Annotated in this window: 55 protein-coding genes and 3 tRNA genes (2 of these 58 cut by a window edge); 40 read left to right on the top strand and 18 right to left on the bottom strand. The window is 66.6% G+C overall.

The window, feature by feature from the left end; translation table 11 throughout:
- Both KXZ72_RS08000 and KXZ72_RS07995 read left to right on the top strand, forming a co-directional pair.
- Positions 1-344, top strand: partial view of a universal stress protein gene (locus KXZ72_RS08000; protein ID WP_226080024.1) — the final stretch only. It extends 541 nt beyond the left edge of the window; the window shows 344 of its 885 coding nt (coding positions 542-885); the start codon falls outside the window, past its left edge; its stop codon occupies positions 342-344.
- Positions 341-1,921, top strand: a complete 1,581-nt coding sequence (locus KXZ72_RS07995; protein WP_226080022.1) for an APC family permease — start codon at positions 341-343, stop codon at positions 1,919-1,921. Before KXZ72_RS08000 ends, KXZ72_RS07995 begins: the two co-directional genes overlap by 4 nt.
- A 71-nt stretch (positions 1,922-1,992) precedes the next feature.
- On the opposite strand, the gene KXZ72_RS07990 is transcribed toward KXZ72_RS07995, so the two are convergent.
- A complete protein-coding gene (locus tag KXZ72_RS07990) occupies positions 1,993-3,204 on the bottom strand; it encodes a hypothetical protein (protein WP_226080021.1) in 1,212 nt (403 codons plus the stop codon).
- A 235-nt stretch (positions 3,205-3,439) separates the two neighbouring features.
- Between KXZ72_RS07990 and KXZ72_RS07985 the strand changes: the two genes are divergently transcribed.
- From KXZ72_RS07985 to KXZ72_RS07965, 5 genes are all read left to right on the top strand, one after another.
- Positions 3,440-4,048, top strand: coding sequence for a hypothetical protein (locus tag KXZ72_RS07985; protein ID WP_226080019.1), 609 nt, complete (start codon positions 3,440-3,442; stop codon positions 4,046-4,048).
- Positions 4,049-4,367: 319 nt separating this feature from the next.
- The gene (locus tag KXZ72_RS07980; RefSeq protein WP_226080017.1) at positions 4,368-6,539 is read left to right on the top strand and encodes a cytochrome c oxidase assembly protein; all 2,172 of its coding nucleotides are present in this window, start codon (positions 4,368-4,370) and stop codon (positions 6,537-6,539) included.
- 17 nt (positions 6,540-6,556) lie between these two features.
- Complete coding sequence (locus KXZ72_RS07975) at positions 6,557-7,153, top strand: copper resistance CopC family protein (RefSeq protein WP_226080015.1); 597 nt, start codon at positions 6,557-6,559, stop codon at positions 7,151-7,153.
- A gap of 47 nt (positions 7,154-7,200) precedes the next feature.
- Entirely contained in the window at positions 7,201-7,764 is a 564-nt protein-coding gene (locus KXZ72_RS07970; RefSeq protein ID WP_226080013.1) for a copper chaperone PCu(A)C, read from the top strand.
- Between the two features lie 61 nt (positions 7,765-7,825).
- Positions 7,826-9,109 (top strand): Dyp-type peroxidase, encoded by a 1,284-nt coding sequence (locus KXZ72_RS07965; protein ID WP_226080011.1) that lies wholly within the window; start codon positions 7,826-7,828, stop codon positions 9,107-9,109.
- A gap of 51 nt (positions 9,110-9,160) precedes the next feature.
- Here the strand turns inward: KXZ72_RS07965 and KXZ72_RS07960 are convergent, their stop codons facing one another.
- Positions 9,161-9,649: a YajQ family cyclic di-GMP-binding protein gene (locus KXZ72_RS07960; RefSeq protein ID WP_226080004.1), complete on the bottom strand. Its 489-nt coding sequence runs from the start codon at positions 9,647-9,649 to the stop codon at positions 9,161-9,163.
- 88 nt (positions 9,650-9,737) lie between these two features.
- On the opposite strand from KXZ72_RS07960, the gene KXZ72_RS07955 reads away from it, so the two are divergent.
- From KXZ72_RS07955 to KXZ72_RS07915, 9 genes are all read left to right on the top strand, one after another.
- The gene (locus KXZ72_RS07955) at positions 9,738-10,526 is read left to right on the top strand and encodes a lytic murein transglycosylase (protein WP_226080002.1); all 789 of its coding nucleotides are present in this window, start codon (positions 9,738-9,740) and stop codon (positions 10,524-10,526) included.
- A gap of 138 nt (positions 10,527-10,664) precedes the next feature.
- Positions 10,665-10,746 (top strand) — tRNA-Tyr (locus KXZ72_RS07950).
- A gap of 203 nt (positions 10,747-10,949) precedes the next feature.
- A complete protein-coding gene (locus tag KXZ72_RS07945; protein WP_226080000.1) occupies positions 10,950-12,155 on the top strand; it encodes a sensor histidine kinase in 1,206 nt (401 codons plus the stop codon).
- Positions 12,152-12,772: a response regulator gene (locus tag KXZ72_RS07940; RefSeq protein WP_226079992.1), complete on the top strand. Its 621-nt coding sequence runs from the start codon at positions 12,152-12,154 to the stop codon at positions 12,770-12,772. Before KXZ72_RS07945 ends, KXZ72_RS07940 begins: the two co-directional genes overlap by 4 nt.
- Positions 12,773-12,899: 127 nt before the next feature.
- On the top strand, positions 12,900-14,456 hold the full coding sequence (locus KXZ72_RS07935) for a DUF4822 domain-containing protein (RefSeq protein ID WP_226079990.1): 1,557 nt from the start codon (positions 12,900-12,902) through the stop codon (positions 14,454-14,456).
- Positions 14,457-15,112: 656 nt separating this feature from the next.
- Positions 15,113-18,559 (top strand): DUF7507 domain-containing protein, encoded by a 3,447-nt coding sequence (locus KXZ72_RS07930; RefSeq protein WP_226079988.1) that lies wholly within the window; start codon positions 15,113-15,115, stop codon positions 18,557-18,559.
- A 186-nt stretch (positions 18,560-18,745) separates the two neighbouring features.
- Complete coding sequence (locus tag KXZ72_RS07925; protein WP_404823644.1) at positions 18,746-19,561, top strand: inositol monophosphatase family protein; 816 nt, start codon at positions 18,746-18,748, stop codon at positions 19,559-19,561.
- Positions 19,562-19,710: 149 nt separating this feature from the next.
- Positions 19,711-20,460: a hypothetical protein gene (locus KXZ72_RS07920; RefSeq protein ID WP_226079984.1), complete on the top strand. Its 750-nt coding sequence runs from the start codon at positions 19,711-19,713 to the stop codon at positions 20,458-20,460.
- Entirely contained in the window at positions 20,460-20,684 is a 225-nt protein-coding gene (locus KXZ72_RS07915) for a helix-turn-helix domain-containing protein (RefSeq protein WP_226079982.1), read from the top strand. Before KXZ72_RS07920 ends, KXZ72_RS07915 begins: the two co-directional genes overlap by 1 nt.
- A 44-nt stretch (positions 20,685-20,728) precedes the next feature.
- On the opposite strand, the gene rfbB is transcribed toward KXZ72_RS07915, so the two are convergent.
- Positions 20,729-21,727, bottom strand: coding sequence for a dTDP-glucose 4,6-dehydratase (gene rfbB, locus KXZ72_RS07910; RefSeq protein WP_226079980.1), 999 nt, complete (start codon positions 21,725-21,727; stop codon positions 20,729-20,731).
- Between the two features lie 44 nt (positions 21,728-21,771).
- Entirely contained in the window at positions 21,772-22,509 is a 738-nt protein-coding gene (locus KXZ72_RS07905) for a VIT1/CCC1 transporter family protein (RefSeq protein ID WP_226079978.1), read from the bottom strand.
- Positions 22,510-22,699: 190 nt separating this feature from the next.
- Between KXZ72_RS07905 and KXZ72_RS07900 the strand changes: the two genes are divergently transcribed.
- The 9 genes from KXZ72_RS07900 to sfnG all read left to right on the top strand — a co-directional run bounded on the left by KXZ72_RS07900 (position 22,700) and on the right by sfnG (position 31,559).
- Positions 22,700-22,771, top strand: a tRNA-Thr gene (locus KXZ72_RS07900).
- A gap of 30 nt (positions 22,772-22,801) precedes the next feature.
- Positions 22,802-22,875, top strand: a tRNA-Met gene (locus tag KXZ72_RS07895).
- 177 nt (positions 22,876-23,052) lie between these two features.
- On the top strand, positions 23,053-23,919 hold the full coding sequence (locus KXZ72_RS07890; protein ID WP_226079976.1) for an ATP-binding cassette domain-containing protein: 867 nt from the start codon (positions 23,053-23,055) through the stop codon (positions 23,917-23,919).
- Positions 23,916-26,342 (top strand): YhgE/Pip domain-containing protein, encoded by a 2,427-nt coding sequence (locus tag KXZ72_RS07885; protein ID WP_226079974.1) that lies wholly within the window; start codon positions 23,916-23,918, stop codon positions 26,340-26,342. Before KXZ72_RS07890 ends, KXZ72_RS07885 begins: the two co-directional genes overlap by 4 nt.
- 478 nt (positions 26,343-26,820) lie before the next feature.
- Positions 26,821-27,999 carry a hypothetical protein gene (locus KXZ72_RS07880; protein WP_226079972.1) on the top strand — a complete coding sequence of 393 codons (1,179 nt, stop codon included), beginning with the start codon at positions 26,821-26,823 and terminating at the stop codon, positions 27,997-27,999.
- 27 nt (positions 28,000-28,026) lie between these two features.
- Positions 28,027-28,596 carry a histidine phosphatase family protein gene (locus tag KXZ72_RS07875; protein ID WP_226079965.1) on the top strand — a complete coding sequence of 190 codons (570 nt, stop codon included), beginning with the start codon at positions 28,027-28,029 and terminating at the stop codon, positions 28,594-28,596.
- On the top strand, positions 28,593-29,372 hold the full coding sequence (locus KXZ72_RS07870) for a sulfite exporter TauE/SafE family protein (RefSeq protein ID WP_226079963.1): 780 nt from the start codon (positions 28,593-28,595) through the stop codon (positions 29,370-29,372). Before KXZ72_RS07875 ends, KXZ72_RS07870 begins: the two co-directional genes overlap by 4 nt.
- 110 nt (positions 29,373-29,482) lie before the next feature.
- Positions 29,483-30,385 carry a VOC family protein gene (locus KXZ72_RS07865; RefSeq protein ID WP_226079961.1) on the top strand — a complete coding sequence of 301 codons (903 nt, stop codon included), beginning with the start codon at positions 29,483-29,485 and terminating at the stop codon, positions 30,383-30,385.
- Between the two features lie 64 nt (positions 30,386-30,449).
- Positions 30,450-31,559 carry a dimethylsulfone monooxygenase SfnG gene (sfnG, locus tag KXZ72_RS07860; RefSeq protein ID WP_226079959.1) on the top strand — a complete coding sequence of 370 codons (1,110 nt, stop codon included), beginning with the start codon at positions 30,450-30,452 and terminating at the stop codon, positions 31,557-31,559.
- Here the strand turns inward: sfnG and KXZ72_RS07855 are convergent.
- The 4 genes from KXZ72_RS07855 to KXZ72_RS07840 all read right to left on the bottom strand — a co-directional run bounded on the left by KXZ72_RS07855 (position 31,556) and on the right by KXZ72_RS07840 (position 34,407).
- Positions 31,556-32,116 carry a GNAT family N-acetyltransferase gene (locus tag KXZ72_RS07855; RefSeq protein ID WP_226079957.1) on the bottom strand — a complete coding sequence of 187 codons (561 nt, stop codon included), beginning with the start codon at positions 32,114-32,116 and terminating at the stop codon, positions 31,556-31,558. The two genes, sfnG and KXZ72_RS07855, sit on opposite strands and share 4 nt — an antisense overlap.
- A 93-nt stretch (positions 32,117-32,209) precedes the next feature.
- Positions 32,210-32,614 carry a RidA family protein gene (locus tag KXZ72_RS07850; protein WP_226079956.1) on the bottom strand — a complete coding sequence of 135 codons (405 nt, stop codon included), beginning with the start codon at positions 32,612-32,614 and terminating at the stop codon, positions 32,210-32,212.
- Positions 32,615-32,653: 39 nt separating this feature from the next.
- Positions 32,654-33,397 carry an IclR family transcriptional regulator gene (locus KXZ72_RS07845; protein WP_226079954.1) on the bottom strand — a complete coding sequence of 248 codons (744 nt, stop codon included), beginning with the start codon at positions 33,395-33,397 and terminating at the stop codon, positions 32,654-32,656.
- Complete coding sequence (locus KXZ72_RS07840; RefSeq protein WP_226079952.1) at positions 33,394-34,407, bottom strand: sugar kinase; 1,014 nt, start codon at positions 34,405-34,407, stop codon at positions 33,394-33,396. Before KXZ72_RS07840 ends, KXZ72_RS07845 begins: the two co-directional genes overlap by 4 nt.
- Positions 34,408-34,563: 156 nt before the next feature.
- Here KXZ72_RS07840 and KXZ72_RS07835 point away from each other — a divergent pair, with 156 nt between their 5' ends.
- The 5 genes from KXZ72_RS07835 to KXZ72_RS07810 all read left to right on the top strand — a co-directional run bounded on the left by KXZ72_RS07835 (position 34,564) and on the right by KXZ72_RS07810 (position 40,809).
- A complete protein-coding gene (locus KXZ72_RS07835) occupies positions 34,564-35,898 on the top strand; it encodes a type III PLP-dependent enzyme domain-containing protein (RefSeq protein ID WP_226079951.1) in 1,335 nt (444 codons plus the stop codon).
- Positions 35,879-37,540: an N-acyl-D-amino-acid deacylase family protein gene (locus tag KXZ72_RS07830; RefSeq protein WP_226079949.1), complete on the top strand. Its 1,662-nt coding sequence runs from the start codon at positions 35,879-35,881 to the stop codon at positions 37,538-37,540. The genes KXZ72_RS07835 and KXZ72_RS07830 overlap by 20 nt, the downstream gene beginning before the upstream one ends.
- The gene (locus KXZ72_RS07825; protein ID WP_226079947.1) at positions 37,533-38,168 is read left to right on the top strand and encodes a bifunctional 4-hydroxy-2-oxoglutarate aldolase/2-dehydro-3-deoxy-phosphogluconate aldolase; all 636 of its coding nucleotides are present in this window, start codon (positions 37,533-37,535) and stop codon (positions 38,166-38,168) included. The genes KXZ72_RS07830 and KXZ72_RS07825 overlap by 8 nt, the downstream gene beginning before the upstream one ends.
- Positions 38,169-38,241: 73 nt before the next feature.
- Positions 38,242-39,228, top strand: coding sequence for a tetratricopeptide repeat protein (locus KXZ72_RS14750; protein ID WP_318999862.1), 987 nt, complete (start codon positions 38,242-38,244; stop codon positions 39,226-39,228).
- Between the two features lie 15 nt (positions 39,229-39,243).
- Positions 39,244-40,809: a hypothetical protein gene (locus KXZ72_RS07810; RefSeq protein ID WP_226079945.1), complete on the top strand. Its 1,566-nt coding sequence runs from the start codon at positions 39,244-39,246 to the stop codon at positions 40,807-40,809.
- Here the strand turns inward: KXZ72_RS07810 and KXZ72_RS07805 are convergent.
- Positions 40,746-41,360, bottom strand: coding sequence for a GNAT family N-acetyltransferase (locus tag KXZ72_RS07805; RefSeq protein ID WP_226079944.1), 615 nt, complete (start codon positions 41,358-41,360; stop codon positions 40,746-40,748). The genes KXZ72_RS07810 and KXZ72_RS07805 overlap by 64 nt on opposite strands.
- Positions 41,361-41,467: 107 nt before the next feature.
- Here KXZ72_RS07805 and KXZ72_RS07800 point away from each other — a divergent pair, with 107 nt between their 5' ends.
- The 7 genes from KXZ72_RS07800 to KXZ72_RS07770 all read left to right on the top strand — a co-directional run bounded on the left by KXZ72_RS07800 (position 41,468) and on the right by KXZ72_RS07770 (position 47,745).
- Positions 41,468-41,914 carry a MaoC family dehydratase N-terminal domain-containing protein gene (locus KXZ72_RS07800; protein WP_226079942.1) on the top strand — a complete coding sequence of 149 codons (447 nt, stop codon included), beginning with the start codon at positions 41,468-41,470 and terminating at the stop codon, positions 41,912-41,914.
- Positions 41,911-42,348, top strand: a complete 438-nt coding sequence (locus KXZ72_RS07795; protein ID WP_226079940.1) for a MaoC family dehydratase — start codon at positions 41,911-41,913, stop codon at positions 42,346-42,348. The genes KXZ72_RS07800 and KXZ72_RS07795 overlap by 4 nt, the downstream gene beginning before the upstream one ends.
- Positions 42,345-43,478 carry a UDP-N-acetylmuramate dehydrogenase gene (locus KXZ72_RS07790; protein WP_226079939.1) on the top strand — a complete coding sequence of 378 codons (1,134 nt, stop codon included), beginning with the start codon at positions 42,345-42,347 and terminating at the stop codon, positions 43,476-43,478. Before KXZ72_RS07795 ends, KXZ72_RS07790 begins: the two co-directional genes overlap by 4 nt.
- 279 nt (positions 43,479-43,757) lie before the next feature.
- Complete coding sequence (locus KXZ72_RS07785) at positions 43,758-44,873, top strand: ABC transporter substrate-binding protein (RefSeq protein ID WP_226079937.1); 1,116 nt, start codon at positions 43,758-43,760, stop codon at positions 44,871-44,873.
- Between the two features lie 36 nt (positions 44,874-44,909).
- The gene (locus KXZ72_RS07780) at positions 44,910-45,866 is read left to right on the top strand and encodes an ABC transporter permease (RefSeq protein WP_404823643.1); all 957 of its coding nucleotides are present in this window, start codon (positions 44,910-44,912) and stop codon (positions 45,864-45,866) included.
- Positions 45,863-46,672, top strand: coding sequence for an ABC transporter permease (locus tag KXZ72_RS07775; protein ID WP_226079935.1), 810 nt, complete (start codon positions 45,863-45,865; stop codon positions 46,670-46,672). Before KXZ72_RS07780 ends, KXZ72_RS07775 begins: the two co-directional genes overlap by 4 nt.
- Positions 46,669-47,745, top strand: coding sequence for an ABC transporter ATP-binding protein (locus KXZ72_RS07770; protein WP_226079934.1), 1,077 nt, complete (start codon positions 46,669-46,671; stop codon positions 47,743-47,745). Before KXZ72_RS07775 ends, KXZ72_RS07770 begins: the two co-directional genes overlap by 4 nt.
- An 83-nt stretch (positions 47,746-47,828) precedes the next feature.
- On the opposite strand, the gene KXZ72_RS07765 is transcribed toward KXZ72_RS07770, so the two are convergent.
- From KXZ72_RS07765 to KXZ72_RS07750, 4 genes are all read right to left on the bottom strand, one after another.
- Positions 47,829-48,113, bottom strand: a complete 285-nt coding sequence (locus KXZ72_RS07765; RefSeq protein WP_226079932.1) for a hypothetical protein — start codon at positions 48,111-48,113, stop codon at positions 47,829-47,831.
- Positions 48,110-48,655, bottom strand: a complete 546-nt coding sequence (locus KXZ72_RS07760) for an aminoacyl-tRNA deacylase (protein ID WP_226079930.1) — start codon at positions 48,653-48,655, stop codon at positions 48,110-48,112. The genes KXZ72_RS07765 and KXZ72_RS07760 overlap by 4 nt, the downstream gene beginning before the upstream one ends.
- 38 nt (positions 48,656-48,693) lie before the next feature.
- Positions 48,694-49,896, bottom strand: a complete 1,203-nt coding sequence (locus KXZ72_RS07755; RefSeq protein WP_226079929.1) for a pyridoxal phosphate-dependent aminotransferase — start codon at positions 49,894-49,896, stop codon at positions 48,694-48,696.
- A 141-nt stretch (positions 49,897-50,037) separates the two neighbouring features.
- The gene (locus tag KXZ72_RS07750) at positions 50,038-50,853 is read right to left on the bottom strand and encodes an isocitrate lyase/PEP mutase family protein (RefSeq protein WP_226079927.1); all 816 of its coding nucleotides are present in this window, start codon (positions 50,851-50,853) and stop codon (positions 50,038-50,040) included.
- 357 nt (positions 50,854-51,210) lie between these two features.
- On the opposite strand from KXZ72_RS07750, the gene rplJ reads away from it, so the two are divergent.
- Both rplJ and rplL read left to right on the top strand, forming a co-directional pair.
- Positions 51,211-51,726 carry a 50S ribosomal protein L10 gene (gene rplJ / locus KXZ72_RS07745; protein WP_226079925.1) on the top strand — a complete coding sequence of 172 codons (516 nt, stop codon included), beginning with the start codon at positions 51,211-51,213 and terminating at the stop codon, positions 51,724-51,726.
- Between the two features lie 50 nt (positions 51,727-51,776).
- On the top strand, positions 51,777-52,160 hold the full coding sequence (gene rplL / locus KXZ72_RS07740) for a 50S ribosomal protein L7/L12 (protein ID WP_226079917.1): 384 nt from the start codon (positions 51,777-51,779) through the stop codon (positions 52,158-52,160).
- A gap of 81 nt (positions 52,161-52,241) precedes the next feature.
- On the opposite strand, the gene KXZ72_RS07735 is transcribed toward rplL, so the two are convergent.
- The 5 genes from KXZ72_RS07735 to KXZ72_RS07715 all read right to left on the bottom strand — a co-directional run bounded on the left by KXZ72_RS07735 (position 52,242) and on the right by KXZ72_RS07715 (position 55,651).
- A complete protein-coding gene (locus KXZ72_RS07735) occupies positions 52,242-52,655 on the bottom strand; it encodes a hypothetical protein (RefSeq protein WP_226079916.1) in 414 nt (137 codons plus the stop codon).
- Positions 52,656-52,737: 82 nt separating this feature from the next.
- Positions 52,738-53,277 (bottom strand): hypothetical protein, encoded by a 540-nt coding sequence (locus KXZ72_RS07730; RefSeq protein WP_226079914.1) that lies wholly within the window; start codon positions 53,275-53,277, stop codon positions 52,738-52,740.
- Between the two features lie 55 nt (positions 53,278-53,332).
- A complete protein-coding gene (locus KXZ72_RS14795) occupies positions 53,333-54,181 on the bottom strand; it encodes an alpha/beta fold hydrolase (RefSeq protein WP_226083474.1) in 849 nt (282 codons plus the stop codon).
- A 341-nt stretch (positions 54,182-54,522) separates the two neighbouring features.
- The gene (locus KXZ72_RS07720) at positions 54,523-55,281 is read right to left on the bottom strand and encodes a hypothetical protein (protein WP_226079912.1); all 759 of its coding nucleotides are present in this window, start codon (positions 55,279-55,281) and stop codon (positions 54,523-54,525) included.
- 160 nt (positions 55,282-55,441) lie between these two features.
- Positions 55,442-55,651: a hypothetical protein gene (locus KXZ72_RS07715; protein WP_226079910.1), complete on the bottom strand. Its 210-nt coding sequence runs from the start codon at positions 55,649-55,651 to the stop codon at positions 55,442-55,444.
- Between the two features lie 534 nt (positions 55,652-56,185).
- Between KXZ72_RS07715 and KXZ72_RS07710 the strand changes: the two genes are divergently transcribed.
- Positions 56,186-56,308: the beginning of a MarR family winged helix-turn-helix transcriptional regulator gene (locus KXZ72_RS07710; RefSeq protein WP_226079908.1), read on the top strand. The gene runs 342 nt beyond the window's last position; only the first 123 of its 465 coding nucleotides appear in the window; the start codon lies at positions 56,186-56,188; its stop codon lies off the right edge, out of view.

Here is a 56,308-nt window from a genome sequence, read left to right as displayed (position 1 = left end):
GCCTGCTCTCGGTGGTGGCCCTGGACAGCCCGGGCGGCACCGAGGATACCGAGGCGCGCGAACGCGCGAGTGCCCACGCCGCCCAGGTGCAGGAGCGCTCGCGCGCGCTGCTCCCGGAGGATATCGCGGTGCATGCCGAGGTGGTGCACGGCAAGCGCATCGAGGATGCCGTGCTCACCGTGGACTGGGATCCCGCCGAGATCGTCCTGGTGGGATCGAGCCGCCTGGCCCGTCCCGCCCACCTGTTTTTGGGCTCCACCGCATCCAAGATGCTGCGTGAGCTCCCCGTGCCCATGGTTGTTGTCCCGCGCGACTCCGTGCTGACCCTCGGAGGCCGATCATGACCAATAACGGAGGCATGTCCAAGAAGGGCCTCGGCGCCGGTACCGTCGGGCTCGTTGGCGCAATTGTCATCGGAATCTCCTGTATCGCGCCGGCCTATACCTTCACCGGGGCCATCGGCCCCACCGTGGGGGCGGTGGGGACCCACGTCCCCGCGATCTTCCTGGTCGGGTTTATCCCGATGCTGCTGGTGGCCTTTGGCTATCGCGAACTGAATAGCCGCATGCCCGATAGCGGCACCTCCTTCACCTGGGGTGTGCGGGCCTTTGGCCCGTGGCTGGGCTGGATGAGCGGCTGGGGGCTGATCGCGGCCACCGTGATTGTGCTCTCCAATCTCGCCGGCATCGCGGTGGACTTCTTCTATCTGGCGCTCGCGCAGATCGTGAATAACCCGGATGTGGCCACCCTCACCAAAAACCCGTTTATCAACGTGGCCACATGCCTGGTGTTTATGGCGCTCGCCACGATGGTGTCCTATCGGGATATGAAAACCACCCAGAAGCTGCAGTATTTCCTCGTGGGATTCCAGATCCTGGTGCTGTTTATTTTTATCGCCGTGGCGCTCTTCCGCGCCTATTCGGGGGATGCCCCCAATTTCACCCCGATCCAGCTGGAATGGTTTAACCCCCTCGGCGTGGGCAGCATGTCTGCCTTTGCCGCGGGTGTATCGCTCTCGCTGTTTATCTTCTGGGGCTGGGATGTCATCCTCACGATGAACGAGGAGACCAAGGGCTCGCGCTCGACCCCGGGTAAGGCCGCGACGCTCGCGGTGATCCTCGTGGTGGTGCTCTACCTGCTGCTTGCGGTATCGATGATCTCCTTCGCGGGCGTGGGCGAGACCGGCTATGGCCTGCAAAACCCGGAGATCCAGGAGAACGCGTTCTTCTTCCTCGCCGGGCCGATCCTCGGGCCGCTCGCGATCATCGTCTCGATCGCCGTGCTGTCCTCCTCGGCGGCCTCGCTACAGTCCACGTTTGTGGGCCCGGCGCGCACGCTGCTGGCGATGGGCCACTACGGTGCGCTGCCCGCGCGCTTTGGCAAGGTACACCCGCGGTTCTTCACGCCGGGCTTTGCCACGGTGGTCTCGGCCATCGCGGCGAGCGCGTTTTATGCGATTATGCGCGTGGTCTCGGAGGCCGTGCTCCAGGATACGATCACGGCCCTGGGCATGATGATCTGCTTCTATTACGGGCTCACGGCATTTGCCTGCGTCTGGTATTTCCGTAAGGAGTGGTTCTCCAGCGCCCGGAACTTCTTTATGCAGTTCCTGTTCCCGGGCCTGGGCGGGGTGATCCTCGCGATCCTCTTTGTGATGACGATGGTGGATAGCTACGACCCCGATTACGGCAGCGGTTCCAGCGTATTTGGTATGGGCCTGGTCTTTGTGCTGGGGATCACGGTGATCCTGCTCGGTGTGATCGTGATGATCGTGCAGCGGTTCCGGCACCCGGACTTCTTCCTCGGCAAGACGCTCACCGCGGGTATCGCGGGCGATGCGGCCGAGCAGGAATCGGCCAGCGCCGATGCCGCGGAGGAGGCCCTGCGCGAGGAGGCGGCGGCACGCGAGCTGCGCGGCTAGCCCCGCCCCCAGATGGCACTGGCCACCCCCGCGCGGCGGGGGTGGCCAGTGCCGTGTGTGCGGACCTGCCGCTAGCCGCAGGTCCGGTTATCGTGGATCTGCCGGGCGAGGGCATCCGTGTGTTCGGTCATCGTGTACTCGCTATAGCGGGTATTTTGCAGATTATTATAGTTAGCCCCGAGGAAAAGCACCGCATAGGAGCTGGTGACCCCCTCATTAATAGCACCGGTAATACCGGGGGAGATGGTCTGGCAGGTAAGACCAATCAGATGATGGGAGAGCTCATGTTTGATCACATCCACAAATGATCGATTGCTGAGGGCTCCCGAGAAGTCTCCATAACCCTGGTTGATATAGATGATCTCGGGGGAAAAATAGCAGTATGCGGCGAGGAGTTCGTTTGCGGGCAGGATTTCCGGGGGCGTGCAGTATCGCAAAAGGTCGGACATCTCATAGTTCAGGCGAATACCGAAGTGGCTCGCGAGTTCCTCCGCGGAGGCCGCATAGTTGCCGTTGGCGTCCGGAGCCCCGGTGAACGAACGAGCGAAAGCCTCGGCTTCCGAGGTATCCACGATGGGACTACTGCCGTCAAGCTCGGAAATGCTGCCGTCCCTATTATTGATACGGACGGAGACGTTCAGGTCTTCGCCCGCCAGGAATCGACGCTCGTATTCTCGGGCTTGATCGCCGAGGTAGAGGATTCGCCCGTCCAGTTCGTCCGGGTCGGTGCTGGTATGCACGGATCCGGTCATGAAGGTAAACGCCGTCTTCAGATCCAGGAGGGTCATAGTGAAGGCGTGTGCATATTGCCGTCCCTCGACGGTCTGTGGGACAAGAGCGGCCGCGCCGCCGCCGGAATATTTCTCGAACATGGCGTCCACCTCGGCACGTGTGCTGGCAAAAAGCGGTCGCTCATCTAGGACATAGAGCGGGACCGGCTCGACGCTGGCGGAGAGCGTATTGGGGAGCGCCCCGTCGATCTGCCGCATCGCGCTATCCACGGTGCTCTGCACCATATTGATCACGAGCGAGACAACCACGATCATGCCGATGACCACCACGGCCACCACGATCAGGGCGCCGATCAGGCAGCCCCGGCCGCGCCGCGGGGGAGTCCCGCCCGGGTGCGAGGATTCGCCATAATGGGCCCCGGGATACGGCGCACCGGGTGCCTGCTGGGCCTGGCCGGGAATATAGGCCCCGGGCTGCTGATAGGCGCCGGGCCGGCCATAGGCGGGTGGCTGGGGCTGCTGCGGGGGCTGGCCCGGGGGTCCATAGGTCATAGTGGTGCTCCGATGCGCGTTGTGATGCGCGTGCTGATACCCGCGCCCGTGCACTGCCGTGCGTGAGTACCCTAGGCCAAACGATAAAATCGCGGCGGCCCAAAATACCGGAATGCACGCTCCCGGCGCGCGTGCCGATGCCGGGGCGGCCCCGGCCGCGCCGCGACCCGATCGCGGCCCCGCATCCCGCGCTGCCGGGCGGGGTCCGGGCGATTCTCCTCGTATAATGGGCCCTATGGACGGCTCGCGGCTTCAACGGCTCGCCCGTGGCGCGAGTGCCGCGGGGGTGGCCACGTTTGTGGCCCTCCTGTCCCATATCAGCGCCGGGGCCCCGATGCCGGGTGCCCTGGGTGTAATTGCCCCGCTGATGCTCTCGATCCCGGTCTGTGTATTCCTCGCCGGAAGGCGGCTCTCGGCGCTGCGGGTCTCGCTCGCCGTGGTGATCAGCCAGTTCCTCTTCCATACCCTGTTTATCCTGGGGGCCGGCGGAGGCACCGCCACCGCACCCGCGGGTGCACACGCCCATCACGGCCCCGTTCTGGTCACCGGCTCCACCGAGTCGCTGCATGCCGGCCATGTGGGCCCGGGAATGTGGGCGGCCCATGCGCTCGCCGCCTCCCTCACCGTGATCGCCATCTACCGGGGTGAGGCCGCGCTGCGCGCCCTGCTCACCCTCGCGGCCCTTGCCGTTATTCGCTTTATCGGTGTGCTGGGCCTGGCCCTGCCCGCGCCCGCGGGTATCCCCGCGTCCGCCGCGGCAAGCGCCGAGCGGGTCCTGTTGCCGCTGGGGATCTCCCGGCGCACCGAACCCCGCCGCGGCCCGCCCGCTCCCGCCGCCCTCTAGCGCGCCCGCAGAACAAAACCCCAACGCGGGTTTATACGTTCCCGCGCGCCCGCGGGGATCACCCTGCCCGCCCACGCGCCCCAAGACCGGAGCGCGCGGCCATCCCGCGCGTCCGCGCTCCCGGCACGGCCGGCGGGCCTGCGGGCAGTACCGCGGCGCATCATCCCGCCCGGCGGGCAGTACCGCGGCGCCTCCTTGCCCGCGGCGACCTCCCGCGCGCGGGAGGACTCCGTCCCCGAACGCGCCTCCCCTCCCACTCCCTGGATTCCTCACGCCCCCGTCGGGCGTACCCGAAACACCCCGGAAGGAGCCACCACCCGTGGCCTCAGCAGATCTCCCGAGCGGCATAGCCGCCGCCCCGCCCCGCGCGGGCGTGCCCCCACAGATCGACCCGCCCCCGGAGCGCACGCTCCCCGCGCGCAGCACCGCCGAGAAGCTGCTGGTGCTGGGCGTGCCGATCGCGCTGCTTGCCGCCGTCGCCGGCCTGCTGCTGACCGGCCCCCTGGACGAGGGCCGGCTGCTCTCCGATCCCGGCAATCTTGTGCTGTGGGGCCTGCCGCTCGCGCGGGTCCTGCACGATGCCTCCGCGAGCGTCACGATCGGCCTGCTGATCCTGGCCACCTTTATCCTGCCCGGGCAAAAGCGCATCCCCGGCCGGGTCAGCCGGGTGCAGGCCACCGCCGTGCGCTGGGCCGGGCGCGCGGCCGCGTGCTGGTTCCTCTCGGCCTGGGCCGTGCTGGCCTTTACCGCCGCGAATACCTTTGGCACGCCGCTGACGGCCCCGAGCTTCCCCGGCAACCTGGTGATGTATATGACCCAGATCGACCTGGGGCGGGCGATGAGCCTCTCGCTGGCCTGCGTCACCGTGGTACTGATCATGGTGTCCCTCGCCCGCCGGCTGTCCTGGATGGCCTGCGCCAATTTTCTCGCCGTATTTGCGCTGCTACCACTCTCGCTTGCGGGGCATGCCGCGGGAACCGATGAGCACGGCAATGCCGTGAATAGCCTCGCGCTGCACCTGATTGGTGTCACCGCCTGGGTCGGCGGCCTGGTCGCGGTGATCCTGCTGCGCCGCCAGTCGGGCCGCGCCTTCCCCACCGTCGTGGGACGCTATTCCACCCTCGCCGGCTGGGCCTTTGCCGCCGTGGCATTCTCCGGGATCGTGAACTCCTCGCTGCGCCTGGGCGGCCCCGCGGAGCTGCTGACCACCGGATACGGGCAACTGCTCTCCGTGAAGATTCTGATCCTGATCCTGCTGGGTGTACTGGGCGCCCGCTATCGGCTGCGGATCATCCCGCGCCTGCGCGAAAATCCGCGCTCGCGCGGCGTATTCCTGCGCTTTGCCGTGGCCGAGGTGCTGTTTATGGCCGTGGCGATGGGCCTCTCGGTTGCGCTCTCTCGCAGCTCCCCGCCGGTTCCCCAAAATCCGATCCCCCTCGCGGGCGAGGTGGATGCGCTGGCCCGCCGCGCCCTGCTGGGCTTCCCCTTCCCCGAACCCGCAACCGGGTGGACCATGCTCACGTCCTTCCATGCCGACTGGCTGTGGATCGCCGCGGCCGTGGTGGGCGCGGGACTCTATCTGCGCACGGTCCTGCGGCTGCGCCGCCGCGGGGATTCCTGGCCGCTGAGCCGCACGATCTGCTGGGTGGCCGGCTGTCTCATGCTGATCTATGTCACCAGCGGCGGCCCCGGCGTCTACGCCGAGGTGAGCTTCAGCACCCACATGATGCAACACATGGGGCTGATGATGTTTGTCCCGCCGCTGCTGGTGCTTGGCGGCCCGGTGCTGCTGGCCCTGCGCGCGCTGCCCGTGCGCACCGATGGCGGCCGCGGCCTGCGCGAGTGGATCCTGGTGCTTGTGCACTCGCGCTATCTGCGCTTCCTCTCGCGCCCCGCGGTGGCCGGAATCATCTTCGCCGGCAGCCTGATCGTGTTTTATTACACGGGCTGGTTCCAGTGGGCGATGTTCACCCACGAGGGCCACTTCCTGATGACCGTGCACTTCCTCGCCAGCGGCTACCTGTTTTTCTGGGTGCTGATCGGCGTGGACCCGGGCCCCACCCGCCCGCTCTTCCCGATGCGGCTGGTGCTGCTGCTGTCCACGCTGGCCTTCCACGCCTTCTTTGGGCTTGCGCTGATGTCGGGCACCGAGATCCTCGGCCTGGACTGGTGGACAGCGATGCGTTATACCGATCACGCCGCGCTGCTGGCCGATCAGCGCGTGGGCGGCGGCGTGGCCTGGGGCACGGGGGAGTTCCCCACCGTGCTGGTGGCGATGGTGGTGGTGGCGCAGTGGATGCGCAGCGAGGAACGCGCCGCAAAACGCTATGACCGCGCGGCCGACCGCGATGGCGACGCCGAATTACGCGCCTATAACGCGGCGCTGGGCGAGATCGGCGAGCGCGATGAGCGCGCCGGTTTCCCCGCGCCCGCCACCACGGCAGCGCCCCCCGAATCCGCACCCCCGTCCGAGACACCCACCGACCGATGACCCCCAAAAGGACCCCGATGACCATGCCCTTCTCCTCCCGCCGCACCCGGCCGCTTGCGCTTGCCGCGCTTGCGCTTGCGCTGCTCGCCCCGCTGCTGATGCCCTCCCCGGCCATGGCCCACGATCAGCTCCTCACCTCGACCCCCGGCGAAAACGCCGTGCTGGATACCGCCCCCGCCGAGGTCGCCCTGACCTTCTCCGATAGCGTCCTGACCGTCGGGGCCGTGGTGATGGTGGTGGACTCCGGCGATCGCGACTGGGTGCGCGAGGCCCCCACCCTGTCCGGTTCATCCGTGACCGCGACCCTGAACCCCGAAATGCCCGAGGGCCACTACGAGATTAAGTGGCGCGTGGTGTCCTCCGATGGGCACCCGATCAGCGGCGTGGTGCCCTTTAACGTGGGTCACGGCGAGCCCGAGCCCGCGGCTCCCCCGGAGCCCGTTATCTCCCCGTCCGCCGAGCCCGTGGCCTCCCCGGCCCCCGCCGCCGAGGCGGGAGCCTTCGCCCCCGGCTCCCCCCTGCGCCTGGCCGCATTTGGCCTGGGCGGCGCGCTCCTGGCCGGCGCGATCGCGCTCCTCGTGGCGCGCGTGCGCCGCACCCGCCGCCCCCACTAAACCCGTTCCCCGCTCCATTCCAATCCGTTTTATCCCTAGGAGACATCATGAAGAACACCACCACCCGCACCCTGATCCTCGGCGCCGCCGCGCTGCTCGCCCTGAGCGGCTGCTCCGCCGCGGCCCCCGAGGCCACACCCGCCGCCTCCCACTCGGCGGCCAGCGCCGCCGATTCCGTGACCGTGCACGACGGCTGGATTAAGGCCGTGGACGGCGGCATGAGCGGCGCGTTTGGTGACCTGCGTAATGCCGGCGAGAGCGATATCATCCTGGTCGGCGCAACCACCCCGGCCGCCTCGATGGTGGAGCTGCACGAGACCGTGGATAACGGCTCCGGGGCCATGGTTATGCGCGAAAAGGACGGCGGATTCACGATCCCCCGCGGCGGCGAGTTTAAGCTCGCGCCGGGCGCAAACCACATCATGCTGATGGGCCTGACCGGTCCGCTTTCCCCGGGGGAGACCGTGAGCCTGACCCTGACCTTCTCCGATGACTCCACCCAGACCATCGACCTGCCCGTGAAGGACTATGCCGGGGCAAACGAAAACTATGAGGGGGATACCGATCACACCGAGTCCTCGGAGACCCCCGCGCCGAGTCACGCACACTAATCAACCCCGCCGGCGCCCCGCCCGGGGCGCCGGTCCCATCCCAACCCGAGGACTGCGCATCATGGCACAAGACGATCCCTCCACAAACCGCCCCGCGGCCACCCCGGACCCCGCCGCACCCCGCCCCGGCCTGACCCGGCGCGGCCTGCTCTGGGGCGGTGCCGTCGCCGGGGTGGGCGCCGTGGCCGCGATCGGCGCCGATCTGGCGCTGAACCGCGCGGCCCCCGCCCCCGCGCCGAGCGCCGATCCCGAGGCAGCGCCGGCCGGGCTGCACGGCCCGCGCACCGAACCGTTTTATGGTGCCCGGCAATCGGGCATCGAGACCGAACCGCAGGCCCACGGCTCGCTGCTCGCGATCGACCTGCTGCCCGGCACCACCCGCGCGGACGCGATCCGCCTGCTGCGCATCCTCACCGATGACGCCGCGCGGCTCTGCGCGGGAACCGCCGCGCTCGCCGATTCCGAACCCGAGCTCGCGCGCGTGCCCTCCCGGCTCACCGTGACCTTCGGATTTGGTCCGCGCATCGCGGCGCTCGCCCCGGAAAAGGCCAGCCCGGAGTGGCTGCGCCCGCTCCCGGCCTTCGGCGTGGACAGGCTGGAGGAGCGCTACGGGGACGGCGATCTGCTGATCCAGGTCTGCGCCGATGACCCGCTCACCGTGGCCCATGCCGTGCGGATGCTCCTCAAGGACACCCGGGCCTTTGGCACGCTGCGCTGGCATCAGCGCGGCTTCCGGCGGGCCCATAATTCCGAGAAGCCCGGCACCACGATGCGTAATCTCTTTGGTCAGGTGGATGGCACCGCCAATCCCGTTCCCGGCACCGCCGATTTTGCCGAGGTGGTCTGGATTAACGCCCCCGGCTCCTGGCTGGATGGCGGCACCGGCTATGTGCTGCGCCGGATCGATATGGACCTGGATAAATGGGATCGCCTGGATCGCGAGGGCCGCGAACAATCGGTGGGCCGCCGGATGGATACCGGCGCCCCGCTCACCGGCACGCGCGAGCATGACGAGCCCGATTTTGCGGCCACCACCGCGATCGGCTTCGCCGTGATCCCCGAGTTCTCGCATGTGCGCCGCACCCGGATGGCCGATACCCGGCAGCGCATCTTCCGCCGCGGCTATAACTATGACGAGCCGCCCACGGGGGAGGGGATCTCACATTCGGGGCTGCTGTTTATCAGCCTGCAGGCCGATGTGGACGCCCAGTTTGTGCCGATTCAGCGCAGCATGGACGAGCTGGACCTGCTGAATGAGTGGCTCACCCCGGCGGGGTCGGCGGTTTTTGCCATCCCGCCGGGCTGCCGCGAGGGCGGCTATATCGGCGAGACCCTGCTGGGTTAACCACCGCGTGCCGCACCCCTCGGGGCGCGGCACGCGGTATTACGTGATGATTTAGCGGAAGTTGAGGAACTGCAGGTCGATATCCAGATCGCTTCCCTTGAGCAGTGCGATCACTGCCTGCAGGTCGTCGCGGCTCTTGGACTGCACACGCAGCTCATCGCCCTGGATCTGGCTCTTCACACCCTTGGGGCCCTCATCGCGGATGATCTTATTGATCTTCTTCGCGTTTTCCTGGGTGATGCCGTCCTTAAGCTCGGACTCGATCCGGGTCTCCTTACCGCTGGGGTAGGGCTCACCCGAGTCGAGGCTCTTCAGCGAGATGCCCCGCTTAATGAGCTTGGACTGGAATACATCGAGGATGGCCTTGGCCCGGTCCTCGCTGCTTGCCTTAATCATGATCTTCTCGCCGCTCCACTCAATGGAAGCGCCGGTGCCCTTAAAATCGTAGCGCTGCTCGATTTCCTTTTGGGCCTGGTTCAGGGCGTTATTCGCCTCCTGCTTGTCGACCTTGCTGACGACGTCAAACGATGAATCTGCCATGCGGGTAAGTCTACGCGATCGCGGCGCGAAAATCCGCGGTTTTCCGCGGATGGCCCGCCCGGTCAGCGGTTCGTGATTCACTGAGGGGGTGAATGTCATCACCCCGCAGCACCGCCGTATGCGCCGCGCACCCGCCGCCGCGGCCCTCCTCCTCGCCCCGCTCCTGGCCCTCACCGCGTGTGCCACCCGCCCCGCGGAGCCCGGCCCCGAGCCCACGGAGGCCGCCGCGGAACCGGCCGCCGCCCGGCAATCGGCCACGCCCCCGCGCGCCGCGGAGCCCGACCGGCCGGGCATCGCGGGCCTCACCGATCCCGCCTGGATCGCCGAGACCGCCGCACTCACCGGCATCCCCGAGCGCGCCCTGCGCGCCTATGCCGGAGCCGCGATCACCAAGGCCGAGCAGATGCCGCAGTGTGGCCTGGGCTGGAATACCATCGCCGCGGTGGGCTTTGCCGAGAGCGACCACGCGCGCTATGGCGGCCGCACCCTGGGCGAGGACGGCCTGCCCTCCGAACCCATTTTTGGTCTTCCCCTGGACGGCCGCGGGGTGGAGGAGATTCCCGATAGCGACGGCGGGGAGATCGACGGCGATGCCGAGTTTGATCGCGCGGTGGGCCCGATGCAGCTAATTCCGCAGACCTGGCGCAACTGGCATGTGGATGCCGGGGCGGATGGCATCGAGGATCCGCAACAGATCGACGATGCCGTGCTGGCCACCGCCAATTATCTGTGTCGCGCCGCCGGCGAGGGCATGGTCTCGGACGCGGGCTGGCGGCAGGGCATCCGCTCCTATAACACCAACCCCGATTACCTGGTGAAGGTCTCGGCGGAGGCCACCCGCTTTGCCGATCTGATCGGCACTGCGCCGGCCCCCTAGGCGGGTGCGCGCGCGGGACACGCGGCGACTCGCGCGAGATTCCGAGGTTTCCGGCGCCGATTTTACGTTGGGGCACTTCACCGGTTAGGATTATCACGCGCCTTCGGTTGGCTGTAGAAGTTTGGTCGAGCGCGCATTGGTGGATTACCCAAGCGGCCAAAGGGATCTGACTGTAACTCAGCTGTCGTAGACTTCGGGGGTTCGAATCCCTCATCCACCACATGGGTAAAAAATAGCTTCTCGCCGGGTGTTTATCACCCCCGCGAGGGGCTATTTTTTTTCTCCCCGTGAGACGCTTTGCGCCGGGCGGCGGGTGTTTTGCGCGGGGAGCGTCCATACTTAACCGCAAGCTCGGATATCCGGTGCTGTCCCGCCTGCGGCACGATCCCGTGCCCGCCGCCCCGAGAGGCCCGGAGGTACCCGATGAATCCCCGTACCCGCCGCCGCCGGAACCTCGAGATGCGCGCCGTGAATATCGCGGTGGATCTGGGCTTTGCCGTGCTGCTGGGCATCTGTGCCGCGCGCTATTTCAGCCGCCACAGCGCCACCGGCATCGGATTAGTTGTGGTGATCCTCGTAGCCGGGGTGGCCCTGAGCTATGCCGCGGCCGTGCTCGGCGGGCGGCGGGCCCGCGAGGACGCACCCCTCGCGGGCGCGATCCGCCTGCGCCGGGGCGTGGGCATCCTGATCTCGGTGGGCCTGTGGATCCCGCTGACGATCATCGCGCCCTCCTTCGCGTGGTGCGCCTTTGCCCTGTTTTTTGCCGTGCATCGGGTGCTGCGCGGGCGCGTGGCGCTCTGGGTATCGCTGCTGATCGTGGTCTCGGTGAGCGTGGGGCTGCTGCTGATGTCGCGCGGGGACGATCCGGGCCTGGTCCTGGGGCCCCTGGTGGGCGGCCTGGTGCTGGCCTATGCGTTTTCGGCGCTGGAATCCGCGCTGGCAGCGGAGCGCTCGCTGAACTCCGAACTGATCGAGGCCCGGTCCCGGCTCGCCCAGGCCGAACGCTCCGCGGGGGCGCTGATCGAACGCAATCGGATGGCGAGTGAACTGCACGATACCGTGGTGCAGCGCACCGCGAGTGCCCTGATGCTGCTGGAGACCGAGGACCTCACCGGTGGGTCCTCCTCCGATGCGCTGGTGGAGGCCAAGAGCGCCCTGCGCGAATCGCTGATCGAGACCCGACAGCTGATGCACGGCCTCACCTCCCCGCGCGCCGAGGACGCCCTCGCGGATACCCTGCGCGAGATAGCGGAGGAGTTTGGGGCCCGCTTTGAGCTGCACGGGAGCGTGGCGGCTGTATCCACCCCGATCGCGCACGCGCTGCAGCGGGTGTCGCGCGAGGCCCTCCAAAATACCCGCAAGCATGCCGGGGCCGACGCGGTGCTCCTGATGCTGGTATTTTCCCCCGGCGTGGTTCAGGCGATCGTGAGCGATAACGGCACGGGGTTTGACCCCGCGGCCGCGGCCTCCCCGGATTCCTCCGGGGGCTTTGGCCTGCGCGCGATGGCGTGGCGGATGAGCACCCTGGGCGGCACGCTCAGCGTGGACTCGAGCCCCGGAGCGGGGACCAGAATTTTTGCGAGTGTGCCCCTGACCGACGGGGGCGCGGGGGAGGGACGGCGTTCATGATTCGAATTCTGCTGGTGGATGACCACCCAATTCTGCGGCACGGAGTGAGCGCACTGCTCTCCACCCAGGAGGATTTTCAGGTGGTCGCGGAGGCCGGATCGCTGGAGGAAACCGCGCGCGCCCTCACCCGACACGAGGTGGACCTGGCGCTGGTGGACCTGGACCTGGGCACCGGAAACCCCGGGGGCATAGAGGTGACAAAAATGATTCGCCGCGAGTTTAGCCAGACCCGGGTGATCATCTTCAGCGCCTATGACGCGGATGCGGATGTGGTGCGGGCCCTGGATGCCGGCGCCTCCGATTATCTGGTCAAGGACACCCAGCCCACGCAGCTCTTCCGCGTGCTGCGGCTGACCGCGGGCGGGGACGGCTCGCCCTCGGGCAACCTCACCCACCTGCTGCGCCGGCAGAACGATCCCGAGGCACTCACGGCCCGCGAGATCGAGGTGCTGGGGGGCGTGGCCGCGGGCCTGTCCAACCGGGAGCTCGCGCGGGAGCTTTTTATCAGCGAGGCCACGATTAAAACCCATCTGCACCACTGTTTCACCAAGCTGGGCGTGGATAACCGCCAGGCCGCGGTGGCCCTCGCGCTCAAGCGCGGACTGATCCGAATCTGAACGGCGTCAACCTCAACCTATTGATTGATCCCCCCGTGTGGGGGGATGGGTAGCGTTTATGGTGCGGTTCGCCGCGCGCGTGCCGCAGGCCGGTTTTCGCGTCAGTTTTTAGCAAAGGAGACAGCCCGTGAGCATTAGTGCCGCGTTTAAACGAAAACCAGTCATCGCACTGTCCACCGTCGCCCTGGCGACCCTGTGCCTGCTTCCCGCGGGTACCGCCTACGCCGGAACCCTGCAGGCTCCCGCGGGTGTATCCGCCGCCGTTACCGCGGATCTTCTGACCCCGTCCGAGCAGCTCATGGCCACGCCGTGGCTGACCACCGGTGCGGTGAACGAGCTGGGTGAGGCCGTGGATCTCGCCGATCCCGCCGTCTCAAACTTCGTGGGCTGGGCCTATTACAAGGCCGATGGCACGTTCACGATGTATAACCTGGATGACTCGCCCAAGATGCAGGGCGACTGGACGGTGGCCGCCGATGGTTCCACGCGCACGCTGGTGGCCAAGGATGCCGCGGGCAACGTTCTGTTCACCCGTGTGGTTCCGATCACCGTGCTGGACGGCACCGAGTTCACCTACCGGATCATCCCGGATGCCAATGTGCCCAGCGTCTATTACGACATCGTGCACGCCCCCACCACCCACGTGGAGCCGGGAACGGTCACCCCGATTGAGAACGCCGCCGAGCTGCTGATGGCCACCCCGTGGGAGACCACCGGTGCGGTGAATGAGCTGGGTGAGGCCGTGGATCTCGCCGATCCCGCCGTCTCGAACTTTGTGGGCTGGGCCTATTACAAGGCCGATGGCACGTTCACGATGTATAACCTCGATGACTCGCCCAAGATGCAGGGTGACTGGTCGGTTTCGGCCGATGGCACCGAGCGCACTCTCGTGGCCAAGGATGCCGCGGGTAACGTTCTGTTCACCCGTGTGGTTCCGATCACCGTGCTGGACGGCACCGAGTTCACCTACCGGATCATCCCGGACGCCAACGTGCCCAGCGTCTATTACGACATCGTGCACACCCCGACCACCCACGTGGAGCCGGGAACGGTCACCCCGATTGCGAACGCCGCCGAGCAGCTCATGGCCACGCCGTGGGAGACCACCGGTGCGGTGAACGAGCTGGGTGAGGCCGTGGATCTGGCCGATCCCGCCGTCTCGAACTTTGTGGGCTGGGCCTATTACAAGGCCGATGGCACGTTCACGATGTATAACCTGGATGACTCGCCCAAGATGCAGGGCGACTGGACGGTGGCCGCCGATGGTTCCACGCGCACTCTGGTGGCCAAGGATGCCGCGGGTAACGTTCTGTTCACGCGTGTGGTTCCGATCACCGTGCTGAACGGCACCGAGTTCACCTACCGGATCATCCCGGATGCCGCCGTGCCCGGCGTCTACTATGACATCGTGCACACCCCCACCACCCATCCCGAGCCCGTAGCCACCACCACCCCCGGTGGTAACGCCGGAAACGGTGCGCTCCCGGGTGAGGCCGGGGCCGGCCAGGTGGACCCGCCCGCCGCGGGCGCCAATAACGGTGGAGGCCTGGCCTCGACCGGTGCCGACGGAGCACTCGCCACCCTGGCTGCCGGCCTGCTGGCCCTGCTGGGTGGGGCCGCACTGTTCCTGCGCCGCCGCAATCCCTTCGCCGCCCTGCTGAAGTCGGGCAACGCGGAGCTCTAGGGCGCCATGCGTCCCGGCCGGTTCCCTCGGGAACCGGCCACCCGCCGGGGTTCCGGCGCGGGCACGACCACTTCCGGGTCGTCTCCGTGCCGGGGCCCCGGTTTTGATCCGGCACGGATCGGTAGGGAAAAATCGTGGGGGTTTCCCCTGTCGGGTCGCGAGTAGCGCCCCGGTCGCCCCCACGGTTTCTCCGTGCCCCTCCCGCGCCCGTTCTTCCGCCGTGGATAGCACTCATGATGCGACAGAAGGCCCATCAATTTGGTCGCCACGGTCTATCGTGAGAAACACGGTAGCCGTTATTCTGCCCTCTGCACGGAAATATTTTTTATCGCCATCGCAGGGAAAAGAATCAGATAGTCCCCGGCGGCTTACCGCGATCGGTACCCTCGTCATCATCATCCCCGCGACGATAAAACGCCCCCGCCGGGGGGCCACGCCCGAGGGGAAACGTTGTGGCGAGCGCCGGACGCTTCCTCGGGTTGAACAGAAAACCCGGGCCCTTTTAGTCTTGACTTCATCCCCTAACCCTCATAAATTTTGACCAACCGTGGCCATTTGCGCCTCGTTGTAAGCAGAGAGAAATTTCCCCCATGAGTCCAATACCCTGGCGCCGCCCGATAGCCGCTGTCGCAACCTTCGCCGTTGCGGTTGGCCTATTGGGTACCACTTCTGCGGCTTTCGCGGCGGGTGAAGACCTCAAATATGACCTCGCGATCGCCGGGGTTCACACGGGCACCGCGCCATTTGACGAGGATGACGGCCCGGGTAACGACTCGGGTGCCAATAACTCTATTATTCGCAGCTTTGACACGGTCACCTATGAGCTTGAAGCCTCCGTAAACAGCACCACCGGCGCCTCCGGCACGGCAAAGGACGCCACGTTTACCTTTAAAACTCCCGAGGGGCTCACCTGGCAGGAACTGCCCGGGGTATGTCGTACCGATTCCACCCCGGTTTCCGGGGTGAGTGCTGATGGCCGCACGCTTACCTGCAATGTGGGGGATGCGCCGTTCGGTGGCACCGTAGGAATCGCCCCGACCGCGGTGGCCGGCAATCTCCCGAACGGCACCGTCCTGGCCTTCGAAACAGATGCCATCAGCTTCGCCACGGGTAATGCGTCCGTTCCCGCCAAGACCCAGGCGCCCGAGAGTCTCATGATCTCCTCGGTTCCGAATCTCAACATGATGAAGCTCAATCCCTTTATCGCCAAGAACCAGCTGGGCCCCGACCGCCAAACTCGCGGCTGGATCCTTCAGTACGGCATTACCTTCTCCATCCCCAACTTCGCGGGCAAGGGCAAGCGCGGTTATCTTGAGCCCACCGGCCCCATCACGTTCCGTGACGATTTCTCCTCCGTCAGCCCCAACGCACAGTTTGTGGCGGTCGAAACGGGCGCGGTGACCAACCACGGTGAACTCCCTGTTTTTAGCACCGCCAATTCCACCGCCGAAAACTCCATCAGCAATGGTGGAGTATGGACGGCCCAGCCCGATCCGGTAAATCGGACCGTGGATGTCACCATCACCGGCGCCGATCTGAGCGCTAATCACATTCCGCGCCTCAGCCGCAGCAATGAAGAGATCGTCGACCGCGGATATCTCACCTTCGCCAAGGTCCTGATCTTTGTGCCGCTTAGCGATGTTCCCCTGCTTGAAAGCGGTGAGGGAAGACTTCTTGCCACCAACCAGGTTACGAATTTTGAGCCCACCGGTCCCAACCTGCTGGGTGACCCGGTGGCCAACGTGGGTGAAAACCCCGCGGATAACACCCAGTCACAGGAGCTGATCCGACAGACCGCCGGCCAGTTCTCGAAGCGTTTTGCCGATGTCATCAATAGCACCACCACCCCCTATCTCGTTGACGGCATGATTACCGACCGTTCCGGGAACGGCGTGATTAGCCGGGGCCAGCAGGTGCAGAGCTTTATTGCCGTCGGCAATACCTCCTCCGATGAGAGTTTCTCTCAGCTGCTGGTCTGCGATGCGTGGGATTCCACCAAGCTGACGCTTGCCAAATATCGTGTACCGCCGAGCGCGCGCTGGAGTAATCCGGAGGGCTTGCCCACCTCGGCTACCGGTAACGCCAGCGGCAGGGGCCACTTTGAGTACCTCACCGGGTATACGCTGAGCGGTTCCGATGAGGAGCGCTGGCAGACCATTCGCACGTTTAGCTGCGGTGAAGAGTTGGGAACCTGGACCACACAGGCCGCCGCACTAGCCGACCCCGATTTTGATCTGGGCGCGGTATCCGCCGTGCGTTTTGTGGGCGATAGCCCGATTCCCGCGGGTACCAATATCACCATGCTGGTAAACCTCGAGGCCCGCAGCACCATCGCCAATGGCGATATCGTGGTCAACATGGCGGGTTGGAAGGTGCCGGAACTCAACGGTGGGCTGTATAACTACCCCAACTACATCCCCGAGACCGCCCTGAGCTCCACGGGTCGCACGCCCAGCGCGGGTGATCGCCTGATCGGCGTTCAGGCGCCGCTGGCCGTGACCAAGTCGATCACCCATCCGCAGGCTTCCACGCCGCGGGTCATCGCGGGCGATGCGGTGCAGTACAGCCTGCGTCCCGCCTTCCGTGAAGCTGGACGTCCGGGGCCTTTTACCGCCACGGATGTCACGGTTACTGACCGCCTGCCCGCGGGCATGGCCCTGGTTCTTTCCCCGACGACCGTGAACAACACGGCGGTGGGGTCGCCCAGCGTTGCCCCCGAATCGGTGACCGTTCTTGAGGATGGCAGTACCGAAATTATCTGGCGTTTTGCGGAGATCACCTCGGGTGCACTGCCTACGATCTCCTATTGGGCCACCACCGAGACCACCACGCGCGGCAACCTCGTGAATACCGCGATCATTCGTTCAGTGGATGACCCGGGCTCGCCGGCCGTGGACGATACTGCTCCGTCGAGCACCGATCCGCACCGTTCCTCGGCGACCATCGGGGTGGACGGGCTCACCGGTATTTCGGTGAGCAAGACGGCTCTGGACCCGATCATCTCCGCCGGTGAAGACTTTGAGTTCACCATCACCGCAGCCAACGGTTCGCAGACCACCGCGCAGCGAAATCCCGTGATTATCGACGTCTTCCCGTTCGTCGGTGATGGCTCCTCGGGCAGCGTGAGCCGTGTACCTTCCACTGATAACCCCGGGACGTATAGGCTGACCGGCGAGGTGACCCTCCCGGACGGCGCGAGCGTGCAGTACACCACCGATGACCCGGCCACGGTTCAAGCCACACAGAAACTTGGCGGAGGCGAGGGCCCCGCCTTCGGTGACGGGGTGAACTGGGAGTCCTATGCGGATGTTTCGGCAAACCTCGACGATGTAACGGCGATTCGGGTAAAGCTTGCCACGCTGGCTCCCCTCGCCTATTCCAAGTTCCGCTATTCGCTCACCCACGCCTCGGGTGTTGACGGGGGCATCTTTGCTAATAACGCCACGATGCGGACCGATCAGTCGGCACTCGGTGTGCTCTCCAATACGGTGACCACGATCCTGGCGCCCGAGACCCCCCTTATCAAGCTGGTGAAATCCGCATCGGAACCGGAGAATGGCATCGCATTTACCGAGGGCGAGTTGGTGACCTATAGCTTCGCCGTGAGCAATGAGGGCCCTACCGCACTGCATGATGTAACGCTCGCCGAGCTTTCCTTTGTGAACGCTGCGGGCACGGCATTGGAGCTGCTCAGCGGCCCGACCCCTGACCCCGAGTTCACCGGGACGCTGGCACCCGGCGAAAAGACCGTATTCACCGGAACCTATGTGGTGACGGCCGAGGACCTGGGCGGCGAGCTGGTCAATACCGCGCGCGCCGCCGGTGTGGGCCCGTTTGATGAGCGGGTCACGGACGAGAGCGAGGCCAAGGTTCCCGTGGCCGACCCGATCGAGCCGACCCCGACCCCCACGGCGACCCCGACCCCGCCGGTATCTCCCACGCCCCCTGTTTCGCCGACGGAGCCGGGCGCAACGCCCGGCGGTGAGCTGGGGCAGACCGGTGCCGCCGGAGTGGGGACCAGCCTGGCCCTTGCACTCGGTGCGCTGGGCCTCGGTGCCCTCCTGCTCTTCGGTCGCCGCCGCCGGCTGAACGCGGAGCACTAAGAAACAGGAACCGCCCGGGGGAATCCCCCGGGCGGTTCCTGTTATCCCCGCCCGGCCTCCGCAGCGCGCGCCGCCGGATGCCCCGGCCCGGAATGCACCCATTCGCGGGGGCGGGCGGGGTGGTTTTTCTCCCAGAGTCGCTGCCCCGGGCACGAAAGCCGCGGCAGACCACCCCGACATGGCATTATGAGAACTATGTCTTCTCACGAACTTCGGGATCTTGTCCGCGATATTGCCACCGAGGCCGCCACCCTGGCCCGTACCCGCCGCGAGGAGGGTGTGAGCATTGCCGCGAGCAAGTCCTCCCCGGAGGATGTGGTGACCGCCGCGGACCGCGAGGTGGAGGCGTTTATTCGCGGCCGCATCTCCGAGCTGCGCCCCGCCGATGGATTTTTTGGTGAGGAGAGCGGTGCCGAGAAGGGCAGCTCGGGCCTGACCTGGGTGGTGGACCCGATCGACGGCACCGTGAACTATCTTTATGGCATCCCCAATTATGCGGTGAGCATCGCCGTGGTGGAGGGCGAGCCCGATCCCGCCACCTGGACCGCGCTGGCCGGGGCCATCGTGAACCCCGCCGCGGGCGAAACCTATGAGGTAGGCCGCAACGAGGGCGCGACGCTGAACGGCGTGACGCTCTTCCGCGAGGCCCATGTTGAGGTGCCCCTGGCGCTGCTGTCCACGGGCTTCTCCTATTCGGCCGAGCGCCGGATGTGGCAGACCGGCATCATGCAGCAGATGATGGGCCGCGTGCGCGATTACCGCCGGATGGGCGCCGCCTCGCTGGATATCGTCTCGGTGCCCGCGGGACGCGCGGACGCCTATTATGAGGTGGGCACCAAGCCCTGGGACCATGCCGCCGGTGTGTTGATTGCGCGCGAGGCGGGCATCCGGGTTGAGGGCCTGCACGGGTCTCCCGCCGGTGCCGAGATGGTACTGGCCGCCCTGCCCGGTCTGTTTGAGCCGATTCATGACCTGCTGGTCGAGTTTGGCGCCGAGGGGTAGCGCTCACCGGCGCCGGTGCCGAGATGGTACTCGCCGCCTTGCCCGGTCTCTTTGAGCCGATTCATGACCTGCTGGTCGAGTTTGGTGCCGAGGGGTAGCGCCGGAACCCCCATCCCGCTACCATATCGATAATCGATATGGGGGTTGTTATGAGCTCGGTTCTTCTGCTGGGTATTATCCTGCTCTGCGCGGCCGCGCTCGGCTGCGCCCTGTGGCTCCTGCGCGGCCCGCGCGCGGGCGAGCCGGGGGCAACACGGGTCCGTGTGACCCGGGTGCTGGCGCTGATCTATACCGTGTTCACCGCGCTGGGCACGATCATCCTGGTCCTGAACACCCTCCTGGCCCCCACCGTGTCCGTGCGGCTCCCCGTGGCGCCGTTCTGGCCCACGCTCCCACCCGGGGCGCAGATCGAGGGACCCACCGCGAGTGTGGTGGGTGGGGGGTTTCTCTCCGCGGATGTGCAGGTGGAGGGGCTCACGGTGGGAACGCGCGTGCTCCTGGCCGTGGAATCCCTCGGAACCGGTGTGCTCCTGGTCACGCTTGGCGCCCTGATCCTGCTGCTGTGCTCCAATCTGCTCGCCGGCAAGCCCTTCACCGGCACGCTCGTCCGGGCGCTGGGTGCCGCCGCCGGGATTGTGCTCCTGGCCGGGTTTGCGCTGCAGATCTGCGGAGACCTCGGGGCCTGGCGCGCGTCCGCCGAGGCGCTCAGCGTGACCTCCGCGTCCTGGCCCGCCACGGTGGATCTGGAGCTGCTGGGCACCCCGTATGGCCAGCCCCTGCCCACCGAGCGGATGAACGTGAGCCTGTGGCCGATCGCTGTGAGCCTGGTGCTCCTGGTGCTGGCCGGCCTGATCCGCGCCGGGTCCCGCCTGCAACGGGATTCCGAGGGGCTGATCTAGTGGGGGAGGAGGAGCCCACCGGGATCGCCTGCCACCTGGACGCCCTGCTCGGAGAGCGCGGGCTGAGCCTCGCCGAGCTCTCCCGGCTCACCGGCATCACCGTGGCCAATCTCTCGGTACTCAAAAATAATCGCGCCCGCGCCGTGCGTTTCTCCACGCTGCGTGCGCTGTGCCGGGCCCTGGACTGCACGCCCGGCGAACTCTTCACCCTCGACGGGGAATAAAAATCCCGTCCGCGCGGCGCGCGGACGGGATTCTGGGGCGAGGGCTACTGACCCTGGGCCACGTATTTTGCCTCGGTGGCATCCTTTTCGGGTGCCCACCAGGCCTCGTTATCGCGGTACCACTCGATGGTGGAGGCCAGGCCCGATTCAAAATCGGAATAGGCCGGCTCCCAGCCGAGCTCATCGCGCAGGCGCGAGGAGTCGATGGCATAGCGCAGGTCGTGGCCGGGACGATCGTTCACGTGATCATAGGCATCGGCGCTCTGGCCGAGCTGCGTGAGGATCAGCTCCACAACCTCCTTATTATTCTTCTCCCCGTCGGCACCGATGAGATAGGTCTCGCCGATGACACCCTTTTCCAGGATGGTCAGCACGGCCGAGGAGTGGTCATTGGCGTGAATCCAGTCGCGCACATTCTCGCCCGTGCCATACAGCTTGGGCCGCTCGCCGCGCAGCACATTGGTGATCTGGCGCGGGATGAACTTCTCCACGTGCTGATAGGGGCCGTAGTTATTGGAGCAGTTTGAGATGGTGGCCTGCACACCAAAGGAACGCACCCACGCGCGCACGAGCAGATCCGAACCGGCCTTGGTGGCCGAGTACGGGCTCGAGGGGTTATAGGGGGTATCCGAGGTGAACTTATTCGGATCGTCCAGCTCGAGGTCTCCGTAGACCTCATCGGTGGAGATGTGGTGGAAGCGAATATTATGCTTGCGGGCCGCCTCGAGCAGCACATAGGTGCCGATGATATTGGTATCGAGGAACGGGCGCGGGTCATTCAACGAGTTATCGTTGTGGCTCTCCGCAGCATAGTGGACCACCGCGTCGTGGCGAGCGAAGAGCTCATCAACGAGTGCGGCGTCCTGGATGTCACCAACGACCAGCTCAAAGCGGTCTTCCGGGAGACCGGCCAGCGAGGCGCGGTTTCCGGCGTAGGTGAGCTTATCCAGCACCGTGACCGAGTGATCGGTGGTGGCGAGGACATGGTGGACAAAATTGGAGCCGATAAAGCCGGCTCCGCCGGTTACGAGAAGTCTGGACACACGCCGATCTTACCTTCTTCCCCCGGGAAAGGCCCGCGCCATGGCTAACCGAGGACGTCGGTGCCCAGGAGTGAGCCGATCGCAAATGTGGCCAATAGCGCGAGTGCGCCGCCCACCACAACCCGCAGGGTGGGGCGGAGCCAGTGGCTGCCGCCGAGCCGGGCGCCCACGGCACCGGTCAGCGCGAGCGCCAGTAATACGGCAATAAAGGTGACCGGGATGCGCAGCTCGGCGGGGGGCAGGAGGATGGCCAGCAGCGGCAGGAGTGCGCCGATGGTAAAGGAGACGGCGGAGGCCCCGGCCGCGGCCCAGGGATTGGCGACATCGCCCGGATCCAGGCGCAGCTCGGCGTCGAGATGGGCGGCGAGGGGATCGTGTGCGGTGAGCTCGCGGGCCACGGTCCGCGCGGTCTCGGGGGAGAGGCCGCGCGCCCGGTAGATTTCCTCCAGCTCGGCCAGCTCCTCCTCGGGCATGGTCTCCAGCTCCCACGTCTCCTTGGCGATCAGGGCGCGCTCGCTATCGCGCTGGCTGGACACCGAGACGTATTCGCCCAACGCCATCGAAACGGCCCCGCCGACCAGTCCCGCGACGCCCGCGAGCAGCACGGGGGCCACCGCGGTGGTGGCGCCGGCCACACCCACCACAAGCGCGGCGGTGGACACGATTCCGTCATTGGCGCCGAGGACCCCCGCGCGCAGCCAGTTGAGGCGGCTCTGCAGGCCCTCGCCATGCTGTTCGCCGGGATGCGGGGACGAGGCGGATGCACTTTCCTGTGTGGCCATGTCCCGAGCCAACCAGGTGCGGGCCACGCTGTCCAGCATGGATTTCAGACACGCCCTAGCCGATGTCGCATTGAGAAGAAATTTCCGGCGGCTGATCGGGGTCTTTATTCGTTGCGCGGGGCGGATTTCACTTGACCCGCATGGTCATGCTAATCTTTTCAAGTGCCAAGCGCGAGAGCGTAAAGGCAGCGCCCCGATAGCTCAGTGGTAGAGCACTTCCATGGTAAGGAAGGGGTCGCCAGTTCAATCCTGGCTCGGGGCTCGTTGCTTTCCATTCAACTGGTGAGAACGCGGCTGGGTAGCTCAGTTGGTGAGAGCGCACGACTCATAATCGTGAGGTCGCGGGTTCGAATCCCGCTCCAGCTACAGATCACTCCCCTTCGCTTATGCGAGGGGGTTTTTTTCTGCCCACGCGGCCCCATGTGTGATCCCTGTGTACCCGGGACGATTGCTTGCCGGTTCCCCCCGCGGTGCCGTTTACTGGCGAACTATCCGGATCGGCGTTGATTCGGGGGCACCACCCGACTCACTCACGGGGGAATTATGCACCAGGTGGATTCCGCGTTCACGGAACTCTTTGACCCAGATCACGACGGGCGGCGGGGGGAGGGTGAGGAGGCCACTCCCGCGCTGTCCCTGCGCGGGCTGCGACTGCCCGGCACCCGCACCGGGCCGCCGGGGTTGAGCGTGGACGTGGCGGCGGGCGATGCCCTGGTGCTGTGCGGCGGGCACGCGGCCGGAAAAACCCTGACCCTGCTGGCCCTCGCCGGGCGGGCCCGCGGCTTTTGCGGGGAGGCCGAGGTGCTTGGCCAAGGCCTGCGCTCCCGTCCCGGGCGTGTGCGCGCCCTGGTGGCCCTCGCGGAGCATCCCGTGATCGCCCCACTCGATGAGGATCTCTCGGTCGAGCGCAACCTCGCCGCGGCACTGACCCTGCGGCGCATCCCGCCGTGGCCGGTTGTGGGGCGCGCGGCGGTGCGCGATGCACTCGCGGAGATAAACGCGGCGCTGGGCTATGCGCGGGAATTCACCCGGCGCGTGCTGGGGCTCCCGCATACCCCGCTGCCCGAGCTGGACGGTGCCTCGCTCGTGGAGGATCTGCCCCCGCTGGCCCGCGTGCTGCTGGGCATCGAGGCGGCCCGCGCGGCGCGCGCCCCGATCCTGGCCGTGGACGATCTGGACGTTTTGCGCGAGCGACCCGACCGGATGGCCGCGTGGGCCTATCTGCTGCTGCGCGGGCGGCAATCACCCGCGGATACCCCGATCATCACGGCCCAGGACGATACAGAGCTGCTGGCGCTATGCGCGGGGGTGCCGCCGGAGAGCCGGCGGCGCGTGCACCTGCTGCGTCTGGAGGACCCCGCGGCGGGCGACGTGCTCGCCGCCGAAACTAACGAAGGGAAAAAATCATGAGCTTTTCACTGCCCGGGCTGGAACTCTCCCGGATGCGACGCTCCACGATGACGTGGCTAGCCATCACCCTGGTACTCCTGATTCCCGCGATCTACGGCACCCTCCTGGTGCTCTCCAGCTGGGACTCCGCCAATCGCGTCTCGGCCCTCCCCGCCGTGATCTTCAGCGGGGACGAACCCGTGGAGGTGGCCACCCCGGACGGCTCCACCCAAAAAATCAGCGCCGGAAGCGAACTCATCTCCACGCTCACCGGCAAGGAGGACGCGGGCTTTGCCTGGGATACCGCGGAATCGGCCTCCGCGGCCAGGGCGGGCCTGGAACGCGGCGATTATTATGCGGCCATCCTTGTGCCCCGAAACTTCTCGGCCAGCATCGGCTCCAGCACCGGGGAGGATCCCACGCGCGCCCAGCTCACCGTACTGAGCAACGATGCCAACGGATATGTAGTGGGCCAGGTCACCCGGGCGGTCTCCATCGCGGTGCGCGCTGAACTCTCCTCCTCGATCGCGGAACGCTATCTGCAAAACGTTTTTGTGGGCTTCAGTACGGTGCGCGAGGGCATGGACGCCGCCGCCGAGGGCGCCTCCCGGGTGAGCGAGGGCGGGGCCCAGGCCCGGGACGGCGGCGCGCAGCTGGTGGTGGGCCTCGGCACGCTGCGGGCGGGGGCCGACCGCCTGGCCGCGGGCCTGGACGCGCTCTCCGCGGGCAACGGCCAGCTCAGCGCGGGAATGGACCTGATGCGTTCGGAGACCGCGGCGATGCCCGCGCAGATCGACCAGATGGCCGAGGGCTCGGGGCTGCTGCTGGAGGGCAGCCGGCGCGTGGCCGAGGGCGCGGGCGGCGTGGCCGAGGGCGCCCAACGGGTCAACGAGGGCAGCGCGACGCTGGCCGCGGGCACCGGAGCGCTGGTGGAGGGCTCGGGGCAACTCACCGCGGGAGCCGCCGAGCTCGCCCCGGGCGCCGCGCAGCTCGCGGGTGGCACGGCGCAGCTCGCCGCGGGCAGCGCGGAACTGCGCGAGAAAACCGCGACGCTGGCGCCCGGGGCCGCGGAACTGGCCGCGGGCTCGGAGAAACTCGCGGTGGGGCTGCGGAAGATCTCGCAGCTCACCCACGGCATCACCGGGCTGGCCCCGATCGGCCTGGTGGACGCCATCATGAAGGTCACCGAGGGTGCGGGTTTTGATACCATCGCCGATGGCGCGGAGCGCATCGCCGCGGGCGCGGCCACGCTAAACGAGGGAGCACCCGCCCTGCGCGATGGAATTATTCGTCTGGATGACGGCACCCAGCAGGCCAATGCCGGCGCGCAGCGGTTGAGCGCGGGTGCGGAAAAACTGCATACCGGGGCGCTCGCCCTGAACGAGGGCATCGGCCGCGTGGACGAGGGCGCGCAGCGGCTGCACGAGGGCGCGGATCGGCTCGGGGTCGGCACGCGCGAGCTGGGCTCCGGCAGCGCGCTGCTGGCCGAAAAAATGGGGCTGCTCGACGCGGGGGTGCGCACGCTGCATGAAAAAACCCCGGAACTGGTGGGCGGAATCGGCAAGGCTACCGATGCGGCCTCGCTCCTGGCCGCGGGATCCCGGCGGGCGCAGAGCGGCTCCACCGAGCTGGCCGCGGGGGCCCTGCGCGCCGAGACCGGGGCGCAGACACTGGACGAGGGGCTGGGTCGGCTCGCGGAGGGCTCCGCCGAGCTGGCCACGAAGCTCGGCGACGGGGCCCAAAAGGTGCCCTCCTATAGCGCCGAGCAGGGGCAAAAACTCGCCTCCGTGGTGGCCGCGCCCGTGCAGACCACCGAGACCAAAACCCATGCCGCCCCGCATTATGGCCAGGGAATGGCGCCGTTTTTTATCCCGATGGCGCTGTGGATCGGCGGAATCGCGCTGTTCTTCCTGGTACGGCCGCTCTCGGCCCGCGCGGTGGCCTCCGCGGCGGGGCCGTGGCGGGTCGCGCTGAGCGGCGCGCTCCCGGGCATGCTCTGTGGTGCCGTGCAGGGGCTCGCCCTGGCGATCGTCCTGGAGGCCGTGATTGGGCTCTCGGCGGCGCATGCCCTCGCGAGCGGCGCGTTTATCGTGCTGATCGGGATCGTCTTTACCCTGTATAACCACGTATGTTTGGCGCTGCTGGGCGGCCGCGGCCGGATCGTGTCGCTCCTGCTGCTGATCCTGCAACTCGCGAGCTGCGCGGGCACCTATCCCGCCGCCACCTCGCCGGGGTTCTTCCAGGCGATCGCGCCGTTCCTGCCGATGACCTATGCCACCGAGGGGATCCGCCACCTGGTCACGGGGGATCTCTCTCCCGCGGTGCTGGGGGACGTGCTGGCGCTGCTGGTCTTTATGGCCATCGGGCTGGGGCTCGTGGTGCTGGCAGTGGTGCTGGGCCGAAACTGGAGCATCGCCCGGCTGCATCCCACGCTGAAGCTCTAGCCCACCAGGGGGCGGCCGGCCCGGCCGCCCCCGTAGGAGATCCGAGGATCGTCGACCGCTGGGAGCTCCGGGGTGCGGGGCGCCGCCGCTTGAGATAGTCCGGATATGTGGCGTTGGCGGCCCAGGGTTCCCGTCCGCCGCCGCGGCCGAGCACTCGGCCCGGAAATGTGCACCGCGCCGAATGACGGCCCGCGGGCGCAGGTCACGGCCCGCGGTCGCCCCGCGGGCTGCCTCGGGGAGGCCTCGGTATGGCACTCCCAGGGCGGGGGATCCCCCTCCCGGCGGCAGCCGCACGGGGAACCGGCATGCGGCAGCGAGGCCACCCGGATCACGCCACCGGGGAGGCGGGTGGCGCGCCGATCCCCGGTCGCGGCGCGGCGCGCGCCTCGGGGACGGCGGAAAATGTTCTATCATCCCGCGGTTAAACCTTGCTACGGTGAGGTCACACGAGTGAGGCGGACGGGATATGGGCGATCGGGTGGCGGAATCCACGGATCTGGGGCTGGCGATCCTGCGCGAGGAATCGCGCTATTGGAAGACCATGGGGCGACACGTCCTCGGCGCCGCCTATCCGCTGACCGGGGTGCTGATCCTGGCCGGGGTCGGCGACCTCAGCCGGGCCAGCAGCACCGATGTGGACTTTCAGCTCTCGATCTCCGGCTCCTCCGCGCTGGGTGGCCTCGCGATCCTCGCCACCATCATCGTGGCGCTGCAGATCGCCGTGCGCACCTCCGATGCCTCCGAGGAGAAGCCCGAGCGCCTGATTGCCCGCCAGCGCATCCTCGAGGCGCTCGCCGAGATCTGCGGCATGGCCGCCATCACGATTGGCCTCTGCGCGGTGCTTGCGCAGGATTTCAGCGCGGGCCTCATCGACCTACCGCGGCAATTTGGCCCGCTCGCCGGCGGGCTTCTGCTCGCGGTACTCGCCGCCGATGCCTCCTGCGCCACCGAAAATAAGCTCGACCCGATCGTGCGCACAGCCCAGAACCGGCTCGCAGTATATCGGCTTGAGCGCCTGCTGCGCGGTTATGAATCGCTTCGGCGGCCCTGGGTGGGGCTGCGCACCCTGCAGTTCCTCTTTATTTTTATCGGGGTGCCGCTGATCCTCACCCAGATCTCGATGCTGATGTGGGCCGCGGTGAGCGATTGGAGCGTGCCGCTGCGGGTCTTTATCCTCACCGTACTGACGGTGTTTTATGCGGTGGGCATGGTGATCGCCGTGCAGGCCAGGATGCGGAAAAAATCGCTGATCGCGGTGGCCGTGGGCCTCATGGTGGTCGCGGTGGCCGTGACCACGATCGCGATCATCGCCGCGCTGGGCCTCGGGGGCGGCCTGACCGGTATCACCCTCGCCGATACCCGCGACCTGATCATCCATGTCCTGTGTTCCTCGTTTTTGGTGCTCACCCCGCTGGGCGTGACGGCGCTCGCGTGCCGCCCCCTGCCGGGCCGTTATCCGGCGCTGGGTCTCGACGTTATCCTGGGATTATCGCGCCGCCGCCTGCGTCAGCTCGACCGCTCCTCCGAACTCGCCGGGGCGGCCCGCTCCCCGCGGGCGGTCGCGACCCGCGGCATGCTGATTCGCAGCGCGGTGAGTATCGGGACGATCCTGATACTCGGACTGATCCTGCTCTACCTGATTAACCCGCCCCTCTAGGCCTGATTGAATGGACCCCCGAACCCGATGGACCTCACCCTCATCCGCCACGGCCAGACCGATTGGAACCGCGACCGCCGCCTCCAGGGCGCGACCGATATTCAGCTGAATAACACCGGACGCGAGCAGGCCCGCGCGGCCGCCGCCCGCCTGAACGACTCCTTTGACGTGGTGGTGAGCTCCCCGCTGGGACGCGCGCAGGAAACCGCGCAGCTGCTCGCGGAGGGCCTGAACGCGCCCCGCGGCGGGGTTTTTGAGGCGATCACGGAGCGCGGCTTTGGGGAGGCCGAGGGTGCCACCCGCGAGGATGTTGCTGAGCGCTGGCCCGATGGGCTCTATCCGGGCATGGAAACGCGCGAGGAAACCCTCGAGCGCGGGCTGCGAGGTCTTGAGGAGATCGCGCTCGCCCATCCCGGCCAGAACGTGCTTGCGGTCAGCCACGGAGCGCTGATTCGCCTCGTCGCGAGTGAGCTGCGCGGCACCCAGCACGGTCCGCTGGATAATCTCGCGACCGTGCGGCTGCGGCGCACCGCCGAGGGCTGGAGCGTGCTGCCCGCGGAGGGCGCGGGGGAGGACGGCAAGCGGGCCTCCGCATGAGCGGGGAGACGCGCGGCTGGGCCCGCCCGCTGTGGCTGATCCTGATCGGTCTGATCGCCGGATTCCTCTCGGGCCTCTTTGGCGTGGGGGGCGGCATCCTTATTGTGCCCGCCCTGATTTTCCTGCTGGGCATGGGGCAGAAGATCTCCGCGGGCACCTCGCTTGCGGCCATCGTGCCCACCTCGCTGGTGGGGGTGATCACCTATGCAACCCACGGGCATGTGGACTGGATCGCGGGCCTGATCCTCTCGGCGGGTTCCGTGCTGGGCGCGCAGCTGGGCAGCTATCTCCTGCAGCGGGTGCCCCGGCGCGCACTGCAATGGGGGTTCATCGGCTTCCTGTTGATCGTGATCGTGCAGCTTTTCCTGGTGATCCCCGAGCGCGGCCAGGGCATCACCCTGGGCGTCGGGGTTGTGCTGGGACTGATTGCGCTGGGCCTGGTCGTGGGGGTGCTCTCGGGCCTGCTGGGCATCGGTGGCGGAATCGTGATCGTCCCGATGCTGGTGATGCTTTTTGGGGCGAGCGACCTCGTGGCCAAGGGAACCTCGCTGCTGATGATGGTGCCCACGGCGCTCTCGGGCACGGTGGGCAACCTGGTGCGCCGCAATGTGGACCTGCGGGCGGCAGCGCTGATTGGCCTCGCTGCCTGCCTGACCACGGCGCTCGGTGGCACCGTGGCCGCGCTGATCACCCCGCTCGCCGCGAATCTCCTTTTTGCCGCGTTCCTCGCGGTGATTCTGCTGCGCATGGTCGCGCAGGCGGTCTCCAAAAAATAACTTGACGCTTCAAGTAATCGGGTCTAGTATTTAGTTGTTGCTTTAACTAAACCAGTGGGCACGCGCGCCCCACCGCACCGGCCGGGCGCATCCAGCGGAGGGAGATCACCATGACCGAAATGGCTCAGGCTATGCACAACGCACGGGTGGAGGTGGACCGCGAGGTCCTCGCCGCCGGAACCGAGATGGGCGTGGTGGAACTGCGCGTGCGCGACCTCGATAAAATGACCGCGTTTTATCACGATGCCGTGACCCTGGACGTACTCGCGGCCTCGGGCGACTCGGTCACGCTGGGCCGCGGCAGCGTCCCGGCACTCGTCCTCAACCGCGAGAGCGACCTGCCCGATCTGAAGATCGGCGATGCCGGCCTGTATCACAGCGCACTGCTCTTCCCGGATCAGGGTGCGCTGGCGCGCTCGGTGGCCAGCGTCGCCACGCGCGCCGCGGGCTCATTCACCGGCAGCGCCGATCACCTCTTTAGCGAGGCCTTTTATTTTGACGACCCCGAGGGCAACGGGCTGGAACTCTACCGCGACCGCCCCGAGGAGCAGTGGATCCGCGAGCCCGATGGCAGCCTGCGCGGGGCCTCCCTCTATCTTGACCCGAATGCCTATCTGCGCGATCACCTGACCGAGGAGATCCTGCAGGCCGCCCCGGCCCAGGGTATGACCCTCGGCCACGTGCACCTGCAGGTGGGTGACCTGGAGCGCGCACGCGCGTTTTATGTGGATACCCTCGGCTTCGAAATTCAGACCGAGATGCCCACCGCCCTGTTTATCTCGGCGGGCGGCTATCACCACCACATCGGCATGAATACCTGGCGCAGCCAGGGGGCCGGACCGCGTGCCGCGGCGCTGGGTCTCGGCCAGGTGAATATCACCGTACCCACCGCCGATGAGCTCGGGGCACTCGCCCTGCGCCTGGAATTTGCCGGGGTCCCGCGCGCCTATGACGGGCAGACGCTGAGCTTCCGCGATCCCTGGGATACCGAGATTCGCGTGGTCCAGGGCTAACCCCGGGCGTCATGTTTTGTCATCCGGGAGGAAAATCCCGGGTGGGGTTTTTAGGCTGTGCCGCATGAGCGAGATCACGACGCGGCGAGACCGCCTGAAATTTGCCTATTGGGTACCCAATGTCAGCGGGGGACTGGTGATAAGCACCGTCCCCCAGCGCACGGGCTGGGACCTCGACTATAACGTGCAGCTGGCGCGCACGGCCGAGGCGGTGGGATTTGATTATGCGCTCAGCCAGGTGCGCTACGCCTCCAGCTATGGGGCGGCCCAGCAGCACGAATCCACCGGCACGAGCCTCGCGCTGCTGCTGGCCACCAAACGCCTGCGGGTGATCGCGGCGGTGCACCCGGGGCTCTGGCATCCCGCGGTACTGGCCAAATTTATTAATACCGCCGACCGGTTCTCGGGCGGCCGCGCGGCCATCAACGTGGTCAGCGGCTGGTTTAAAGACGAGTTCACGGGGCTCGGGGAGCCGTGGCTGGAACACGATGAACGCTATCGGCGCTCGGCCGAGTTTATCGAGGTGGTGCGCCGGCTCTGGACCGAGGAGGCGGTGACCTTCCGCGGGGACTTCTATCGCACCCGCGAGTTCACGCTGCGTCCGGGGCCGGTCCCGGTGCCCGGGCGGGCCCATCCCGAAATCTTCCAGGGCGGAAATTCCACCGCCGCCCGGCTCAACGCCGGGGCCCACGCCGACTGGTATTTTTCCAATGGCACCGATTTTGCGGGCTTCACCGAGCAATACCGGGACGTCACGGCCGCGGCCCGGGCCCATCACCGCACGGTGCGCTTTGGGCTGAACGGCTTTGCGATCGTGCGCGATACCGAGGCCGAGGCCCGGGATCAGCTGCGCGAGATCGTGGCCCATGCCGATACCGAGGCCGTGGCCGGATTCCGGGCGCAGGTCGCGCAGGCGGGGGCCTCCACCGCCGATGGCCGGGGCATGTGGGCCGACTCCGGCGTGGAGGACCTGGTGCAATATAACGACGGCTTCCGCACCCGGCTGATCGGGGAGCCCGAGGCCGTGGCCCGGCGGCTTTTTGCCTATGCCGAGCGCGGGGTGGACCTGATCCTGCTCGGATTCTTACATATGCGCGAGGAGCTGGAGCGCTTCGGCCGCGAGGTGCTGCCGATCCTGCGCGCGCTTGAGGATGAGCGAGACGCCCGCGGTTAGGCCGCGGGGCTGCTCTCGGCCACGCGCGGGGACACGGCCTTGGCCAGCACGTCGAAGCGCAGCGGAAGATCTGCGGTCTCGGGGCGGCGACGGATCTCCGCGGGCAGCTGCCGGATCTCGCCCGTGGGCAGGAAGCCGCGGCGGCCATAATAGGCGACCAGTTCGGGGCGCGGGCCCAGCACGGTCATCTCCAGCGTATGCACGTCCCATGTCTCCGCCACAAACGCCTCCGCGGTGGCCAAGACGTGCCGGCCGATGCCGTTGCCCTGCCCGGTGGGGCGCACGGCAAATAGGCCAAAATAGCCCAGGCCGGGGGCGCGCCGGGTCACATGAGCGCAGGCCATCAGCTCGCCATCGCGCTCGGCCAGCAGGATCTCGCTATCCGCGGCATGCAGCTCGCGGGCCACACCCTCGGCGTCGATGCGGTCGCCGTCCAGCAGATCCGCCTCGCTGGTCCAGCCCTGGCGGCTGGTCTCCCCGCGATAGGCGTGGACAACAAGGTCAACGATTGCCGGGATATCGGCGTCGTCTGCGGTGCGGAAACTGAGGTTGGACATCCCTCAATTATATGGATTGTATACAGGCCGAAAAACCGCGCGGGCGGGGTGGCCGATGATCGCATCGGCCACCCCGCCCGCGCGGGAAATACCCTAGGCCGTGACGGCGAGGGCGTCGATCTCCACCAGCATGACCTCATGCGGCAGGTCCACAAATACGGTGGTGCGCGAGGGCAGCTGGCCGCTCGGAACGTTCTCGGTGATGAACTCGCCGTAGACCTCGTTCATCGCGGGGAAGTCATCGCGCGTGGTGAGATAAACGCGGAACATGATGACATCCTCAACCGAGGAGCCGCCGGCCTCGAGGATGGCCTTCACGTTTTCCAGGGTGCGACGGGTCTGCACCCGCACGTCACCCGCGCCGATATATTCGTTCACGGTCGGATCCATCGGGCCCTGACCGGAGACCTGGAACAGGCCACCCTTCTTGATGCCCTGCGAGAAGACGTGGGCGGGGGCGGGGGCGTTCTCGGTGAGGACGATGGTTTTTTCGCTCATGAGCGGTATTCCTTTCGGTATTACGGGTAGTACGGAAATTTAGGGGCGCCAGCCGAGATCGCGCGAGATCGCGTCCGTCCCGGCGCGCAGGGTGGGCAGCAGATCCAGCAGGCCGGGATAGTCCAGCAGCACCACGGGAACCGAGAACGAGGCGGCGGCCACCACGGCGCCGCTCGCATCGCGGATCGGGGCGGCCACGCAGTGCACAAAGGCCTCGTGCTCGCTGCGATCCTGGGCCCAGCCCTGGGCGGCCACCAGCTCGAGCTCGGCCAGCAGCTGCTCGGGGGTGCCGAGGGTATTTTCGGTCATCCGGACATAGTCGATTCCGGCGGCGATGGTCTCGCGCCGGGCGGCCGGCAGATCGGCGAGGATCACCTTGGCCACGGCCGCCGAATGTGGTGCCGCGGTCAGGCCGATCCGCGAGTACATGCGCACCGGATGCTTGGACTCAAACTTATCGATATAAACAATCTCGGAGCCCTCCATCTCCGCGAGGTGCACGGTATGCCCGGTCTCGCGGTTAAGATCCGCGAGGTGCGGATGGGCGATCGTGCGCAGGTCGCGCTGCTCCAGCGCGAGCGAGGAGAGCTCAAAAAATCGGCGGCCGAGCTGGAACTGCCCGGCGTGATTGCGCACGATAAAATGCTCGCCCTCGAGCGAGTGCAGCAGGCGCATGATCGTGGTCTTATGCACCGCGGCGCCGCTGGCCAGCTCGTCCAGCGTCGCGGGGCGCTGCGCGATCTGTTCCAGAAGCCCCAGGGCGCGCACGAGGCTCTGGCTCATGGCCGCACCGCCAGCGCGGGGCTGCTGATGCCGTGCTCGGCGGAGACGCGCGTGGCGGCCCAGTCCTCCTCGGAGCCGGAGAGGACGGCGTCCAGGATCGCGGCCTCGGGCAGCGTGCCGCGATCCCCGCGCACCGTCAGCGTGCAGGCGGCGCTGAGGTGGCCGCGGCGCAGCGAGGAGCGCGGGTCCAGGCCCATCATGACGCCCGAGAGATAGCCCGCGGCAAACGCGTCTCCCGCGCCCACGGGCTCCAGGACCTCCACGCGCAGCGCGGGCACCTCGATGCGCTCGCCGCCGCGGCGCAGGATCACGGCGCCGGCATCGTCGTTTTTGATCACGATGGTTTCGGGATCGGGCAGCAGCTCGCGCAGGCGCTCCTCCTCCGCGGTGCCAAAGGCGTGCACGGCCTCATCGGCCCCGACCAGCACGATATCGGCGAGGTTGGCGAGCTCGCGCAGCGCCGAGTGATCGCGACCGGCCCAGAGCGCGGGCCGCCAGTTGACGTCAAAGGAGACGAGGCGCTCGGGGCCGCGCGGGGCGCTCAGCAGCGCATGCACCATGTCCCGGCATTCCGGGGACAGCGCGGGGGTGATGCCACTCAGGTGGATCAGGCCGGCCTCGGCCAGGAGGGAGGCCACGGCCGGATCCTTCAGCAGCTCGGGGCTCATCGCGGAGGCGGCCGAGTGTCGCCGATAGTAGAGCACCGAGGCGGGGCTATCCCCGTGCGCGGGCACCTTCACGTAGAGGCCGGTATTGCGGGTGGGGTCCACCTGCACGCCCGTGGTGCCCACGCCGTGGCTCGCGAGCTCGCCCAGGATGCGGGTGCCAAAACCATCGGCGCCGACCCGGCTGATCCAGTGGGTATCCATGCCCATCACGGCCAGGCCGAGGGCCACATTGGACTCCGCGCCGCCCACGCCATAAAACAGTTCCTCGGCTCGTTCCAGGGGAACGTGGTGCGTGGGGGTGACCATGGCCATGGTCTCGCCGATGCAGACTGCTGAACGCATGGAGCCTCGAAACTTCCGTGTTCTGGGGGTGTGGGGGCGGGCCCGCCTCGTCTTGACGGGCGAATCCTGACCATGTTATACATGCAGGGGGCTCGACTGCAACTAGCGTTGCAGTATACGCAATCCATCGGCACGGTAGGGAAAAGAGTGGGCAACATGGCTTCAGCGGCACGCGTAGATACCGAGGCGCTCGCCGCGCTGGACCGCGTGGAACTGGGATGGCGACATAAGGCCATCCCCGCCGATTTCCACGGCCTCACCGCCCGCGCCCTCGCCGCCGGCGGGGCCCGCCTCGGCGATTTCCAAACCCCGCTGCTCGCGCTGGGCCGCGAAGAACTCACCGCGAACCTCAACCGCCTCGCCGCGTGGTGTGACGCCCGCGGCGTGCTGCTCGCCCCGCATGGCAAAACCACGATGGCCCCGCAGCTCTGGGCCGAACAGATCTCCGCCGGTGCCTGGGGCATCTCGCTGGCTAATTCCGCCCAGCTGCGCGTGGCCCGGCACTTCGGCGTGAGCCGCGTGCAGGTGGCCAATAGCCTGACCGATCCGCTCGCGATCCGCTGGCTCGCCGCCACCCAGGGCCCCGAATTTGAGGTGATCTCCTGGGTCGACTCGGTGCAGACCGTGGACCTCATCGAGCGGGAACTCGCCGCCTCTGCCGCGCTGCACCCGGGACAGCCCCCGGTATTCTCGGTGCTCGTGGAGCTCGGCGCGCCCGGCGGACGCACCGGCGCCCGCGGCGCGGACGCTGCCCTCGACGTGGCGCGCGCCGTGCGCGAGTCGACCCACCTGCGCCTCGTGGGCATCGCCGGTTATGAGGGATCACTCGCGCATACCGCCGATGCCGCGGGCCTCTCGGCCGTGCGCGATTATCTCGCCGATCTGGGCGAACTGCATGCCCGCGCGCTCGCCGAGGACCTCTACGCGCCCGGCGTTGACCTGATGGTCACCGCGGGCGGAAGCGCCTATTTTAACGACGTGGTGGACGTGCTCTCGGGCGTGATCCACTCGGGTGACGGCGAGGCGCCGCGCGTGGACCTCGTGATCCGCAGCGGGGCCTATATCGTGCACGACGACGGCTTCTACCGCGAAATCTCCCCGTTCTCCCGGCACGCCGACGACGGCGAACCCCTCGCCTCCGCGATGCACGCCTGGGCGCGCGTGGTCTCCGTGCCCGAGCCCGGCCTCGCGCTGCTCGACGCCGGAAAACGCGATCTGCCCGTGGACGAGGGCCTGCCCGAACCGCAGCTGATCGCCCGCCGGCTCGGCGGCACCGCCGTTCCCCTGCCCGGCGCCAGCATCTCCGCGGTAAACGATCAACACTCCTTCCTGCGCTTTGACCCCGCGGCCACCGCCGTGAATATCGGCGATGTGGTGCGCCTGGGCCTCTCCCACCCGTGCACAGCCTTTGATAAGTGGACGCTGATCCCCGTGTTCTCCGGCGACGCCCGGAACCCCAGCCTGGAGAGCCTTGTCCACACGTTCTTCTAATCCGCCCGCGGATGTGCAGATCGATAACGTCAGCGTTATCGATGGCACGGGTGCGCCCGCCTATCTCGCCGATGTGAGCCTGAGCGGCGGACGCATCGCCGCGATCCTGCGCGTGGGGGGCGGCGAGGGCACGGCCCCCGCGGCGGGTGCCGCCCGGCATATCGACGGCACGGGCCTCGTGCTCTCGCCCGGGTTTATCGATATGCACGCGCACTCCGATCTGCAATTGCTGCTGACCCCCGATCACTATTCCCGGCTGAGCCAGGGCATCACCACCGAGCTGCTGGGGCAGGACGGCCTGTCCTATGCCCCCGTGGACGAGCCCACGCTCGCGGGCGTGCGCCAAAAAATCGCGGGCTGGAACGATAACCCCGCGGATGACGCCGTGTTCTCCTGGCGCGGAGTGGGCGAATACCTGGACCGGCTGGATCGCGGCATCGCGACCAATGCCGCCTATCTGATCCCGCAGGGCACCGTGCGTGCGCTGGTCCGCGGCTTTGGCGACGGCGCGGCCAGCGAGGAGGAGATCCTCGCCCAGTGCGCGCTGATCCGCACCGCGCTGGAAGAGGGGGCCGTGGGCATGAGCTCGGGCCTGACCTATACGCCCGGAATGTATGCCTCCACCGCGGAGCTCGCCCGGCTCTGCGCCGTGGTCGCGGAATACGGTGGGTTTTATGCGCCGCATCACCGCTCCTATGGGGCGGGCGCGCTCGAGGCCTATGCCGAGATGATCGGGCTGAGCGAGGAGACCGGGTGCGCACTGCACCTGTCCCATGCCACGATGAACTTCGCCCCCAATCGCGGGCGCGCCCCCGAGCTGCTGGACCTGATCGACGCGGCCCTGGACCGCGGCGTGGATATCACGCTCGATACCTACCCCTATCTGCCCGGGGCCACAACGCTGTCCGCGATCCTGCCCAGCTGGGCCTCCGCGGGGGGCGATGCCGAGACGATGCGCCGGCTGCGCGATCCGCTGACCCTCGCCCGGATCCGCGAGAACGTGGAAATCTACGGCTCGGACGGCTGCCACGGCGTGATCGCCGAATGGGACACCATCGAGATCTCGGGCGTGCGCAATCCCGAGCTGGCCCCGCTGGTGGGCAAAACCATCCGGCAGATTGCCGGGGAGACCGGCCGCGAACCCTTTGCGGTTTTTGTGGATATTCTGCTGCGCGATGACATGGGCACCGGGATCCTGCAACACGTGGGCCACGAGGAAAACGTGCGCACCATCATGACTCATCGCACCCATACCGGGGGCAGCGATGGCATCCTGGTCGGGGCCAAACCGCATCCGCGCGCCTGGGGCACGTTCCCGCGCTTCCTGGGCCACTATGTGCGCGAGCTGGGCCTGCTGTCCTGGGAGGAGATGATCCACCATCTCACCGGGCGGCCCGCGGCGCGGCTGCGCCTGGACCGGCGCGGGCTGATCCGCGAGGGCTACGCGGCCGATCTGGTGCTCTTTGATCCCCGCACCATCGCGGCCACCGCGACCTTTAACAACCCGCGGCAGGCCGCCGCGGGAATTCATACCGTTTTTGTTAACGGCGTAGCCGCGATCTCGGAGGGCGAGCCCACGGGCGCGCTGGCCGGGCGGGCCCTGCGCCGCACCCCGGAAGGAACCACCAGCCCCCATGAATAACGAAGAATTTATCGGCTATCTTGAGGCCGACCGCACGCTCGCCGTGGTGCGCGCCCCCGAGATCCAGGACGCCGCCGAGCTGTGCCGCGCCCTGGTCGCCGGCGGCATCACGGGTGTGGAACTCACCTATACCACCCCAAATCTGCTGAAGCATGTGGCGCGCGCGGCCGAGACCGTGAGCGAGCACGGCGCGATCATCGGGGTGGGCACGGTCCTCACCGGGGATCAGGCGCGCGCCGCGATCGACGCGGGTGCGCAGTTCCTGGTGACCCCGGGCATCCGCCCCGAGGTGGCGAAGGTCGCGGCCGATGCCGGTATCCCCTTTAGCCTCGGCGCACTCACCCCCTCCGAGGTGGCGCAGGCGCTGGACCTGGGCTCGGCCGTGGTGAAGATCTTCCCGGCGCGGGCACTGGGCCCGGGCTATCTGAAGGACCTGCAGGGCCCCTATCCGGGCGTGAAGCTGCTGCCCTCGGGCGGAATCGACTCAGTCAACGCCAATGAGTATCTGGCCGCCGGGGCCGTGGCCGTATGCTGCGGAACCGCCGTGGTGCCGCCCGCCGTGGTGGCCGCCGGCACGTGGGGCGAGATCACCGCGCGCGCCCGCGCGTTCACCGATATCCTCAACTAGTATTCCGGCCGGGGCGGCCGCCTTCCCCCGGGGAGGCGGCCGCCCCGCGCGGTGCGGGCCCTAAACTGGGCGCATGAATCTGGATGAGCGCCTCGGCAAATTTTGGGATACCGCCGCCCGCACCCAGGACCCCGCGGCGCTGGCCGCGCGCCTGGAAATCGCGCTCGGGGATCTGCCCGAAGAACATGCCGTGCGCGCCTATGAGACGGCCTCGCTGCGGGATTTCCTCGGCCAGGAGGAGGCTGCGATCGGGCTATATCGCGCGGCGCTGGCCGCGACCGGCCCGGGGGAATTGGACCCCGAGCGCCGCGTTCAGGCCCGGATCCAACTCGCCAGCTCCCTGCGTAATACCGGCCGGGCGGGGGAGGCCGCGACGCTGCTCGGGGAGGTAACGCCCACGCCGCTGACCGGGGACGCCCACCGCGCATTCCTCGCGCTCGCCCTACACTCCGCGGGCCGCCCCACCGAGGCGCTGCGGGTTGCGCTGGAGGCGCTTGCCCCGACCCTGCCGCTCTACGGCCGGGCGATCGCCGGCTATGCCGCGGAACTTGAGCCCGGACCGGGCGAGACGCCGGTGCGGCACGTCCTCTCCGCCGGGGGCGGTGACGTGCTGCTGCGCACCGCGCGCGTGGAGGACCTGCCCGCGGTCATCGCGCTGCTGGCCGAGGACTCGCTCGCGGCCGCGCGCGGCGAGAGCGTTGATCCCGCGCGGGAGTCCGCCTATCGGCGGGGATTTGAGCGGATCACCCGCGATCCCGGCAACCTGCTGATCGTGATCGAGCAGGCGGGGGAGATCATCGGAACGCTCCAGTTCACGCTGCTGCCCGGGCTCTCCCGCGGCGGGGCCACGCGCGCGCAGATCGAGGCGGTGCGGGTGCGCTCGGATCGGCGCGGCCTGGGCATCGGGGGCGAGGCGATCGAGTGGGCAGTTTCCGAGGCGCGTGTGCGCGGGGCCACCCTGGTGCAGCTCACCTCGGATGCCGCGCGCGGCGGGGCCCATGCCTTTTATCTGCGCCACGGATTCGTTGCATCACATGTGGGATTCAAGCGGGCGTTATAGAACTATGCTCGGAGGATGCGCGCCGCCCCTCCGAATCAAGATGAGACGGTATTTGGGCGCCGCGCGGCCCCGCTGCGCGAGCTTGCCGGGCTGCTGATCGCGCTCGCTCTGGCGCTGATCGCGGTGTCCCGGCTCGGCGCGAGCCCGCGCGGCGTGCTGCTCTATGAGGACGCCGATTCGGTGCTCCCCGCGCTCGTGGCCGGATCGCTGCGGCACGGCGCCGCCCAGGACTGGGCGCTGTCTCCCGTGCTCTTTGGGCCCGAACTCGCGGTCTACCTGGCGCTCTCGGCGCTGGGCCTCGGGGTGGGGGCCACGCTGGCGCTGAACGCGGTGCTGAACCTGCTGGCGCTCTACGGCGCGTTCAGGCTCGTGGCGCGCGTCGCCGGCGACCGCCTCCCGCGGGCCGCGCGGATTCCCGCCGCCCTGGCCGCGCTCGCCGTGGCCGTGCTGTTTATCCTCCTGGAAACGGATGCCAGCCGCGATGCCCTCGAGGTGGTTTCGCTGCTGGCGACCACCACGTATTACAGCGCCACCGTGATCGGAACGCTGCTGTTTTGCGCCCTCGCGGCACGGACCCTGACCACGCCGGGCCGGCACGGGGCACTCGCGGCCCTCGGCATCATCGCCGTGACCTGCACCGCCTCCAATCCGCTCTTCCTGGCCTGGGCGGTGGCCCCCGTGCTCGCGGTAATGGTGCTCCTGCTCGCGCGCCGCGCGCTGACCCCGCTGACCGTGCGCCGCCCGGTGCTGGTGATCGCCGCGGGAATGCTGCTCGGGCTTGCGCTGCGCATCCCCCTCGCCCGTTTTATTACAGCCGATGGTTCGCTCTATTTTCGGCCCGCCGAGGCCCTCGCCTCCGCGCAATATTATGGGCAGCTGCTGGCCGAGCGCGCGCAGGACCCCGGCGGGGCACTCTCGCTGCTGGCCCTCCTGGCGCTGATCGGGCTGAACCTGATCTGGTCGCTGCGGGCACTGCGCGAGGGCTGGGGCGCGGGCGCGTTCCTGCTCACGCTGGGCTGGCTCGCGCCGCCCGCGCTCCTGCTGGGCTTTATCCTGCTGGGCACCCACGCCGCCCGCTATCTGGCCCCGCTCTGGTTTTTCCCGCTCCTGGCCGTGGTGCTCGCGCCCGCCCTGCTCGGCCGGGTCCGGCTGCCGCCGAGGCCGCGCCTCCTCGGGGCCGCGGCGGGGATCCTGGTGCTGCTGGCAGCGGGTTTTTCCCTCCCCGCGCTGGTCGAGCGTGTGCGCACACCGCACCCCGATATCGGCTGTGTGCTGGACTGGGCGGGCGCCCACGGCGGAACCGGCGCGGGCGAGTTCTGGACCGTGCGCGCCGCGAAGGCCTATGCCGAGGACCCCGCCGATTTTATTCAGGTGGGCGCCACCTGGCTGCCGCGGCCCTGGCTCGTGAACCGCTCCGATTATGACGGCGTGGAGGTCTCGTTCCTGATCACCCCGGCCTGGGCGGCGGCCCCGGATATCGCGGGGGTTCACGCCACGCGCGCGGCCGAGTGTGGGGCCTATGCCCTCTGGGACCTCGGCGCGACCCCGATCCGTTTTCCCGCCGGCACGGCCTCGCGGTAGCGCACCGCGCGGCTCATCGCCACGCGCGGCCAGCGGTCGAGCTCGTGGGTGGCCTCCGCGAGGCGGCGCGCCCCCAGATCGGGACCCAGCTCGGCCTCGGGCAGGACGTCAAAACCCAGCCGCCGATAATAGGCGGCATTCCAGGGCACATCCATAAAGGTGGTGAGCGTGAGCTCGGCAATCCCGCGCCGCACGGCCTCGCGCTCGGCCTCCGCGATCAGCGCCGCCCCGAGCCCGTGACGCGCGGCCAGCGGGTGCACACTGACCTGTTCGATATGCAGCGTGCCGTCCACCAGCCCGGCGAGCAGATAGGCCACCGGTGTGGCATCCCCGGGATGATCGCCGATCGTGGTGATCCAGCACAGTCCGCGGGAGATCGCGGCGGCAAACTCGGATGCGGCGGGCGGATCATCCTCGGCCACGGCGAGCATCCCGATCTCGGCAAAGGGGGCACCCGCGGCGCGTTCGATATTCTGCATGCGCTCGATATCCGAGGCGAGTGCGCGGCGAATCCGGGAATCCTTCTCAAGGGTGAGAACCTGTTCAGTCACACGCTCATGTTAGCCCCGGAAACGCAAAAACACCGGATCATGGGCACTTCCCGGTCGCGGTGGCGCGGAGTACCGTGCGCGGGCGCGACGCACGCTATCCTGAAGGGGTGAGTGTGAATCCCGAATTGCAGGGCCGGACCCTGCCCCCCGCGCCGAGCTATCTGGTGGGCCGCGAGAAGGTGCGCGAGTTTGCGCGTGCCGTTTTTGCCACGAACCCCATCAACCTGGATCCCGAGGCCGCCCGCGCCGCCGGTTATGCCGATGTGGTGGCGCCCCCCACGTTTGCCGTGGTGGTGCAGGAGGGTGCGCTGGCGCAGCTCCTGGCCGAGCCCGATGCCGGAATCGACTTCTCCCGGGTGGTGCACGGCGATCAGCGCTTCACGTTTAGCCAGCCCATCGTGGCCGGGGATGAACTCACCGCGACGCTCACCGTCGCGGCCGTGAAGACCCTCGGTGCACACTCGATGGTGACCGCCGAAACCCAGATCGTGGACGCCCGCGGTGAGCATGTTGTCACCGCGATTTCCACCCTTGTAGTCCGAGGTGACGAATGAGCACTCCCCTCCTGTCCTCCCTGACCGTGGGTGATGTGGTTGCCGAGCGCACTCTCATCCTGACCCGCGATGCCCTCGTGCGCTATGCCGGTGCCTCGGGAGACTTTAACCCCATTCACTATCGCGATGATGTGGCCGCCTCGGTGGGCCTGCCCGGTGTGCTCGCACACGGCATGCTCACGATGGGCCTCGCTGTGCAGCCCGTGGTGGACTGGGTTGGCGATCCCGCGCGCGTGACCGATTATCAGGTGCGGTTCACCCGCCCGGTGCCCGTGGACCCCGAGGCCGGGGCCAGCGTGCAGATCCTCGCCAAGGTGGGCCAGCTCGACGCCGAAAATAATGCCGCCCGCATCGACCTCACCGTGAGCTTCGAGGGCAAAACCGTGCTGGGTAAGGCCCAGGTGCGCATCGCCCTGGGGGCGCCGACCCCGTGAGTGCCCCCGCCACGCTCGCCCAGCTGACCACCCTCGCGGTGGGTGGGCCGATCGCCGAACTCGTGGAACCCACCACGCGCGAGGACCTCATCAATACCGTGCGCGCGGTGTGGTCGGCGGGGGAGGAACCGCTGATCCTCGGCGGGGGCTCCAATCTGCTGGCCTCCGATGACGGCTATGACGGCGTGGTCATCCGGGTGGCCCATCACGGGCTCGAGCAGCTACCTGCCGCGCCCGGCCGGGTGCGGCTGCGCGTGGCCGGCGGTGTGCCCTGGGATGAGCTGGTGGCCCATACCGTAGATCGCGGCTGGAGCGGCATCGAGGGCCTGAGCGGGATTCCCGGCTCGGTGGGTGCCTCACCCATCCAAAATATCGGCGCCTATGGCCAGGAGCTGGCGGCCTCCCTGATCGCCGTGGAGCTGCTGGACCGCTATGCCGAGGAGCCCGAGTGGGTGCCCGCGGCCGACCTGCGGCTGGGCTATCGCACCTCCACGCTGAAGCGACACGGCGGCCTGCCCGCCGAGCGCGAGGCCGTGGTGCTGGGCATCGAGCTGGACCTCGCGGATAACGCGGGCCTGAGCGCGCCCCTGAACTTCCCTCAGCTCTCCTCCGCGCTGGGCGCGGAGCCCGGTTCGCAGCTGCCCGTGCGGCAGATTCGCGATGCGGTGCTTGCGCTGCGCGCGGGTAAGGGCATGGTGCTGGATCCCGCCGACCGCGATACCTTCAGCGCGGGATCGTTTTTTACCAACCCGATCGTGACCGCGGCCTTTGCCCGCACGCTGCCCGCCGAAGCCCCGCGCTGGCCCGAGCCCGGCGTCGAGCCGGAGCCCACCGTGATCGCCCTGGACCACTATGTGGGGGAGCTTCCCCCGCTGGCCACCACGCGCGCGCCCGAGCTGGTCAAGCTCAGCGCCGCCTGGCTGATCGAGCATGCGGGGGTGGGCCGCGGGTTCCGACTGCCCGGCTCGAATGCCGCGATCTCCGGCAAGCACACCCTCGCACTGACCAATACCGGCCATGCCACCGCGCGCGAGATCGCGAGCCTCGCGCTCTATGTGCAGTCGATGGTGGAAAACGAGTTTGGTGTGCGCCTGATGCCCGAGCCCGTGCTGGTGGGCCTGGAGCTCTAGGCGCGCTTCCGGGCCCAAATCCGGGTGCCCCGGGCACCCGGATTTGCACCCAAAGTCGGGGGCCGCTCCCGGAGAAAAACCGCGAAATATCGCGGTTCTGAGGCGTTTTCCAGGCGGCCCCACACACCGCGGAGAAACCTTTTCCCGCGCGTTAATCTGCCGTTTCCCCGGCGTCCAGCGCGGGTATCCCGGCGTTGATAGCGTCACCTTCGTGGGCGATCGGTCAGCTCAGGTCCGTAACAGCGCGGGCCACCGACATCGCCCTCCAACGGAGGAATAATGAAGGTTCAGCGCGCATGGCTTGTTGCCGTTTCGGCGGCGGCGGTTGTAGCTCTCGGACTCACCGGTTGCTCGGCCTCGGCCGACACCACTGACGGCACCTCGGCGGCCTCGGCCACCTCGGCCAAGGACCTCGGAGGGCTGGATAAGCTCGTCGAGGCGGCCCAGAAGGAGGGCACGCTGAACGTTATCGCGCTGCCCGAGGACTGGTCCAACTACGGCAAGATCATCAAGGCCTTTGAAGAGAAGTATAAGATCACCGTAAAGTCGGCCAACCCCGATGCGTCCAGCGCCGAGGAGATCAAGGCCGCGAAGGACCTCAAGGGCCAGGACACCGCCCCCGATGTTTTTGACCTCGGAGCAGCCGTAACCCTCGCCAATGTTGACCAGTTTGCGCCCTATCAGGTCGAGAACTGGGCCGATATCCCCGATGCCAATAAGGAAAAGACCGGCCTCTGGGTCAACGACTATACCGGTGTGATGTCGATCGGTTATGACTCCAAGGTTGTGCCCGAGCCCACGAAGCTTGAGGACCTCCTGGGTGCCGACTATAAGGGCAAGGTTGCCATCAACGGCGACCCGACCCAGGCCGGTGCCGCGTTTGCAGCGGTGGGCTTTGCCGCGCTGCACAACGGCGGAACCCTCGATGACTTCGGTGCCGGAATCGACTTCTTCGCCGAGGTAAATAAGGCCGGAAACTTCCTGCCCGTGGACCCCACCCCCGCCACGATCGCCTCGGGTGAGACCCCCGTGGTTTTCGACTGGAACTATAACAACCTCGCCCAGACCAAGGCCGTTCCGTCCTGGAAGACCGTGATCCTCGACGGTGCCGCTTATGGCACCTATTACAGCCAGGCCATCAATAAGGACGCCCCGCACCCCGCGGCCGCCCGCCTCTGGCAGGAATTCATCTACGGCGAGACCGCGCAGAACCTCTACCTCGAGGCCGGCGCAATCCCCGCAACCCTCGCCGCGATGGACGAGGCCGGAACCGTGAATAAGGCTGCACTGACCGCCGCCGATGTTGACCCCACCGCGCTTGTGCAGCCCAACGCCAAGCAGACCGAGGGTGCCGGAAAGCTCCTCGGCGAAAAGTGGGCGGCAGCGGTCAAGTAGATGACCGTTTCCTCCTCCGGGAATCGGATCCGGCGGGTGCGGACCTCGGCGTCCGTGCCCGCCGGGCCCGCGGTTCCCGCCGCGGAATCCTCCCGGGGAGTGGCCGCGGCCACCCCCGGGTCCGCGGCCCCCGTCCCCCGTCGCCGCCGCGGCGCGGGCCCGATCCTGGGTCTCGCCCCGTTTGCTCTTTATATTTTGCTCTTCCTCGTGGTCCCCACCGTGATCGCCGTATTCTCCGGCTTCTTCACCTCCACGGGGGCCTTCACCCTGGATAACCTCGCCGCGCTTGGCGATCCGGTTGTCCTGGAAACCTTCGGCAGCTCCTTCTGGGTCTCGCTGGTCACCGCCGCGGGCGGAGCGCTGATCGGCGCCCTCGCGTGCCTCGCCCTCGCCTCGTTCCCCGCCGAGTCCCGGCTGCGCACGTTTGTGGATGCCGTCTCGGGGGTGCTGGCGCAATTTGGTGGCGTGATGCTTGCCTTTGCGTTTATCGCCACGATCGGTACCCAGGGCCTGATCACCGTCGCGCTGCGCGATGTGTTTGGCCTTGATATTTTCGCGGGCGGCATGTGGCTCTATCAGGTGCCCGGCCTCATCCTGCCGTATCTCTATTTCCAGGTGCCCCTGATGATCCTCACGTTTATGCCCGCCCTCTCCGGCCTAAAGGCCTCCTGGGTCGAGGCGAATGCCACGCTGGGTGGTACCTCCCTGAACTTCTGGCGGCGCGTGGGTATCCCCGTGCTCGCGCCCGCCTTTGCCGGTGGCTTCCTGCTGCTCTTTGCCAATGCGTTCTCGGCCTATGCCACCGCGGCGGCCCTGATCAGCCAGGGTGCCCAGATCGTGCCGCTGCAGATTCGCGCGGCGCTGATCAGCGATACCGTGCTCGGCCGGGAAAACCTTGCGGGCGCACTCGCCTTCGGAATGATCATCGTGATGATCGTGCTGATGATCGCCTATTCCGCGCTGCAGGCCCGCACCCAGCGGTGGCAGCGATGAGCGCGCCGAGCCTGGCCCCGCGCCGCGGCGTCTCGATCGCGATCCTCGCGGTGGTGGGCACGCTCTTTGCCCTGCCGCTCCTGGCGATGCTGGAGTTCAGCCTGCGCACCGAAAACGGGCACGGCTTTGTGCACTGGACGGGACTGTTTGATCCCGAAAATGCGTTCCGCTATCGCCCGCTGTTCACGGGCATCACCGAATCGCTTATCCTGTGCATCGTCGCGGTGATCGTGGTGCTTGCGCTGCTGCTGCCCACGATGCTGCTGGTGCGGTTGCGGTTCCCGAGGCTGCGCCGCGTGCTGGAACTGATCTGCCTGATCCCGATCGCCGTGCCCGCGATCGCCCTGGTGGTGGGCCTCGCGCCCGTCTATGGCGTCGTGGTGCGGGTGCTCGGCTCGGGCGGCTGGACCCTCGGCCTGGTCTACGGTGTGCTTGTGCTGCCGTTTGCCTCGCGCGCGCTGGAATCGGCGATGCAGGCGGTGGATCTGCGCACCCTCGTGGAGGCCGCGCGTTCGCTGGGTGCCGGCTGGCTGCGGGTATTTGGCCAGATCCTGCTTCCCAATCTGCGCCGCGGAATCCTGGCGGCCGCGTTTATCTCGATCGCCGTGGTGCTGGGCGAATATACGGTGGCCTCGCTGCTGAACCGCGAAAACCTTCAGGTCGCGATCGTCTCTATCTCCCGCACGGACCCCTATGTGGCCGTGATCTTCTCGCTGCTGGCGCTGGTTTTTGTGGCCTGCCTGCTGCTTGCCATTGGCCGCATTGCGGCCCCGCGCCGCCGCGCACGCTCGAAAGGTACCCGATGACCTCAGTCTCACCCACTCTCTCCACCACGACCCGCGGGGTGGCGGTGTCCTTCCGCAATATCATCAAAAACTATGGCGCCGTGCGGGCCCTGGACGAGCTCTCGCTGGAGATCGAACCGGGCGAGTTTGTGGCCCTGCTGGGTCCCTCGGGCTGCGGGAAAACCACCGCGCTGCGCAGCCTGGCCGGGCTCGAGGATATCGGCTCGGGACAGCTGCTGATCGACGGCGAGGACATCACGGCCGTCCCGGTGAACCGCCGCGATCTGGGCATGGTTTTCCAGTCCTATTCGCTCTTCCCCAACCTGGATGTGCGCCGCAACGTGGAGTTTGGGCTGCAGACCCGCGGGGTATCCGCGGCCGAGCGCACGCGCCGCGCGCTGGACATGCTGGCGCTGGTGGGGCTTGCCGGTTTTGAGAATCGCTATGCCGATGAGCTCTCGGGCGGTCAGCAGCAGCGCGTGGCCCTGGCCCGCGCCCTGGTCACCAATCCCCGCGTGCTCCTGCTGGACGAGCCGCTCTCGGCGCTGGATGCCAAGGTGCGGCAGCAGCTGCGCGAGGAGATCCGGCGCATCCAGCTCACGCTCGGAATCACCACGGTATTTGTGACCCATGATCAGGAGGAGGCGCTTGCGATGGCTGATCGGATCGCGGTCATGAACGCGGGTGTGATCGAGCAGATCGGGACTCCCGAGGAGCTCTATCAGCGCCCGGCCACCCCGTTTGTGGCGGCGTTTGTGGGGCAGAGCAACGTGCTCACGGGCGAGGTCTCCGAGGGCCGGATCGGCCTGCTGGGCACGCGCCTGGAGCTGCTCAACCCGGAGCTGCCCGCGGGCACCCATGAGGCGCTGATCCGCCCCGAGGATCTGACCCTGCACTCCGAGGATGACCTGGCCGGTGTGGCCGGGGAGGTCACCGCAACCAGCTTCCTGGGCTCCTGGCGGCGCACCACCGTGCGGCTCACGGGCGGCACCGATGTGCGCATTCAGCACCCGGTCACCCGGCGCTATGCGGTGGGCGAGCCCGTGCGCGTGAGCGTGGCCGCGGTCGCGGTCACCGCGCGCCCCGTGTCCTAACCGGCACGGGAACGCCCGCGGCGGGCATCCCGCGCGTCTCGCGACGCCCGGGGTGCCCGCCGCGGGCGTCCGCGGTTGCGGGCCTAGCCCAGGTCGCCCAGGAGCGCGATCGACGCGGGGACGCCCGCCGCCTCCAGGGCCTGCCCCATCCGCAGCCGGGGGAGTGAGCGTTTTTCGGCGCGCAACGCCTGCACCAGGGCGTGGGTGACAGCGCCCGATTGGGGGCCGCTCACCCGCCCCAGGGCGCGCGCCGCGGCGCTGCGCTCGCGCGGCAGCGGGCTGCTCAGCAGCGCGATCAGTGCCGATTCGCCGTCCGCGGCGGCGGATTCGGCGTCAAGATCCTCGCGGGCCCCGCAGCAGCGGTTCATGCGCTCTCCTCGGGATCGCTGATATCGGCGAGGATCGCGCCCGTGGCGGCCAGGAGGGGCGCGGCCTCAACCATCAGGCCATAGCCGTGTGCACCCGCGCCGAGCCCGATGCGCGCGCCCGGCGCGAGCGCGCCCAGGCCCGCATCCGCAAAGATCGGCCAGTCGGTATGGGAACCCAGCGGGGTGATTGTGCCGCGCTCAAAACCGGTGGCCTCCAGCGCAAGCTCGGCGCTGGGCAGCGAGAGGCGATTCACGCCCACCGCCGTGCGCAGCTTGGCCCAGGAGATTTTGCGGCCCCCGGGGATCAGCGCAAGCAGATAGCTGCCGTCGTGGCGACGCACCACGAGGGTCTTCACGAGCGAGCCCGTGGGGATGCCCATCAGGGCGGCGGCCTCGGCCAGGCTTCCGGCGGCCGCGCGTTCGCGCACCTCCGCGTCCAGCCCCAGCCGGGCGGCGGCATCCAGCACGCGCCGCGTGCCCTCGGGCAGGCCGGCTATGGCCTCCCGGGAAAGAGAAGAGGGGGAGGTGCTATCCGGATTCATATCCGTGATAACGCCTCCCCCTCCCGGGTTATTCCGGGTTAGCTCGCGAAGAGCTTCTGCAGGCGCTGCACGCCCTCCAGCAGCGCGTCATCGCCGAGCGCATAGCTGAAGCGCAGATAGCCGGAGGGGCCAAAGGCCTCGCCGGGAACCGCCGCGACCTCGGCCTTATCCAGCATCAGGTCGGCGAGCTCCAGCGAGGTGGTGGGGGTGACGCCGTCCCAGGTGCGACCGAGCAGGCCGGTGACATCGGCATAAACATAAAACGCACCCTCGGGGGTGGGGACGGAGACGCCGCTGATCTTATTCAGCTCGGCCACGATGGTCTTGCGGCGGCGGTCGAAGGCCACCCGCATGGCCTCCACGTCGTCCTGCGGGCCGGTGAGGGCGGCAATCGCGGCGCGCTGCGCGATGTTATTTACGTTGCCTGACAGGTGCGACTGCAGGTTGGTGATGGCCTTGATCGCATCGGCCGGGCCCACGGTCCAGCCCACGCGCCATCCGGTCATGGCATAGGTTTTGGCCACGCCGTTGACCAGGAGGGTCTGATTGGCCAGGGCCGGGACGGCCTCGAGGATCGACACGGCGCGCACGCCGTCATAGGTGAGGTTCTGGTAGATCTCGTCCGAGATGACCCAGATGCCGTGCTCGAGCGCCCATTCGCCAATCGCGCGGGTCTCCTCGGGGGAGTAGACGGCGCCGGTGGGGTTGGAGGGGGAGACAAAAAGCAGCACCTTGGTGCGCTCGGTGCGCGCGGCCTCCAGCTGGGCGATGGTGACCTTATAGCCCGCGGCGGCATCGGCAAAGACATCCACCGAGACGCCGCCGGCGAGGGCCACCACCTCGGGGTAGGTGGTCCAATACGGGGTGGGGATGATGACCTCATCGCCCTCGTTCAGCAGCACCTGGAAGGCCTCATAGACCGACTGCTTTCCGCCGTTGGTCACGATGACCTGGCTCGGCTCCACGGCGATGCCGGAATCACGCAGGGTCTTCGCGGCGATGGCCTCGCGCAGCTCGGGCAGGCCCGCGGCGGGCGTATAGCGGTGGTTGCGCGGATCGGCCACGGCGGCCGCGGCGGCCTCAACGATATGCGCGGGCGTGGCAAAATCGGGCTCGCCCGCGGCGTAGCTAATGACCGGGCGGCCCTGTGCCTGAAGCGCCTTTGCTTTACCATCGACCTTCAGCGTGGCCGATTCGGCGATGGCGGAAATTTTGGTGGAGAGTCTCGGTGTAGTAGTCACCCTCTGATCGTATCGAGAATGGCCCCACTTAGGGAGGCCCGAGACGGGCGGGAGCCCGGTAATTCTCCCGATTTTTAACAAAGGTTGCCCGGGAGGCGATAAAGGTTCCCCCGGTGGGAAAACCCCTCGCCCCCCGGCGCGCTAGCGCACCGCGTTGAGGCGGGCGTAGTCGAGCATGCCCGCGACGGTGTCATAGGTGCCCGCGGTGAGCATTTCGGTGGCGGCATCCTGCACCAGGGCATATGCGGCCTGGGCGATGCTCGACCCGGCGCTGACCCGGCGCACGCCCAGCGCGGCGAGCTCGGGCACGCTGGGGGAGCCGGGCTCGGCCATGATGTTCACGGGCGCGGGGATTTCCCGAACGAGTGCCGCGATGGTCTCGGGATCGGTGACGCCGGGCACAAAGATGCCGCTGGCCCCGGCCGCCAGATAGGCGTGGGCGCGGGTGATGGCCTCGGCCAGCGGGGTGGGGTGGGCCTTAAAGAAGGTATCGATGCGCGCGTTAATAAACAGCGGCAGCCCGGCCTCCTCGGCGGTGGCGCGGGCGAGGGCGATATTGGCGACGCCCTCCGCGAGCGGGAGCAGCGCGCCGTCGCGGGCGTCCTCGAGGTTGATGCCCACGCCGCCCGCGCGGATCACCCCGGCGACCGTGACGGCGAGATCGGCATAGCCGGCCTCGATGTCCACGCTGACCGGGAGGTCCACGGCCGCCACGATGGAGCGCGCAACATCCAGTGCACGTTCGCTCGAAATGCCGCCGCCATCGCGCGCGCCGAGGCTCCAGGCCACGCCCGCGCTGGTGGTGGCTATTGCCGCGGCGCCGGATTCCTCGACCACGCGGGCGGAGACGGCATCCCAGGCATTGGGGAGGATGAGGATGCGGCCCTCGTCGTGCAGGGTGTGCAGGAGCGCGGCGCGGGAGAGCTGGGAGGCGGAGGGGGTATCTGCGGGGGTCATGTCGTTGAGTATTGCGTATTCCACCGACATCGCCGCGATCGGCGGCCCGGGATCCGCGCCACCCGGGTGTGCGGGGCCGGGTGCGGGTGGGTTTGCATGCGGGCGCGGGTTCGCATATAGTGAGTCAAAGCCACAGACCGCCGGTCCTGTTGCGTGGTGCGCGAAAGCACATCATGACTCAGCGAAGGTTTCCTTTTGGGAAACGACCAGCGTAGGTAACGAAAAGGATTTAGGCAGCTGCCCCGTGCAGTTGTTTCTCCCGCTCCGGTACCTGTGCCGGAGCATTTTTTTATGCCCCGGTGGAAAATGGTGCACATCGCTCCCGCGATGTGGGAACTATTACACAAGGAGTAAGCCATGGCGAACAAGGAAGCCGCGGTTGCCGAGCTCACGGAGAAATTCCAGAGCTCGACTGCCGTTCTGCTGACCGAGTACCGCGGCCTCACTGTTGCGCAGCTTAAGTCGCTGCGTGTTTCGATCAGTGAAGACGCAACCTACGCCGTGGTGAAGAACACGCTGACCAAGATTGCGGCCAACGCCGCCGGTATCTCTTCGTTTGACGAAGAGCTCAACGGCCCGTCCGCCATCGCCTTTGTTCACGGAGACCCCGTTTCCGTGGCCAAGACCATGCGTGACTTCGCCAAGGCAAACCCTCAGCTTGTGATCAAGGGCGGTTACTTCGACGGTAACCCCCTGACCGCAGCAGAGGTGGGCAAGCTCGCCAACCTCGAGTCCCGCGAAGTTCTGCTCGGCAAGCTTGCCGGCGCCTTCAAGGCCTCGCTGTTCGGAGCCGCTTACCTGTTCAACGCACCGCTCTCGAAGGCCGTTCGCACGGTCGAGGCGCTGCGTGAGAAGCAGGAGTCCGCAAACTAGTTTTTACTAGTTCGCGGTGAGTATTTTTAGAAACTATAAGGAGAAACATCATGGCTAAGCTGTCAACTGAAGAACTGCTGAACGCTTTCAAGGAGCTCACCCTCATCGAGCTCTCCGAGTTCGTTAAGGCATTCGAGGAGACCTTCGAGGTCACCGCCGCCGCTCCCGTAGCCGTTGCCGGTGCCGCAGGCCCCGCCGCCGCTGCCGAAGAGGTTGAGGAGAAGTCGGACTTCGACGTTATCCTCGAGGCTGCTGGCGACAAGAAGATCCAGGTCATCAAGGTCGTCCGCGAGCTCACCTCGCTGGGTCTCGGCGAGGCCAAGGCCGTTGTCGATGGCGCCCCCAAGGCCGTCCTCGAGGGCGCTTCCAAGGAAGCTGCCGAGAAGGCCAAGGCTTCCCTGGAGGAGGCCGGCGCTACCGTTACCCTCAAGTAATTTGCGCCTCGAGAGAGGCTCTTGCTTGAACACTTCGGTGCTCTGAGAACACACCCCCATCCTTAGGGATGGGGGTGTGTTCTATTTATCATTCGCGGTCCGCTTTAGCTTCCTGCGGTAGAGCTGAGCCTGAGCCGCTGCAATGCAGAAGACCACGAACATGGATGCGACCTGAAGAAATTGGAAAGTTCTTATCCAGAATGGGCTTCGAATCGTGAGTAGGTAGCCATAGGCGATGACGCCAAGGCACGAAGCAACAGATATCACCGAGTAGGATTTTTCCGCGTGTGCTCCGAGCGCTTTCAGCATTTTAGCCCCGGTTAGTGCGATAAAAACGGAACCTAATAGCCTCACATATACAACGACGTAACCCGTGGCAGCGATCACTGAATGCTCCGGATCGGTGGAGGATATTCCGGCCCGGATAAGCATGAACTCGACATAAGAGTCAGAGAGAGTGACACAGCATACGCTGTAGGCCAGTGCGAGAACCATGCTAGCGAGGAGGCATATCGTGATCAGCCTCCCACCTCCTCGCTGTTCTCGCAGGGTCCGAGAAGGCTCTGCATCTTCTCTCTCATTTGGTGTCGGCGGATCGCGTGGTCATCGCAGAGGCGCGTTTACCGTCTCCTTCCGCATTTCCTCTACTTCGATTCATGAAGTGTGTGATCAGCATCGGTGAAACGTTATTTACGTCATCTTCGCGAATGGTCGACAAGATCATCACCTGGATTTCTTCGGCATCAGAAACAGGCGTTTTCGTCTCGATAAACTGAAGTATTGCCTGAAACGCAGCGCTGTCGGTAGCCTGCTGGAGGCTGTTATTTTGGGTTGACGCGTTGAGGACAATAGTCTGACAACAGTCGAAAACGGCCTTGGGACCACGGGACCCAGGGTTCCAAAAGAGCGAATTCCAGCCTCTGGGGACGGCTGTTGGGACTTCTACCCATTGCGTTAGAGGGCAGTTTCTCCTTCCAAACCTGTAGAGCAAGTGGTAGTCATTTGTCCCCGGGTTTGGCCCGAAAAATCGCCAGTTTGGCATCACTACGCCCAAGCGACGCGCAATCTTTCGTGCGCCGATAAAGCTATCTGGGCTATTGCTGAGGGCTGTAGCCAAGAGCCATAACATCAATAGGGTCGTGGAGATGAGATGCCACACTGACTGCCTACGCTTAATTGCGAATGGAGACAACGAACTCGCTCACCTCCTTAGCCACGGCATTCGCATGCACTCGATCTCCCAGAATTGAGCGGTGAGTTGCCCCCCGAATACTAATGGGCTTATTGGCGTGAAGCGATCGGCTAAGTGCAATTTGCTCGGCTAGATGCTCAGCGCTGTTTGTAGCTCCGTGCTCCGCCGAAATAATTTTTGTGGGAATGGTTGTGCTCGGTAACCTCGGAGGAAATTTCATTGCGTGAGAAAACTCTGCCCTCGCGTTAAACGCCGTTCTCGGCGAAACCGAATAGTCAATGAAGGAGCGTTGGATGACACCACGATAGGAAACCTCTCGCGCCAGGGCTGGGCTGTGCAACGCGGTTCCTATCAATGCCGAAAAGCACTGAATAGTTAGAGCTTGTCGCACCTTATCAAACGGCTCGATACTGGTGTTCTGATCCTGAAACTGCGTGGCGTCTGTCCCATCTACGATCACTGCGCCAAGAACCGGAGGCAATAACGACCCGCAGTACGGCAACGCGCGTAAGTAGTGAAATACTCCGAGGGAGTGGGTCACAAATACGAGAGGATCGTGGTTTCCTATCTTTGCAAGTAGGTTTGCTAAGAACTGGGGTCCAGACTGGTTAGAGCGTGATGCGCCATATCCTGCGCGGTTGTAGGCCAGTATTTTGTGGTCTTTTAGGTGATCAGACCCTGTGAACCAGTCCCAGGACTCCAACGGGCTACCGAGACCATTTTCACAGACGATCAAAGGTCCTGCTTGAGCGCCGTTTGTGAGTAGATATTCAACTCGGCCGCCCTCGACCAACTCGGTTTTTGTACCTAACCTTGCCTGACGAAACATGGGAGCCAGCGAGGCACGAACGGCAACGTGCAGAATAGATGCAGTAACTAAGCCCCCTAGTGCGGTGAGAAATCCTCCCTCAAAACTGTTGATCTTGGTTGTCCCTGCGCTACCTGTCCCCAATGTTCTTCCCTCCCCAATGCGAATAGACGAGAGCGGCTACGATCACGGTGACCACAATCGCTGCGACCGTGTAACCGGCCACGGGCCCATGCAGAAAGATTCGGGCAAGGGCTGACAACCCGAACGCAATAATTAACGCGATACCGATGGCTGAACCGCGTCTGAACGCAATCCTTTGTTCGCGCTTCTGAGGCCTTAGTTTCATGAGTTATCGTTTCCTATCTTTTTGATTTGTTCTCGATTACGAACAGGCTGGCGACATGTGCGGCGCCGAATGCCCAGAAAAACCTAGGTAGTCCCATGAAATAGGCGATTGCCAGATGAAAAAGAGTGGCGATTGGAAGCAAGCGTCGTGCAGCTGCTGTGGGCAGCATAAAAATTACGGGAAACAGCGTTTCGCCCGCGATAGTTGCCCAGCATGCCGCCGTAGAGAGCGAGGGATGTTTGTTCAGCGCTTGTGACAACCAAGGCGAGCCGTAGCTACTGGTTTGCATGATTGAGGCTACTGCGGTGCCGTTCCGCCATTCGGGCCCGAAAAGTTTGACAAGTCCCGACGCGACGTAGGAAATTGACAGCTCGATGTTTATGGCACGAAGAGCATTATCGGCAGATTGTTCGCGCAAAGGGGACGTCGCCGCGAGCGTACAGATCCCAGATAGCAGTTCAAACATCTGGTCGGATCCGTCACGCCCGTAGCCTGTGCGTAAGCGTTGCAAAATGGCAACCGCGGTCGAGATGAGGGGTCGTAGCGGAGTAGCCTGTTTGTGGTTGCTGCGCGCTATCGTGGACAGCGAATTAACCAGCAGCACCCCATCCAGTGCTATTGCGAAAAACGCGCTATCTATAATGCTGGCCACTTGCGGAAAGAGTTTTGCGAACCTTGGATGGTTTTCCGTGAACCGTCCGGATAATAAGCCGCCGGTTTCATAGAGTGACCGCTGGTTGATGCCCTCGAGGCTGTTGATGATCGTCCCCATAGCTGCGACCCTTTGGACATGGCTGAGCTTTGTATACGCCTCAGAAAGTTGCGGATCTCTGTGCAAGCTGTTCGACTGAGAAGATCCGCTCTTAGCCGAAGCCCTGGAATGAGGCTGGGGCGCTTTGTAGCGCCCCAGCCTCAGGGTGCCCCATTTCATCTCAGCCGATGACCTTGCCTACGATCGAGGCGACGGCTGCGCCAACAGCGGCGGTAACCGCAGCCTCCTGCGGGGTTGCGACCACTAGAACTATCGGCGTGGTCAGTGCAGGGAACCCTGTATCACGATTGCCGACGAATGAGTCAGGATTGACAAATAGCTCATTTGCGAACATTTCCATTTTTGTGTGGTTCGTTTTATGCATTTTCATCTCCAATTTATGGTTTTATTCGTGTCAGTTCGACATGGCTGCAGCGATTGCAAGGTTGGCGATCGCGCTAGCTACCGCGACTTCCTCCGGGGTGGCAATTACAAGCACCACAGGAGTGGTCAGCGCTGGGCTGGATTGAGACGGATGGTTAAGCACAGCTTTTGTACCGGGATATTGTGTTCGCGCAAAGCTCTCCATCGACGTATGAATACTGATTGAGTGTTTCAATGTTTCTCCTAAACCTCGTGAGTAACGGGAATGCTTGTGTGGAATCAGCTTGCGCTCGATACAAAAGATATGTGTGGAGCACAATGTGTTCTGGTAGGAGATAACCAGCCTGCGCAAATGTGGAATTTCGCAAATTCGCGTCGCCACGCGCTCTTTCGGTGCAGCCGATGAGCGGGCAGGCCTCATCGACCGTTTCGTCCGGGATCGTATCGGCGGAACCCGGCCGTGGGCTGTGGATCCGGGGCAGATGGCGCCCGATTGCGCCACCCCATAAAAGTACATAGCCAAGCTATGTATAATTGCGGTATGTCTGATCCTGAATCCACCACCGCTCAGCGTGGTATTCACGACATCCTGGGCGACCTGGTGTTCTCCGCACACCGCCTCACCCGTCTTGCCGCGCATGCCACCCAAAACCAGGAGTCGCCC

The sequence above is a fragment of the Mycetocola spongiae genome (assembly GCF_020424085.1).
Lineage (GTDB): Bacteria > Actinomycetota > Actinomycetes > Actinomycetales > Microbacteriaceae > Mycetocola > Mycetocola spongiae.
The sequence above is the reverse complement of the archived record's forward strand: the minus strand, read 5'-3'. Positions and strand labels throughout refer to the sequence as shown.

Coding starts and splice junctions, on each gene's coding strand:
- KXZ72_RS07995 (WP_226080022.1), top strand. CDS start 341: ATGACCAATAACGGAGGCATGTCCAAGAAGGGCCTCGGCGCCGGTACC.
- KXZ72_RS07990 (WP_226080021.1), bottom strand. CDS start 3,204: ATGACCTATGGACCCCCGGGCCAGCCCCCGCAGCAGCCCCAGCCACCC.
- KXZ72_RS07985 (WP_226080019.1), top strand. CDS start 3,440: ATGGACGGCTCGCGGCTTCAACGGCTCGCCCGTGGCGCGAGTGCCGCG.
- KXZ72_RS07975 (WP_226080015.1), top strand. CDS start 6,557: ATGACCATGCCCTTCTCCTCCCGCCGCACCCGGCCGCTTGCGCTTGCC.
- KXZ72_RS07970 (WP_226080013.1), top strand. CDS start 7,201: ATGAAGAACACCACCACCCGCACCCTGATCCTCGGCGCCGCCGCGCTG.
- KXZ72_RS07965 (WP_226080011.1), top strand. CDS start 7,826: ATGGCACAAGACGATCCCTCCACAAACCGCCCCGCGGCCACCCCGGAC.
- KXZ72_RS07960 (WP_226080004.1), bottom strand. CDS start 9,649: ATGGCAGATTCATCGTTTGACGTCGTCAGCAAGGTCGACAAGCAGGAG.
- KXZ72_RS07945 (WP_226080000.1), top strand. CDS start 10,950: ATGAATCCCCGTACCCGCCGCCGCCGGAACCTCGAGATGCGCGCCGTG.
- KXZ72_RS07940 (WP_226079992.1), top strand. CDS start 12,152: ATGATTCGAATTCTGCTGGTGGATGACCACCCAATTCTGCGGCACGGA.
- KXZ72_RS07925 (WP_404823644.1), top strand. CDS start 18,746: ATGAGAACTATGTCTTCTCACGAACTTCGGGATCTTGTCCGCGATATT.
- KXZ72_RS07920 (WP_226079984.1), top strand. CDS start 19,711: ATGAGCTCGGTTCTTCTGCTGGGTATTATCCTGCTCTGCGCGGCCGCG.
- KXZ72_RS07905 (WP_226079978.1), bottom strand. CDS start 22,509: ATGGCCACACAGGAAAGTGCATCCGCCTCGTCCCCGCATCCCGGCGAA.
- KXZ72_RS07890 (WP_226079976.1), top strand. CDS start 23,053: ATGCACCAGGTGGATTCCGCGTTCACGGAACTCTTTGACCCAGATCAC.
- KXZ72_RS07885 (WP_226079974.1), top strand. CDS start 23,916: ATGAGCTTTTCACTGCCCGGGCTGGAACTCTCCCGGATGCGACGCTCC.
- KXZ72_RS07875 (WP_226079965.1), top strand. CDS start 28,027: ATGGACCTCACCCTCATCCGCCACGGCCAGACCGATTGGAACCGCGAC.
- KXZ72_RS07870 (WP_226079963.1), top strand. CDS start 28,593: ATGAGCGGGGAGACGCGCGGCTGGGCCCGCCCGCTGTGGCTGATCCTG.
- KXZ72_RS07865 (WP_226079961.1), top strand. CDS start 29,483: ATGACCGAAATGGCTCAGGCTATGCACAACGCACGGGTGGAGGTGGAC.
- sfnG (WP_226079959.1), top strand. CDS start 30,450: ATGAGCGAGATCACGACGCGGCGAGACCGCCTGAAATTTGCCTATTGG.
- KXZ72_RS07855 (WP_226079957.1), bottom strand. CDS start 32,116: ATGTCCAACCTCAGTTTCCGCACCGCAGACGACGCCGATATCCCGGCA.
- KXZ72_RS07850 (WP_226079956.1), bottom strand. CDS start 32,614: ATGAGCGAAAAAACCATCGTCCTCACCGAGAACGCCCCCGCCCCCGCC.
- KXZ72_RS07845 (WP_226079954.1), bottom strand. CDS start 33,397: ATGAGCCAGAGCCTCGTGCGCGCCCTGGGGCTTCTGGAACAGATCGCG.
- KXZ72_RS07840 (WP_226079952.1), bottom strand. CDS start 34,407: ATGCGTTCAGCAGTCTGCATCGGCGAGACCATGGCCATGGTCACCCCC.
- KXZ72_RS07835 (WP_226079951.1), top strand. CDS start 34,564: ATGGCTTCAGCGGCACGCGTAGATACCGAGGCGCTCGCCGCGCTGGAC.
- KXZ72_RS07825 (WP_226079947.1), top strand. CDS start 37,533: ATGAATAACGAAGAATTTATCGGCTATCTTGAGGCCGACCGCACGCTC.
- KXZ72_RS14750 (WP_318999862.1), top strand. CDS start 38,242: ATGAATCTGGATGAGCGCCTCGGCAAATTTTGGGATACCGCCGCCCGC.
- KXZ72_RS07810 (WP_226079945.1), top strand. CDS start 39,244: ATGCGCGCCGCCCCTCCGAATCAAGATGAGACGGTATTTGGGCGCCGC.
- KXZ72_RS07795 (WP_226079940.1), top strand. CDS start 41,911: ATGAGCACTCCCCTCCTGTCCTCCCTGACCGTGGGTGATGTGGTTGCC.
- KXZ72_RS07785 (WP_226079937.1), top strand. CDS start 43,758: ATGAAGGTTCAGCGCGCATGGCTTGTTGCCGTTTCGGCGGCGGCGGTT.
- KXZ72_RS07775 (WP_226079935.1), top strand. CDS start 45,863: ATGAGCGCGCCGAGCCTGGCCCCGCGCCGCGGCGTCTCGATCGCGATC.
- KXZ72_RS07770 (WP_226079934.1), top strand. CDS start 46,669: ATGACCTCAGTCTCACCCACTCTCTCCACCACGACCCGCGGGGTGGCG.
- KXZ72_RS07765 (WP_226079932.1), bottom strand. CDS start 48,113: ATGAACCGCTGCTGCGGGGCCCGCGAGGATCTTGACGCCGAATCCGCC.
- KXZ72_RS07760 (WP_226079930.1), bottom strand. CDS start 48,655: ATGAATCCGGATAGCACCTCCCCCTCTTCTCTTTCCCGGGAGGCCATA.
- KXZ72_RS07750 (WP_226079927.1), bottom strand. CDS start 50,853: ATGACCCCCGCAGATACCCCCTCCGCCTCCCAGCTCTCCCGCGCCGCG.
- rplJ (WP_226079925.1), top strand. CDS start 51,211: ATGGCGAACAAGGAAGCCGCGGTTGCCGAGCTCACGGAGAAATTCCAG.
- rplL (WP_226079917.1), top strand. CDS start 51,777: ATGGCTAAGCTGTCAACTGAAGAACTGCTGAACGCTTTCAAGGAGCTC.
- KXZ72_RS07735 (WP_226079916.1), bottom strand. CDS start 52,655: ATGGTTCTCGCACTGGCCTACAGCGTATGCTGTGTCACTCTCTCTGAC.
- KXZ72_RS14795 (WP_226083474.1), bottom strand. CDS start 54,181: ATGTTTCGTCAGGCAAGGTTAGGTACAAAAACCGAGTTGGTCGAGGGC.
- KXZ72_RS07720 (WP_226079912.1), bottom strand. CDS start 55,281: ATGGGGACGATCATCAACAGCCTCGAGGGCATCAACCAGCGGTCACTC.
- KXZ72_RS07715 (WP_226079910.1), bottom strand. CDS start 55,651: ATGAAAATGCATAAAACGAACCACACAAAAATGGAAATGTTCGCAAAT.